The organism is Streptomyces sp. enrichment culture, assembly GCF_964272855.1.
Taxonomy (GTDB): domain Bacteria; phylum Actinomycetota; class Actinomycetes; order Streptomycetales; family Streptomycetaceae; genus Streptomyces.
This window is the reverse complement of sequence record NZ_OZ186847.1, coordinates 1,718,727-1,774,526: the sequence shown is the minus strand read 5'-3', so window position 1 is coordinate 1,774,526 and position 55,800 is coordinate 1,718,727. Positions and strand designations below refer to the sequence as shown.

Below are 55,800 nucleotides of genomic sequence, written 5' to 3'. Positions count from 1 at the left end.
CGCCAGCGCGTCCTGCTCGGCCGGGTCGACGCCCTCGACGCGGTTGCCGTAGAGCGCGTTGAGCGCCTTGCAGCCGAGGGCGGCGGCGAAGTCGGCGGCCACGTCGATGTTGGCGCGGAACCTCTCCGACTCGGCGCCCGGCACCGACAGGGCGCCGCGGTCCGGGCCCGGGAGCTGCCCGGCGTAGAAGTTGAGGCCGGTGAGCTGTACGCCCGCGTCCTCGATCGCCTTCTTCAGTGCGTCCAGCTCGGACCGCTCGGGGGTGGGGGTGTCGATCCAGGGCCACCACAGCTCGACCGCGGTGAAGCCGGCCGCGGCGGCGGCCGCGGGGCGCTCCAGGAGCGGGAGTTCCGTGAAGAGGATCGACAGGTTGACGTTGAAGCGCTGGTCTGCGAATCCCATCGGGGCCGCGCTCCCTTCCTGACTTGCCCTCCGCCCTGCTCTTTCGCATTGCGGAAGTTGATTTCTGCTTACCGGAAGACGTGAGGAAGACTGCCTGGACGTCGGGAGGCTGTCAAGAGGGACCGGCCCCAGGCCTGCCCGAACGCCCGCCGCGCGCGTTAGGTTGAGCCCGTGCGACTGCGAGTGGAATTCACAACCGAGCCCTTCGACCTCGACGAGGCCCCCGCGCACGCGGTGGTGGCACGTGAGGTCATCGAGGCCGCCGAGCTGGACGAGGTCGACGTCGGCCCGTTCGGCAACACCGCGGAGGGCGGCGCCGACCAGGTCCTGACCGCCGTGGACGCCCTGCTGCGCAAGGCCCTGAACGCCGGCGCCACCCGTGTCTCGCTCCAGGTCAACGTGGTGGGGGAGGGTGACCGGTGACCGGCGCGGGTGACGAGCCCTTCATCACGGCGGTGAAGCCGCTGGTCGACGCCATGGGCGGGGTGATGCTGCCGCCCGACGAGGCCGGCCCCGACGACGTCGTGCTCTCCTGGGCGGGCGCCGACGTGGTCGCCGTACGGCTGCCGCAGCTCGCGGACTCCCTCGACCACATCCTGGCCGCCATGGAGCGCAAGCGCGGCATGCCGCTCGCCGACCTCGACCGCCGGGCCAAGCAGGAGATCGTGCGGTCCCTGGAGGCGCGCGGCGCCTTCGCCGTGCGGCACGGCGTGGAGACCGTGGCCGGCGCGCTCGGCGTCAGCCGCTTCACGGTCTACAACTACCTCAACCGCGAGAAGGAAGGCTGACGCCGGAGCGGGGCCGAAGCCGCGAGGAGGAGGGCCGGACGGCCCTTGTGGCGAGTCGTGTGCGGCCGCCGTCCCGGTCCGGGGCGGCGGCTTTTGTCATCCCGCTTTTGTTACGCCGAATTTTCAACAAAGTGTTGACGTGCTGTTTCGCAGGGCGTTAGCTATCCGCAGCCCGTTCAGCACGATGGCCGAAACGGCCACGGAGGCTCCTGTGACTTCCACTTCCACGCCGCCGGGCCTCACCCGGTTCAACGCTCTGGAGGAGCCCGCGGCCTTCGCCGCACTCCACGAGGCGTGTGCCTCCACGAGCTGGGCGAAGCGGCTGCTCGCCGCCCGACCCTACGCCTCGGCCGAGGACCTGTACACGGCCAGCGACGCCGCCATGGCCGACCTGACCGAGACGGACCTCGCCGAGGCGATGGCCGGGCACCCGCCGATCGGCCGCCCCAAGCCCGGCGACCCGACCTCCGCCCGCGAACAGCGCGGCATGGCCGGCGCCTCCGACGCGCTCAAGGCGGAGATGCTCGAACTGAACCTGGCCTACCAGGAGAAGTTCGGCCATGTCTTCCTGATCTGCGCGACCGGCAGGACCGGCGAGCAGATGCGGGACGCGGTCAAGGAGCGGATCGGGAACACGCCGGAGGAGGAGCGGGAGATCGTCCGCACCGAGCTGGGGAAGATCAACCGCATCCGACTGGCCCGACTCGTCGAAGAGGACGCCTGACACCATGAGCACCAGCACCACCGCCTCAGTGTCCACGCACATCCTGGACACCTCCGTCGGCCGCCCCGCCGAGGGCGTCGCCGTCCACCTCTCCGCCCGCGGCGGAAGAGACGCGGACTGGCAGGCGCTCGGCGGCAGCGCGACCGACGCCGACGGCCGGTGCAAGGACCTTCCGGCCCTGCCGGAGGGGACGACCCACGTACGGCTCGACTTCGCGGTGGAGCCGTACTTCGAGATTTCCGCGAAGAAGCAAGCCGATGCGCAGCAGGACGCCCCCGCGAATCGGGACAGCGGTGCCGCGGTGTTCTTCCCCGAGGTGGCGATCACCTTCGCCGTCGTACCGGGCGAGCACTACCACGTACCGCTGCTGCTCAACCCGTTCGGCTACTCCGTTTACCGAGGGAGCTAGCAGACAATGCCCACGATCCTGGGACAGAACCAGTACGGCAAGGCCGAGAACCGAGTCGTAAAGATCACGCGGGACGGCGCCACCCACCACATCAAGGACCTGAACGTCTCCGTGGCGCTCAGCGGCGACATGGAAGAGGTCCACTACTCCGGCTCCAACGCCAACGTGCTCCCGACCGACACCACCAAGAACACGGTGTACGCGTTCGCCAAGGAGTACGGCATCGAGTCCGCCGAGCAGTTCGGCATCCACCTCGCCCGGCACTTCGTCACCAGCCAGGAGCCGATCCACCGGGCGCGGATCCGCATCGAGGAGTACGCCTGGGAGCGGATCGAGACCTCCGACGCCAACAGCAAGTTCATCGGCGCCGACGACGTCAAGCACTCCTTCGTCCGCAAGGGCCAGGAGACCCGGGTCACCCAGATCACCTACGACGGTGAGAAGTGGGAGGTCGTCTCCGGCCTCAAGGACCTGGTCGTGATGAACTCGACGAACTCCGAGTTCTGGGGCTACGTCAAGGACAAGTACACGACCCTCCAGGAGGCGTACGACCGCATCCTGGCCACGCAGGTCTCCGGCCGCTGGCGGTTCAACTGGACCGACGACGAGCAGAAGATGCCCAACTGGGAGAAGTCCTACGAGCAGGTCAAGAAGCACATGCTCCAGGCCTTCGCCGAGACGTACTCCCTGTCGCTGCAGCAGACGCTGTACCAGATGGGCTCGCGGATCATCAACAACCGCAGCGAGATCGACGAGGTCCGCTTCTCCCTCCCGAACAAGCACCACTTCCTGGTGGACCTGGAGCCGTTCGGGCTGAAGAACGACAACGAGGTGTACTTCGCCGCGGACCGCCCCTACGGCCTGATCGAGGCCACCATCCTGCGGGACGGCTGCGAGGCCCGTATCCCGGTCGACATGACCAACCTCTGACGCGGGACGCGCGCCCCCGGTCCGGCCACCCGGACCGGGGGCGCGCCACACCGGAGGGAACACCATGGCACAGCCTGCACAGGGGCCGGCGAAAGCCCCTTGTTCCACCCCGCCGGTGCACACCGAGGACGCCGTCACGTCCGTGCACCCGGTGGACGAGAAGCTCCACCCCTCGCGGCTCGTCCCCGCCGCGCTCCAGCACATCGCCGCGATGTACGCGGGCGTTGTCACTCCTCCGCTCATCATCGGCCAGGCCTGCGGACTCGACGTCGCGGCCCGCACCCGGCTGATCGCCGCGAGCCTGCTCATCGCGGGTGTCGCGACCATCCTGCAGACCATCGGCGTCAAGGGCTTCGTCGGCAACCGGCTGCCCTTCGTCAACGCGGCCTCCTCCGCCGGCATCGCCCCGATCCTCGCGATCGCCGAGACCAGCGACCCGGGCCGCCAACTCCCCGCGATCTACGGCGCGGTGATGGTCGCCGGCGTCTTCTGCCTGGCGGTCGGCCCGTTCTTCGGGCGGCTGCTGCGCTTCTTCCCGCCCCTGGTCACCGGCGTGGTGATCACCCTGATCGGCGTCACGCTGATGCCCGTCCCGGTCGGCTGGGCGCAGGGCGGCGACAAGACCGCCGCCGACTTCGGCGCCATGAGGTACCTGGCGCTCGCCGGGTTCACCCTCGCCGTCATCCTGCTCGTCCAGCGGTTCGGCCGCGGCTTCGTCAAGCAGGTCGCCCTGCTGTTCGGACTGCTCGTCGGCACCCTGGTCGCCATCCCCTTCGGCATGGCCGACTTCAGCGCCCTCAAGTCGGCGCCCGTCGCCGCGCTGCCCGCCCCGTTCGCCTTCGGCGCGCCCGAGTTCCAGCCCGCGGCCATCCTGTCGCTGTGCATCGTGATGCTCGTGCTGATGACCGAGTCGAGCGCCGGCATGCTCGCCCTCGGCGAGATCTGCGACCGCCGCGCCAACGCCAAGACCATCACCCGCGGCCTGCGCACCGACGGCATCGCCACCCTGATCGGCCCGGTCTTCGGAGGCTTCCCCACCTCCTCGTTCGCGCAGAACGTCGGCGTCGTCTCCCTCACCCGGGTACGCAGCCGCTACGTCGTCGCCGTCGCCGGTGCCACCCTGCTCGTCCTCGGTGCCTTCCCCGTCCTCGGCGCGGTGGTCTCCCTGGTCCCCATGCCGGTCCTCGGCGGCGCCGGTATCGTGCTGTTCGGCTCGATCGCCGTCAGCGGCATCCGCACCCTGTCGGAGGCGGGCCTCGACGACAGCTCCAACATCATCCTGGTGGCCGTGGCACTCGGCGCCGGCATCATCCCGCTGGCAGCTCCGGCCTTCTACGCCGACTTCCCGGCCTGGGCGCAGACCGTGCTCGGATCCGGCATCAGCGCCGGCGCGCTCGTCGCGGTCACCCTCAACCTGTTCTTCCATCATCTCGGCACCCGGAGCCGCCAACCGGCCCCGGCACTCAAATCCTCCTAGGGTCCTGCCGTGCCCTCCCCGTGGACACCTCACCGTTCACGGGCCGCCACTGAAAGACAAGGAAGCGCCATGGCACCATCGGCAGCCCAGCGCATCGTCATCGAGAACTGTGCGATCGCCACCGTGGACGCGGGCGACACCGAGTACGCCTCCGGGTACCTCGTGCTCGCCGGCAACCGCATCGAGTCGGTCGGAGCGGGCCGGGCCCCCGAGGGGCTGGAGAACGTGGTACGCCGGATCGACGCGAGCGGCCATCTGGCCACGCCCGGTCTGGTCAACACCCACCACCACTTCTACCAGTGGATCACCCGGGGCCTGGCCACCGACCACAACCTGTTCAACTGGCTGGTCGCGCTGTACCCGACGTGGGCGCGCATCGACGAGCGGATGACGTACGCGGCCGCGCAGGGGTCCCTCGCCATGATGGCCCGCGGCGGTGTCACCACCGCCATGGACCACCACTACGTGTTCCCGCACGGCTCCGGCGACATCTCCGGCTCGATCATCCGCGCCGCCGCCGAGATGGGTGTCCGGTTCACGCTGGCCCGCGGCTCGATGGACCGCAGCGAGAAGGACGGCGGTCTGCCGCCGGACTTCGCCGTCGAGACGCTTCAGGGTGCGCTCGCCGCCACGGAGGAGACCGTCAAGCAGCACCACGACGCCTCCTTCGACGCCATGACCCAGGTGGCGGTCGCCCCCTGCTCGCCGTTCTCCGTCTCCACCGAGCTCATGCGGGAGGGCGCCGAGCTGGCCCGCCGGCTCGGCGTGCGGCTGCACACCCACGGCTCGGAGACGGTCGAGGAGGAGAAGTTCTGCCACGAGCTGTTCGGGATGGGCCCGACGGACTACTTCGAGTCCACCGGCTGGCTCGGCGAGGACGTGTGGATGGCGCACTGCGTCCACATGACCGACTCCGACATCGCCGCCTTCGCCCGCACGAGGACCGGCGTCGCCCACTGCCCGTCGTCCAACGCCCGCCTCGCCGCGGGCATCGCCCGCGTCCCCGACATGCTGAGGTCGGGCGTCCCGGTCGGCCTCGGCGTCGACGGCACCGCCTCCAACGAGTCCGGTGAACTCCACACCGAACTGCGCAACGCCCTGCTGATCAACCGCCTCGGCACGCACCGCGAGGCCGCGCTGAACGCCCGTCAGGCGCTGCGGCTCGGCACCTTCGGCGGCGCCCAGGTCCTCGGCCGCGCCGAGCAGATCGGCTCGCTGGAGCCGGGCAAGCTGGCCGACGTGGTGCTGTGGAGGATGGACACGCTCGCCCACGCCTCCATCGCCGACCCGGTGACCGCGCTGGTCTTCGGCGCCGCCGCCCCGGTGACCGCCTCCTTCGTCAACGGCCGGCAGATCGTCGACAACGGCCGCCTGCTCACCGTCGACGAGGACGCCGTCGCCCGCTCCACCCGCGAGGAGGCCCAGCGCCTGGCGCGTATCGCCGCACAGGGCTGACCCCTTCGGAAGACTCCGGCCGGGAGGGACGGCTCCCGGCCGGGACCCGTGGATCCGAGCGGGATCCACGGCAGCCGTCTCCGGGGCGCGTGTGGACGCACGCGCCCCGGAACGGTCACTCACCGTTCCCACCCAGCGCCACCCCCCCCAACGGTCCCGCACGACCACACCTGCACCACCTCCCTGAAACCCATGTCAGTGCCGACGTGTACCCGACCGGAGGAGCCGCCGTGGCCGCTCAGCCCGAAGCCGTACCGCCCATGTCCCCCGAGGACTCCATCGCGCGTTCCGGCGTGCATCCCGTCGACGAGAAGCTTCCGCCCCTGAAGATGGCGACCACCGGCCTGCAGCACGTGGCCGCCATGTACGCGGGAGTCGTCGCCCCGCCCCTGATCGTCGGCGCGGCCATCGGCCTCTCCGGCACCGAACTGACCTTCCTCACCGGCGCCTGCCTGTTCACCGCGGGCCTCGCCACCTTCCTGCAGACCCTGGGCGTCTGGAAGATCGGCGCCCGGCTCCCCTTCGTCAACGGCGTCACCTTCGCCGGTGTCGCCCCCATGACCGCGATCGTCGCCGCCACCGACGACAAGTCCGACGCCCTGCCGATCATCTTCGGCGCGGTGATCGTCGCGGGCCTCCTCGGCTTCCTCGCCGCCCCCTTCTTCAGCAAGGCGGTCCGGTTCTTCCCGCCGGTCGTCACCGGCACCGTGATCACCCTGATCGGCATCTCGCTGCTCCCGGTCGCCTTCGGCTGGGCCCAGGGGTCCAGCCCCACCGCCGACGACTTCGGCTCCGTCACCAACCTGGGCCTGGCCGGCGCGACCCTGGTGATCGTGCTGCTGCTGCGCCGCTTCACCCGCGGCTTCGTCAAGCAGATCGCCGTGCTGCTAGGCCTGGTCGCCGGCACGCTGGTGGCGATACCGCTCGGCGTGACCGACTTCAGCCCCGTCGCCGACGCGGACATCGTCGGCTTCCCGACGCCGTTCCACTTCGGTGCCCCGCAGTTCCAGCTCGCCGCCATCCTGTCCATGTGCGTGGTGATGGTGGTCTCGATGACAGAGTCGACCGCCGACATGCTCGCGCTCGGCGAGATCGTCGACCGCCCGGCCGACGAGAAGACCATCGCCGCCGGTCTGCGCGCCGACACCCTCGGCTCCGCCATCAGCCCCGTGTTCAACGGCTTCATGTGCAGCGCCTTCGCGCAGAACATCGGCCTCGTCGCGATGACCCGGATCCGCAGCCGGTTCGTCGTCGCCGCAGGCGGTGGCTTCCTGGTGCTGATGGGCCTGTGCCCGGTCGCCGCCTCGCTCATCGCCGTCGTGCCCCGCCCGGTCCTCGGCGGCGCGGGTGTCGTCCTGTTCGGCTCGGTCGCCGCGAGCGGCATCCAGACCCTGGTGCGGGCCGGCCTGGACAAGGACAACAACGTGCTGATCGTGGCGGTCTCCCTGGCCGTCGGCATCATCCCGATCACCGCGCCGGAGTTCTACCACGCCTTCCCGGAGACCGCGAAGATCGTCCTGGACTCCGGCATCTCGACCGGCTGTGTCGCCGCCGTCCTGCTGAACTTCGTCTTCAACCACCTCGGCAAGGGCCGCGACGCCCAGGACGTCACCCACCCGATGGAAGCGGGAGAGGAGATCACCGGGGCGACGACCCGGGCCCCGGCCACTTCATGAGGTTGATGAACAGTTCCGCCTGCTCCACGGCGTCGTCCAGCGCATGATGCGTATGGCGGCGCCGTGGAAGCGTTCCGGGGGGCATGGAGCGCTTGGCGACGGCCCGCAGCGGGACGCCGGCCTTCGTCGCGTACAGCGTCTTCATGTCCAGGCAGCCGGAGTGCCCGAAGGGGCTCTCGCCGGTGAAGCGGATCAGGTACCAGTACAGGAACGTCCAGTCGTACGACGCCGGGTAGCCGCACATCACCGGCTGGGCGCCCGCCTCGGCGCTCACCTCGCGCACCCAGCGGCCGAACTGGGCGAGCGCGAGGGCCGGGTCCAGGCCCTCCGCGCGCAGCCGGTCGCGGTCCAGCCCGCTCACCGCGAGCGCCTCGGGCACGAACTCGTCGCTGATCGGCCGCAGTTCGCGATAGAACGTGCGCCGCTCGGGATCGGCCGCGGTGAACCCGTCGGCGTCCTGCACACCGGCGACCGCCGCCCCCAGGCTCAGCATGGAGTACGGCCCCGGGATGGGGCCGTCCGCCTCGATGTCGACCGAGATGTACAGGCTCGGCTTGACGTGTCGTGTCGCCATGGGGCTCAGAGCCCGAACACCGCGGGATCCGCGGCCAGTTCCTTGAAGCGTTCGCGCGGATCGGGGAGCAGCCGTCGCTCCTTCAGGTCGAGCAGGCCGCCGACCGCCTCGATCTCCGCGGCGACCGTGCCGTCGGCCTTCACGATGTGCTGGCGGATCCGGAACGTCTTGCCGTCTCCCCACACGAACTCGCAGGTCACCTCGACCTCGTCGCCCGCCAGCAGCTCCCGCAGGTAGCGGATGGTCGTCTCCAGCGCCACCGGGCCCACACCCTTCGCCTGGAGGGCGGCCTGGCGGATGCCGGCCGCCTGGAGCAGGGACCAGCGGGCGTGTTCGGCGTAGTTGAGGTAGACGGCCTGGTTGAGGTGGCCCTGGGTGTCGGTCTCGTACCCGCGGACGGTCACCGGTACGGAAAACGGCGTGCTCACCATGTCCCCTGTCGGTCGGCGGTTGCTTCGTCCGATCTTGGCATGCGCGGGTCTCACGCCCGCCGAGGGGAGGCCAGCAGATAGCGGGCCCGGGTCCGCGGCTCCGTGTGCTCGCCGACCTGCCAGCCCGCCCCCTCCAGCGTGGCCGCGCAGGCCCGCAGCGCCTCGGTGTCCGGTTCGTGCACGGCGACGGCCTCCGGCTGCGGGGTGGCGCGCACCCGGTACCCCGGTGAGCCGGGTCCCTCCGGCCGGTGTCCGGCGGCCTCCAGAGCGAGCGCGGCGGCCTGCACCAGATGCGTCCGCTCCCAGCCGCACGGCCGGTCCGTGGCACCGTCCGGGTTGGTCATCCGGCGCAGGTCCAGCAGACCCTGCCAGGCACTGTGCACCTCGCGGACCCGGGCCGGGCCCGGCTCCGGCACGTCCTCCTCACCGCCTGTGCGGGCGGCGAAGACGCCGGTGTGTCCGGCGGGCGCGGGCGGCGGGGGAGGCGCCGTGGGCTCGGCCTCCCGCAGCCGGTGTCCGGCCGGGGTCAGGAAGTGGTCGTGCGGCGGCCGGGGATGCCGGAAGGCGAGCCCCCGCTTCACCAGCGCGGCGAGCTGCGCCTCGGTTCCCTTCAGCCGTCCGGTGACCGGATCGGCGGCGTCGACGACACGCCGCTGCGCGGCGGTGGGCGGTCGGGTCACGGCGTGCTCCTTCCCGGCGTGGGGGTCGGACCCCATCGCCTCGAAGGCTACGACGGGGGTCTGACATTCCAGCCCGCGACGACCGGCCGCCCGTGCTCGGTGCCCAGCCGGCACAGCGCTCCCGTGGCCAGCTGGAACAGCGCCCCGTCGTGCGGCGGCAAGCCGAGCCGCCGCGCGGTGAGCACCCGCAGGATGTGCCCGTGCGCGACCAGCACCACGGCGCCCTCGGTGTTGGCGAGTGCCGCGTCCACCTTGCCGAGCATCCGGTCGGCCCGCTCCCCGACCTGCTCCGGCGTCTCCCCGGGCCGCTCCGCGGGCCCCGGCGCGACCCCGTCCCGGAACAGGAACCAGCCGGGCCGCTCGCGCTGGATCTCGACGGTGGTGACGCCCTCGTAGGCCCCGTAGTCCCACTCCCGCAGATCGGCGTCCACCCGCACCCCGTGCAACCCGATGAGCTCCGCGGTCTCCCGCGCCCGCTGCAGGGGGCTGACGAATACGGCCCCGATCCGGTGGGAGCGGATCAGCGGCACCAGCCGCCGCGCCTCCTCCCGGCCGTGCTCGGTCAGCGGGACGTCCGTCGATCCGGTGTGCCGTCCGGACCGGGACCACTCGGTCTCACCGTGCCGCACGAGGAAGAGATCACCCATGCGGCCAGGTTACGGGGCGCCTACTGCCGGTATCCGCTCAGGAACCGTCCGATCCGTCCGATCGCCGCCTCCAGGTCGTCCGCGTGAGGGAGGGTGAGGATGCGGAAGTGGTCGGGGGCGGGCCAGTTGAAGCCGGTGCCCTGGACGACCTGGATCTTCTCGCGGAGCAGCAGGTCCAGGACGAACTTCTCGTCGTCGTGGATCGGGTGCACCTTGGGGTCGATGCGGGGGAACGCGTACAGCGCGCCCTTCGGCTTCACGCACGACACGCCGGGGATCTCGTTCAGCTTCTCCCAGGCCACATTGCGCTGTTCGTGCAGGCGCCCGCCGGGTGCGGTGAGGTCGGCGATGGACTGGCGGCCGCCGAGCGCGGCCTGGATGGCGTACTGGGCGGGCGCGTTGGCGCACAGCCGCATGGAGGCCAGCATGGTCAGGCCCTCCAGGTAGTCGCGCGCGTGCTGCTTCGGGCCCGTCACCACCAGCCAGCCGGAGCGGAATCCCGCCACCCGGTACGTCTTCGACAGGCCGCAGAAGGTCAGCACCACCAGGTCGGGGGCGAGGGAGGCGGCCGAGTGGTGGACGGCGTCGTCGTAGAGGATCTGGTCGTAGATCTCGTCGGCGAGGACCATCAGGCCGTGCCGCCGCGCCAGGTCGAGGATGCCCTCGACGATCTCCTTCGGGTAGACCGCGCCGGTCGGGTTGTTCGGGTTGATGATCACGACCGCCTTCGTCCGGTCGGTGATCTTCGACTCCATGTCGGCCAGGTCGGGGTACCACTCGGCCTGCTCGTCGCACAGGTAGTGGACCGCCTTGCCGCCCGCGAGGGTCGTCACCGCCGTCCAGAGGGGGAAGTCGGGGGCGGGTATGAGGATCTCGTCGCCGTCCTCGAGCAGCGCCTGGACGGCCATGGAGACCAGCTCCGACACGCCGTTGCCGAGGAACACGTCGTCGACGTCCACCTCCATGCCGAGGGTCTGGTAGCGCTGGGCGACCGCGCGGCGGGCGGAGAGGACGCCGCGGGAGTCGGTGTAGCCGTGCGCCCGCGGCAGCATCCGGATCATGTCCTGGAGGATCTCCTCCGGCGCCTCGAAGCCGAACAGGGCCGGGTTGCCGGTGTTGAGGCGCAGCACGCTGTGCCCCGCCTCCTCCAGCGCGTTGGCCTGCTCGATGACCGGGCCGCGGATCTCGTAACAGACCTCGCTGAGCTTGCTCGACTGCCGGAACTCCATGCGCCCCTCCAGGTAACCAGTGTCACTTGGTTTTACCAAGTAGTCGCTTGGAAAGTCCAACAACATGTCTAGACTGCGTCGCATGCCACCTCGCCGAAGCTACGACCAGTACTGTTCCGCCGCCCGCGCGCTCGACGTCATCGGCGACCGCTGGACCCTGCTGATCGTCCGTGAGCTGCTGGCCGGCCCGCGACGCTACACCGACCTGCACGCGGACCTGCCGGGCGTCAGCACGGACGTCCTCGCCTCGCGGCTGAAGGACATGGAGCGCGACGGGCTGACCACCAGGCGCCGGCTGCCGCCGCCCGGCGCGGCCTTCGTCTACGAACTCACCCCGCGCGGCCGCGAGTTGCTGCCGGTGCTCCAGGCCGTCGGCGCGTGGGGGCAGGCCGAGCTGGGCGAGCGGCGGCCCACCGACGCGGTGCGCGCCCACTGGTTCGCGCTGCCGCTGCTGCGCGCGCTGGAGGGGCAGGGCGTCGTCGAAGTCCGCCTCGACGAGGGCGAGTTCCATCTGTACGTCGGTGCCGACGACGGCCCCCTCTACGGCGACGGCCCCGCCCCCGGCGAGCCCGACGCGCGGCTCGTCCTGGACGTCGACACCTGCACGGCCGTCGCGCGCGGCGAGGCCGGCCTGGCCGACGCGGTGCGGGACGGGCGGGTCACCGTGACCGGCGACGGGGCGATCGCCAAAGCCCTGAGGGAATGAGACCCGAGGGAACGAGAAACGAGAAAGGCCCGCGCGGGGGCGGGCCTTCCCAGGGTGTTCAGGGGGTCACGCGTTCGGCGGAACCCGGGACGGACGCCCCGAGCCGCGCGTCAGCGTGTACCCGCCGATCCCGGCCAGCGCCGCGAGCACACCGCCCACCGCCGTCCACACCCAGCGGTCGGACCACCAGCCGGAGGCCCAGCCGTCCTCCGGCTCGATGCTCGACAGCACCGCCGACGACGTGTCCTCGTCCGACTCCGCGGACGCCACCGCGCTGCCCGGCACCAGCGGCTCGGCCAGCCGGCCGTCCACCGCCGCCGCGCCGCCCATGTCCTTGGAGTCCACCCGCAGTTCGGCGCCGACCGGCAGCCCCAGGTCCCCGGTGGGCAGGCCGACGGCGGTCAGCCGGACGTAGTACGTGCCCGGCAGCGGGTCGTTCGCCCACGGCTCCGACCAGGCCCGTACCGTGCGCAGCACACAGGCCAGTTCCACGCTGCCCGCGTCCGCCGCGGCGGTGCGGGTCTGCGCGCCCCACTGGCAGGCCTGACGGCGGCGCAGACCGTCGTACACGTCGATCTGCCAGGTCTCGGCGGCGTGCGTCTTCGGCAGCTTCACCGTCGCCCGGACCGTCGGCCGCTGCCCCGCGTCCGCCGGGAACGACCAGTACAGGTAGTCGCCCGCGGAGGCGTCCGCCGTCGCGGTCTGCCCCTGGTCGATCTCGGTGGCCGTACGGAAGGACGTACCCGCCTCGGTGGGCTCGTCCCCGGCGTCGCTGCCGTCCGCGGCCGCGGGACCCGCGGCCAGGCCCAGCAGGAGCAGCGCCGTACCGAACACCTTGGACATACGCGAGATACGCATCAGTTGGTCCTCCAGACCGCGATCCGCCAGCGCGACACCCAGCCCCACACCACACCGGCGAGGAACCCGGCGACGATCAGCGCGCCCAGCAGCCACCAGCCGCGCCCCAGACCGAAGGCGGCCACGTCGTCCGACTCGCTCGGACCGTCCACCACGTCGAGGGTCAGCTCCAGCGGGAGGCCGGGCGTGGTCTTGACGCCGGAGGCCGGCGAGAAGGAGTTGGCCACCTGGAGGCACACGGTCTCGACGGAGGCGTCGTCCTCGTCCTCGTCGGTCTCCGGCTTGGGGTAGCGCAGGCCCGTCGAGATCACGTCCGTACGGCCGTCGCCCGCCGCCTCGCCGCGCACGATCTCGCGTTCGTGCACCGTGACGGCCCGCAGCAGCACCCCGTAGTCGGGGTTCACCGCGCGGTCCGCGGACACACTCACCGAGGCGCGCAGCTCCTGGCCCGGCCGCAGGTCGACCCGGTACCAGCGCTGCTGCCCGAACTCCTCGCGGTCGGTGTACAGACCGGACTCGAGGGTCGGCGCCTTGGCGCACTCCGAGCCGCCCTGGGTGACCACCGGGGTCACCACCGGGTCCGCCGCCCGGTCCACCAGCTGGTTGACCCGGTCGGCCAGATCGTCGGTGTGCTCGACCGAGGTGTAGGTGCCGCCGGTCGCCTCCGCGATACAGCTGAGCTGCTGCCGCATCTTCGTGTTGGGCACCAGACCGAGGGTGTCGATGGTCAGCCCGATGCCCTTGGCCGCGATCTCGCGGGCGACCTCGCACGGGTCGAGCGGGGCGCAGGTGTCCTCACCGTCGCTGATCAGCACGATCCGCTTGGAGCCGGTGCCGCCCTCCAGGTCGTCGGCCGCCTTCAGCAGCGCCGGACCGATCGGCGTCCAGCCGGTCGGTACCAGGGTGGCGACGGCCGTCTTGGCCTCGGTTCGGTCCAGCGGGCCGACCGGGTAGAGCTGCGCGGTGTCCCGGCAGCCCTTCTTCCGGTCGTCGCCCGGGTAGTTCGCGCCCAGCGTGCGGATGCCGAGCTGGACGTCCTCCGGAGTGGCGTCCAGCACCTCGTTGAACGCCTGCTTGGCCGCGGCCATCCGGGACTGGCCGTCGATGTCGCGGGCGCGCATCGAACCGCTCACGTCCAGAAGGAGGTTGACCTTGGGCTGTCCGGCCGTGGTCTCGTCGGCGAGCGCCGTGGACGGCAGGGCGAGCCCTACCGCCAGCGCGGCGAACAGGGCACCGGCCCCTGCCGCCAGCCGTCTTCTTGTGATCATCGGCGGATCTTATGGACCGAGCGGGGTGTCCACCAAAACGGGCCGTCACACCAGCGGACTGGGCAGCCGGGTCCACTGGTCCCCGGGCGTCCCCGGCGACAGCCGCATCAGCGTCAGCGCCTTCACCGGCAGCGGCTCCCCGGTCAGTGCCGCGAGATCGGGCGTGTCCGGCAGATCCCGTACGACGGACTCCAGCGCGGCCCGCAGCGCCGCCGCCGAACCCGTCACCCCGGCCAGCGCGCCGCCCACCAGCGAACCGAACGTCTTCCGCCGCAGCGCCGTCACCTCGTCGGTGAGGACACGCGCCGGCAGTTCCGGCAGCACACGCGGCCGGATGCCGTGCCGGGCGAGGCGGGCCGGGCTCACCCGGATGTCGGCGAGATCGCGGTAGACCAGCCGCAGCGGGGCACCGGTCGCCGACAGGACCACCAGCAGGTTCTGGCCGTGCGCCTCCAACGCCACCCCCCGTTCCAGCAGCCGCAGTCCGGCGGTCAGCGCGAGCCGCGCGAACTCCGCCGCCCAGCCCGGCTCCCCGGGCAGCCCGGTGCCGGGCAGCGCGGCCACCGGCACCACCCGCTCACCCGCCCCCGCGTACACCTCGGGTGACTCCCGCAGCACCGCCGCGAGTTCGGGCGAGCCGTCCGTGACCGCGCCCAGCGTGCGCGTGAAGTGCAGCCGGTCGTCCGCCAGTTCCTCCGCGAGGGCCGACAGCGCCGTCGCGGCGGCCACCGACCCCACGGAGATGTCCCGCACCGACGACGTCAGCCGGGCGCTCAGCGCGGTCTTCACATGCGGCCCGCCCGGCAGCGCGAGGGTGCGCAGGGACATCAGCGGACGCCCCGGGAGCCGTTCCCCGGCCGGCCGCTTCAGCACATGCGCCGCCTGCCACGGATGCACCGGCACCAGCACCCGGCCCCCGTCCCGTAGATCCGCCGGCCAGTCCCCGGTCACCAGGCACGCCTCGCCCGGCACCGGCAGCAGACCCAGCCCCACCACCGGCCGGTGCTCGGGCGCGTACGCCAGCTGCTCGGCCACCGAGAAACCGGGCCGGGACCGGCAGCCCGGGTGGTACGGGTGCCCGTCCACCACCCGCTGCTCCCACTCCCAGTCCCGCGCCGGCCACGCCCGCTCCCCGGCCGGCTGCCCGGCCCGGGACAGCGCCATCGAGGCCACACTGTGCCCCAGTTCCCGGGCGAACTCCGTGCCGTGCGGCACCGCCAGGTCCGCCATCAGCCGTGCCGGGTCCTCGTACGCCACCTCGTCGAGCCGTACGGCGGTGACGTACGCGCCGGTCGCGTACGGGTCCGGCGCCGGGCCGTGCACCCGGCGGCCGTCGCGCAGCCGCAGCACCGCGCCGTCCCCGGCCGCCTCCCGGCGTTCGATCCACGGCAGCGGCTCGTGCGTCAGCGCCCGCCACAGGCGGGTCAGCACGGCCGCCCGGGCGCCGGGCAGCTCGGCCGCGTACCGCGCTGCCAGGTCCGGGCGCAGGGCGGCGAGCTCTCCGGCGACCTCGGCCTCGGCGGTGGGGGAACGGTGCACGGTCGGGTCCTCCGTACGGATAGGGCGAGCGGGAGCGGGTCACGGCGGGGCGTGACGGCGGCGATACTGATCGTCTCCGGGAGAACCGTAGGGAACTCCGCGAGAGGCACGGAAACTGGAAACCCTCGCAAGACCGTAGGAACGAGTGGATCGCGTGGACCTCATGCCCCCGCCCGCAGGCGGCGACTCCGCCCCGCACGACGTCGCCGCCCGCGCCGACGCGTACGCGGCCGCGCCGCTGCTCAACTGCCTGCTGCGGGAGGTCGCCCGGCCCGTCGCGGGCCGGGAGGGCGTCCACCGGCTGCCGGGCTGCGGGAAGCTGCTGCGGGTGCGCGGCGGCCGGCGGCCCGCCGCGCCCGAGGTGCGCACGGACGGTGGCTGGCACCGCCTCGACCACCCCGAACTGGTCAAGCTGGTCTCCGAGGAACTGCGCCGGCACACCGGCCTGCCCAACCACGAACTGCCCGCCGAGATGGCCGACAGCCGCGACGCGGTCGCCGCCCTGCTCACCGCGCGCGCCCATGCGAGCGCCCCCACCGACCCGTACGCGCGCTCCGAGCAGTGCCTGATCACCGGCCACCCGCACCACCCGGCGCCCAAGGCGCGCGGCGGGGGACCGGCCGCCGGCTGGCTGCCGTACGCGCCCGAGGCACACGCGAGCTTCCCGCTCACCCTGCTCGGCGTGCGCGAGGACTGCGTCGTCGAGGAGGGCGACCCGTCGGCGCTGGACGCGCTCGGCGAGGCCCCGCCCGGCTACCGGCTGCTGCCCGCGCACCCCTGGCAGCTGGAGCTGGCCGGCGCGGCGCTCACCGCGGCCTTCGCCGACGGCCGGCTGATCCGGCTCGGCACCACCCCGTTCGACACCTGGCCGACGGCCGCGATCCGCACCGTCCACGTCCCCGGGCGCGACCTGTTCCTGAAGTTCAGCCTCGACGTGCGCGTCACCAACGACATCCGCCGGCTGTGGCGGCACGACCTGCTGAGGCTCACCCGCACCGACACCGCCGTCCGCACCGCCTTCGCCGCCCTCGACGGGCCCGCCGCCTGGCTCTCCGACCGCGGCTACCGCACCGCCGGCTTCGCCTTCGAGGAGCTCGCCGTCCTGGTCCGCGACGGACTGCGCGACCACGTCCTGCCCGGCGCCACGCCCTGCCTCGCCGCCGGCCTCGTCGAGGGCTTCGCGGGCAGCCCGCTCGACGGCCTCGCCGACCCCGCCGCCTGGTGGGAGGCCTACCTCGCCCAGGTCGTCCCGCCCGCCCTGGCCGCCTTCGCCGGCCACGGCGTCGTGCTGGAGGCCCACCTGCAGAACTGCCTGGTCGCCTGCGACGACGACGGCATGCCGGTGCAGGCGCTGTTCCGGGACGCCGAGGGCGTGAAACTGCTGACCGACGTGGACCGCGCGGCCGGCTGGGAACGGCTGGTGTACTGCCTGGTCGTCAACCACCTGCTGGAGCTGGCCGACGCGCTCGCCGAACGCCACCCGGGGCTCGATCCGTGGCCCGCCGTCCGCCGCGAACTGGCCCGGCACGACCTGCCCGAGATCACCGGCCTGCTCACCGCGCCCACCCTGCCCGCCAAGACCAACCTGCTGCTGCGCTGGACCGGCGCGGACGGCGCCGACGCCCGCTACCTGCCGCTGCCCAACCCGCTGTCCGCAGGCTGACCACGCCGGGCCGACCGACCGCCAACACTGCCGTGTCGTAGGGCACTTGCTCACGCCGGTGTGACAGGCTCCCCCGAGCGCGACAGGATGTGTGAGAGGTCCAGGTGCCCTTGGTGGCGCCCATGCACCGACGTGTCGGAGAGGGCGATGGAGCTGTTGGGGGAGGCGGACCGGCCGGTGGCCGGGCCGTACCGGCTGGTGGCCGAGCTGGGGCGGGGCGGGATGGGACGGGTGCTGCTCGGCGTCACGCCGGACGGGCGCCTGGCCGCGGTCAAGATGGTGCGCTCGCAGTTCGTGGAGGACGGCGGATTCCGCGCGCGCTTCCGTCGCGAGGTCCAGGCGTCCCGCCGGGTGTCCGGCGCGTATACGGCCGCCGTGGTCGACGCCGACGCGGACGCGCCCCTGCCGTGGCTGGCCTCGGTGTTCGTACCGGGCCCGCCGCTGAACGAGGTCGTGCGGACCTGCGGCCCGCTGCCGGCGCGGGCGGCGGTGCGCCTGGCCGCCGGTCTCGCCGCGGCCCTGACCGAGATCCACCGCGCCGGGCTGGTCCACCGCGACCTCAAGCCGTCCAACGTGCTGCTCGCCGCCGACGGGCCCCGGGTCATCGACTTCGGCATCGCCCGGGCCACCGACAGCGAGGGAGGCACCGAGATCACCCACACGGGCTGGCTCGTCGGCTCACCCGCCTTCATGTCCCCGGAACAGGCCGAGGGACGCGAACTCACCCCGGCCGCCGACGTGTTCTCGCTCGGCGTGGTCCTGGTCCAGGCGTGCACCGGGCGGAGCCCGTTCGCCGGAACGTCCGCACCGCAGACGCTCTACAACGTGGTGCACACCGAACCCGACCTCGCGGGGCTCCCCGACGAACTGCGCGACCTCGTCGCCCGCTGCCTGGCCAAGGACCCGTCCCGGCGGCCCACCCCGGCCGAGATCCTGGAACGCATCGGACAGCTCGGCCCGGCCACGCGGCCCTGGCCCGCCGCCGTGCACGCTCTGATCGACGCCCAGCAGACCGAGATCGCCCGCGTCCTGGGACTGCCGGAAGGGGGCGGGGGCGTGCGCGAGGAGTCCGGGACGGTGCGGCTCGTACGCCCCGGACCGGACGCGGACACGGCGGATCTGCCGACGGAGACGGCGGCCCCGCCCGCCGGGCCGTCAGCTGAACCACCCCCCGGTCCGCCCGCCGGTCCGATCCTGCCGGAGGGCGCCCCGGAACGCCGGCGCCCCAGTCGTCGCGCCGTCCTGCTCGGCGCGCTGGGTGCCGGTGCCGTCGCCGTGGGCGTCCCGCTCACCCTGGACCAGCTGTCGGGCTCCTCCGCCGAGGGAGCCTCCGGCGGGCCCTCGTCGCCGAGCCCGTCGCGGTCGCGGTCGCGGACGGCGAGCCCGAGCGCGTCACCGAGCCCCCGGCAGCCGTCCCGGTTCATGGTGTCCGACCGGCTGGACACGATGATCCAGGCCCTCGCGTTCACCCGCGACGGCCGGCTGATCGCCGTCGGCGACCTGGACGGCGGCGTCGAACTGCGGGACAGCTCCACGCTGAAGACCGACGCCGTCCTCGCCGGTCCCGGTGACACCGGGGTCGACAACAGCACCCACGACGTCGTGTTCAGCCCTGACGGCAAGCTCCTCGCCGCTGTCGACGACTACGCGACGATCACTCTGTGGGACGTGGCGTCCCGCCAAAAGGCCGGCACGATCAACGCGGACAAGGCGCAGAAGGACGCCGGGTACTCCGGCAGTTGCCTGGTGTTCAGCCCGGACGGGCAGACCCTGGCGTACGCCGGGAACTTCACGATCACGCTCTGGGACGTGAAGTCCCGGGACAGGATCGCCACCTTCGTCGAGCACCCGGACCGCCAGGAGTTCGCCGTCGACGGGGCGGTGACCGGCGTGGCGTTCGCCCCGGACGGCCGTACCCTCGTCGCCACCACCTCCCGCTCGAAGCTGCGCTTCTGGGACATCCGCCGGCGGAGCCTCGTCGCCACCGTCGAGGGGCCCGAGCAGGGGCTGTTCGACCTGACGGCCAGCCCCGACGGAGACGTCCTCGCGGCGAGCGCCGGTGCCGAGGTCCGGCTGTGGCGCTCCGGCAGCCGCGAGGACATCGAGACGCTGGACTTCACCCAGGAGGTCGTCGGGGCGCTGGCGTTCAGCGCGGACGGCAAGTCCTTCGCCGCCACCGAGCGGGGCGGCCCGGTCCACATCTGGTCCACGGCCACCTGGAACCCCGTCCGGGTGCTGGACGAGAGGGTCGACGGGGCGGCGGAGACCATGGCGCTGGCCGCGTCGGACCAGGCTTTTTGTACTGCCCTCGCCTTCAGTCCCGACGGCGCGTTCCTGGCCGAGTCCCTGGACTACCACCTGGCCCTGTGGAGACTCGGCTGATCCCGCGAGGCGGGGCTCAGCCGCCGAGCCGGGCGCTCAGCCAGTCCTGGTAGCGGGTGGGTGCCAGGCGGGCGTCGGGGCCGGCGACGAGGACGTCGCCCCGGACGGCGGCGAACATGCCGGCCTGGTCGTCGGTGACGACGGCGCGGCCGTCACCGCGGGCGGCCAGGGTGATCCGGCCGATCTCGTCCAGCGGGAGGACGTCGGGTCCGGCGACCTCGACGATGCCGTTGCGGGGCGCCGCGCCGGCCACGTCGGCGAGGGCCTCGACCACGTCGGCGGACGCGATCGGCTGCACCGGGGTGGCGGGCAGGCGGACGGTGTCGGCGTCGGAGGTCCAGGACAGCACGGCGTCCATGAACTCGAAGAACTGGGTGGCACGCACGATCGAGTACGGGGTCGGCCCCTTGCGCAGCAGCTCCTCCTGGAGCGTCTTCGCGCGGTAGTAGTCCAGCTCGGGGACCTGGTCCACGCCGACGATCGACAGGACGACCTGGTGGCTCACTCCGGCGCGCTCGCCCGCGGCCAGCAGGTTGTCCATGCTGGTGCGGAAGAACGCGGGGGACCGCTCGTCGAAGGTCGGCGAGTTGGTGACGTTGACGACCGTGTGGGCGTCGGCGAGCGCCTCGTCGAGTCCGGCGCCGGTGAGCAGGTCGACTCCCGAGGACAGCGACGCGGAGACCACGTCGTGGCCCGCGTCCTCCAGCCGGGAGACGAGCTGGGAGCCGATGAGGCCGGTGCCGCCGATGACGGTGATCTTCATGGTGGGGCCTTCCCTTCGCGCACCCGGGGTCGGTCACCTCGGAGCGCAAACTCGGATACCTGATGTCCGAGATAATACTCGGATATTCTGTATCCGGGTCAACCGGGGAGGCGGCGGAATGAAACTGTCGGGTGGCGTGGAGTGGGCGCTGCACTGCTGTGTGGTCCTGACGGCGGCGAGCGAACCGGTGCCGGCCGCCCGGCTGGCCCAGTTGCACGACGTGTCGCCGAGCTATCTGGCCAAGCAGATGCAGGCGCTGTCACGGGCGGGGCTGGTGCGGTCCGTGCAGGGCAAGACCGGCGGATACGTGCTGACCAGGAAGGCGAGCGACATCACGCTGCTGGACGTGGTCCAGGCCGTCGACGGGGCCGCTCCGGCGTTCGTCTGCACCGAGATCCGTCAGCGCGGCCCCCTCGCCACACCGCCGGAGAAGTGCGTGAAGCCGTGCCCCATCGCCCGCGCGATGGGAGCCGCGGACGCCGCGTGGCGGGCCTCGCTCGCCGGCGTCACCATCGCCGATCTCGTCACCTCGGTGGAGACCGACAGCGGACCGGACGCGCTGCCGGGCATCGGCACCTGGCTCACCGGGGGCTGACGCTCCCCGGCGGCCGGTCAGGGGCGGTGGAGATGGACGGGGAGGGTCTGGTGGCCGTTGCTGATGAGGGAGTGCACCGGCCGCAGCTCGGCGGCGGGCACGGCGAGCCGGATGTGCGGGAAACGGTCGAAGAGGCGTTCCAGGACCGTGGCGACCTCCAGCCGGGCCAGGGGTGCGCCGAGGCAGTAGTGGATGCCGTGCCCGAAGGCCAGGTGGTCCTGGTCCGGGCGGGCGGCGTCGAAGGTGTCGGGGTCGTGGTGCCAGTCGGGGTGGCGGTTGGCGGCGGCGTAGGAGGCGAGGATCGCTTCGCCGCGGGCGATGGTCCGCCCGTCGGGCAGGGCGATGTCGTTGACGGCGTAGCGCAGGGGCAGGTGCTTGACGGCCGGCTCGTGACGGAGGGTCTCCTCGACGACGTCCTGCCAGCCGACGGCCCCGGTGCGGACCAGCTCCAGCTGGTCGGGGCGGGTCAGCAGGGTGTGGATGCTCTGGTCGATGACGTTGACGGTGGTCTCGTAACCGGCGCTGATCATGAGCAGCAGCGTGTCGCGCAGTTCCTGCCCGGTCAGGCTGGCCCCGTCGGTCTCGTGGTCCCGCGCGGCGATCAGCAGGGACGTCATGTCGTCACCGGGCGCGCGGCGCTTGTCGGCGACGAGCCGGTCCAGCTGCACGTACAGAGCGGTGGTGTTGGCCTGCGCCTCGGCCGGGGTGAGGGTGGTGTCGAAGACGCCGTCGACGACGCCGCGGAAGGCCTCGCGCCGGCTCTCGGGCACCCCCATCAGGTGGCCGATCACCGCGATGGGCAGCGGATACGCCAGGTGCGCCCGCAGGTCCACCGGTTCCCGCGGGGGCAGCGCGGCCAGCTCGTCGAGCAGCGCGGTCACCATGGAGTCGACGGCGTCCTTCATGGCGGCGATGCGCCGGGCGCTGAAGGCGGGGGCGATCATGCGGCGCAGACGGCGGTGGTCGGGGCCGTAGGCGGTGAACATGTTCTCCACCGCGATCCACAGCGCGAGCGGCCAGCGGGTGACGGTCTCGGCGAAGGCGGGCCAGTGCGCGCGACCGTCCTTGGACACGTCGGGGCTGGTCAGCAGGCGCTTGAGGAGGACGGGGTCGGTGACGGCCCACGCCTGGACGCCCAGGATGTCGACCCGTGCCGCGGGCCCCTGGGCGCGCAGGGCCCGATGCTCGGCGTGACGGTCGGACCCGGCGGGGTCGAGGACGATGATCGGCTGCTCGGACACGAACGCGGACTCCTCGGTGTGTGTGGTCGGAAGCGCGCTCGGTACACGGAACGCGGTGGGCCAGGCGTACCCGCGGGCCCATGCTTCGTCGGGGCGCCCGACGAGGACAAGGCGTCAACCAGCCATAGCGAGGACGGCGCTCCTCGCCGACGATCACCCCCGGTTACTATGCTCACTTCGTGTGCCGGAGGCCGGAGGCAACAGCCGGACGGCCGTCGACGGGACTGCTGGGTGAGGCGGGTGGCTTGAGGACATGCTGAGAGAGGTCACCGCAACCCGTTACGTCGCGCCCCTGCACTCCGGCGGCTCCGTCCCCGGAATCGTCGAGGCCGACGACCAGGGCTCCTACGTCGTGAAGTTCACCGGCTCGGCGCAGGGCCGCAAGGCGCTGGTCGCCGAGGTGATCGTGGGTGAGCTGGCGCGCGCCCTGGGGCTGCGCTTCCCCGAGCTGGTCCTGGTCCGCTTCGATCCGGCGATCGCCGCGCACGAACCGCACCAGGAGGTCCGCGAGCTGCACGCGGCCAGCGCGGGCGTCAACCTCGGCATGGACTATCTGCCGGGTGCCCGCGACTTCACGCCGGAGCTGGCGGAGGTCTTCGACGTCGATCCGCTGGAGGCGGGGCGGATCGTCTGGCTGGACGCGCTGACGGCGAACGTCGACCGCACGGTCCACAGCTCCAACCTGATGGTCTGGCCGACGCTCGGGGTGGCGCCGCCGCACCTGTGGCTGATCGACCACGGTGCCGCGCTCGTCTTCCACCACCGCTGGGGCACCACCGACCCGACGAAGGCGTACGACTTCCGGCACCACGCCCTCGGCCAGTACGGGCCGGACGTCCGCGCGGCCGACGCCGAGCTGCGGCCCAAGGTGACCGGGGAGCTGCTGCGGGCCGTCACGGACGAGGTGCCGGACGCCTGGCTGGCCGACGAGCCCGGTTTCGGCGGCCCCGAAGAAGTGCGCGAGGCCTACGTGGCGTACCTGCACGCGCGCGTGCGGTCCTGCGACGCCTGGCTGCCCACCGACTTCCCGAGCCGCGAGCAGCTGGCGGAGGAGAACGCGCGCCGCGCGGCGCGGACGGAACAGGGCCGCCCGGACTGGCTGAAGCGGGTGCCCGACCTGCACGGCAAGCCGGCGGCGGAACAGGATTGGTCGGTGCACCTGGGATGAGCGGCGGGACGAGCGACGTACGGCGCGTGGAGATCGAGTACTGCACCCAGTGCCGCTGGCTGCCCCGCGCGGCCTGGCTGGCGCAGGAACTGCTGACGACCTTCGAGGCCGAGCTGACCGAGCTGGCCCTCAGGCCGGGCACGGGCGGGGTGTTCGTCGTCCGGGTGGACGACGAGGTGGTCTGGGACCGCCGCGAGCAGGGCTTCCCCGAGCCGACGGCGGTGAAGCGGGCCGTACGCGACCGAGTGGCCCCGGGGAAACCCCTGGGCCACTCGGAGAAACCCGCGTGAGGCTCAGCCGTTGAGCTGCTCGTACGCCGGCAGCGTCAGGAAGTCGGCGTAGTCCTCGTCGAGGGCGACCGTCAGCAGCAGGTCGTGGGCCTGCTGCCAGTGGCCCGCGGCGAACGCCTCCTCGCCGATCTCCGCGCGGATGTTCGCCAGCTCCTCGGCGGCGACCTTGCGGGCCAGGTCGGCGGTGACCTGCTCGCCGTTGTCGAGGACGACCTCGGCGTTGATCCACTGCCAGATCTGCGAGCGGGAGATCTCCGCGGTGGCGGCGTCCTCCATCAGGTTGAAGATCGCGACCGCGCCGAGCCCGCGCAGCCAGGCCTCGATGTACCGCACGCCGACCTGCACGGCGTTGACCAGACCCGCGTACGTCGGCTTGGCCTCGAGGGAGTCGACGGCGATCAGGTCGGCCGCCTCCACGTGCACGTCCTCACGCAGCCGGTCCTTCTGGTTGGGCTTGTCGCCGAGGACCTTGTCGAAGGACTCCATGGCGATCGGCACCAGGTCGGGGTGGGCGACCCAGGAGCCGTCGAAGCCGTCGGCCGCCTCGCGGTCCTTGTCGGCGCGGACCTTCTCGAAGGCGACCTTGTTGACCTCGGCGTCGCGGCGGGACGGGATGAACGCCGCCATGCCGCCGATGGCGTGCGCGCCGCGCTTGTGGCAGGTGCGGACCAGGAGTTCGGTGTACGCCCGCATGAACGGGGCGGTCATCGTGACCGCGTTGCGGTCCGGCAGGACGAACTTCTCGCCGCCGTCCCGGAAGTTCTTCACGATGGAGAAGAGGTAGTCCCAGCGGCCGGCGTTCAGCCCGGAGGCGTGGTCGCGCAGCTCGTAGAGGATCTCCTCCATCTCGTACGCCGCCGTGATCGTCTCGATCAGCACGGTCGCGCGGACGGTGCCCTGCGGGATGCCGACGTAGTCCTGGGCGAAGACGAACACGTCGTTCCAGAGGCGGGCCTCCAGGTGCGACTCGGTCTTCGGGAGGTAGAAGTACGGGCCCTTGCCGAGGTCGAGCAGGCGCTGGGCGTTGTGGAAGAAGTACAGGCCGAAGTCGACGAAGGCGCCGGGGACCTGCCGCCCGTCCACGACCAGGTGACGCTCGTTCAGGTGCCAGCCGCGCGGGCGCATGACGACGGTCGCCAGCTCCTCGTTCGGCCGCAGGGCGTACGACTTGCCGGTGCGCTCGTCGGTGAAGTCGATATTGCGGGTGTAGGCGTCGATCAGGTTGAGCTGGCCGAGGACCACGTTCTCCCAGGTGGGCGCGGAGGCGTCCTCGAAGTCGGCGAGCCACACCTTCGCGCCCGAGTTGAGGGCGTTGATGGTCATCTTGCGGTCGGTGGGGCCGGTGATCTCGACGCGGCGGTCGTTCAGCGCGGCCGGAGCGGGGGCCACCGTCCAGGAGTCGTCCGCGCGGATGGCGGCCGTCTCCGGCAGGAAGTCGAGCGTGGAGGTGCGGGCGATCTCGGCGCGGCGCTCGGCCCGGCGGGCGAGGAGTTCGTCGCGGCGCGGCGTGAACCGCCGGTGCAGCTCGGCCACGAAGGCGAGCGCCGCGTCGGTGAGGACCTCCTCCTGCCGGGGCAGGGGCTCGGCGTCGACGATGGCCAGCGGGGACGGCGCTGGTGCGGACATGAGCTGTCACTTCCTTCAGCGGTGGCACCGGGTGCCAAGGGGCACGAATGGGGAAAATCGCACCCGCTGTGCGGTCGGGTGCTTCTGGTCAGTGGATATTAGTTTCCTCATTGTGGAACTTCAATGGTTTGTTGATGTCGAGATTCTCTGAGTCGAGGCAAGGTGTCGCTGGGTGCCACCCCGCTCACTCAAGGTGGACCAGGTCGGCCTCGGTGTCGATGTCATAGGCCCGGGCGACGTCGCCGCACTCCACCAGGCGGATCTCGGCCGCGTGTTCCCGCAGGTAGCCGCGGGCGCCCTGGTCCCCCGTCGCCGCCTCCGCGATGCCCGCCCAGTGCGCCGCGCCGAACAGCACAGGGTGTCCGCGTACCCCGGCGTACGCCGCCGAGACCAGGGAGTGATCGTCCTCGTACGCCGCGAGCACCCGGGCCACCGCCTCCGGTCCGATGCCGGGCTGGTCCACCAGCGACACCAGCGCCGCGCGGGCCGGCGTCCCGGCCAGCGAGGCGAGCCCGGCCCGCAGCGAGGTGCCCATGCCCCGCTCCCACTCAGGGTTCTCCACGAGTACGCATCCGGGCAGCTCGGCCCGTTCCCGTACGGCGTCGGCGCGCGCCCCCAGCACCACGTGGACGCGGGTGCAGCCGGCCGCCCGCAGCACCCCCAGCGCGTGTTCGATCAGCGGCCGTCCCCGGTGTTCCAGCAGGGCCTTGGGGCGTCCGCCGAGCCGGCGTCCGCCGCCCGCCGCGAGCAGTACCCCGGCGATCCGGTCCTCGGTGTCAGTCATGGCTCCTGCATACCGGACGCTCCCGCATACCGGACAAGGGCTCGACCGGGTCGTCCTCGCGGACTGAATTTCTCTCCTCGTGGTGGCGCTCGCGGACCCGGTGGCGTTTACTGACCGGCACATCCCCGGCGCCCGATTCGTGCGGGGGGCGCACAGGGGGAGTGAACGGTACGGGCACAAGGGTGTGCCAGGGGGGAGAGCTGTGTTGCGGAGCTTGGGGCAGAGGCCAGTGACCGGCAGCGGCGAGGACCCGAGAGTGGCGGAACTGCGGAGCGCGGTGTCCCGGCTGCGCCGTCAGCTCGCCGCCCACCCCGCCGAGTTCCCGGACCGGGCGGTCGCCGAGGACGAACTCGCGGCGCTCGCCGCGATGACCGTCGTCGGGACCCCCGAGATCCCCCGGTTACGGCGTTCGCTGCTGCTGATCGCCGGTGCGATCGGGTCGGTCAGCGCGCTGTCGCGGTCGCTGGCCGACGTACGCCACGCGGTGGAGTTGTTCGGGCCGCCGCCGCGGAACTGATCCGGGTCGATGCGAGAACAGCCCCTGGCCTTCCCGGCCAGGTGCTGTTCGGCTGTTTCGGTGCGGTCCCGGAGGGGGTCAGGCGCCGCCGGTGGAGCTCGCCAGGGCCTCCGACAGCTCCCGCGCGACCTGCTGGAGCACCGGCACGATCCGCTCGGTCGCCGCCTCGGTGACCCGGCCGGCCGGGCCCGAGATGGAGATCGCGGCGGTGGTGGGGGAGTCGGGCACCGACACCGCGAGGCAGCGGACCCCGATCTCCTGCTCGTTGTCGTCGACCGCGTACCCGAGCTCGCGCACGTCGTCGAGGGCCGCGAGGAAGCCGTCGGCCGTGGTGATGGTCTTGTCGGTGGCCGCGGGCATGCCCGTGCGGGCGAGCAGGGCGCGCACCTCGTCGTCCGGGAAGCTCGCGAGCAGCGCCTTGCCGACGCCGGTGGAGTGCGGCAGGACGCGCCGGCCGACCTCGGTGAACATGCGCATCGAGTGCTTGGAGGGCACCTGGGCCACGTAGACGATCTCGTCGCCGTCGAGCAGGGCCATGTTCGCCGTCTCGCCGGTCTCCTCGACCAGGCGGGCCAGGTAGGGCCGCGCCCAGGTGCCGAGCAGCCGGGAGGCGGACTCGCCGAGGCGGATCAGACGGGGGCCGAGCGCGTACCGGCGGTTGGGCTGCTGGCGCACGTAGCCGCAGGCGACCAGGGTGCGCATCAGCCGGTGGATGGTGGGCAGCGGCAGTCCGCTGCTGGCCGAGAGCTCGCTGAGCCCGACCTCGCCGCCCGCGTCCGCCATCCGTTCCAGCAGATCGAAGGCGCGCTCGAGGGACTGGACACCGCCACCGCCGTTGGCGGACCTGGCGGAGTCGGTGGTGCTGGCGCTGGACGTCGGCACGGCGCGTTCCTTTCGGGACTGGCAGGAGGTCAGAAGCCTACCCGGCGGCCGGTTGACTGCTGGCTTGTGCGTAGCTACGTTCTGCTCGCTGGAATTCTAATTCCGCTTTGTGGAAACATCCAGAGCGACCGTCGAGGGTGCACCGTGGAGAGTGTGCCCCTTGACGGCGGGGGAGCGGGAGTGAAGACTCCGAAGCAGATTCAACAGAGTGTTGAAGTTTGTTTCGTGGTGGTCACGCCCGTTTCGCGGAAGTGACACGGCGGCGAAGAGAGGGGTCCGGGTGTCCGACGCTGAACTGGTGCTGCGCTCGACGCGCGTCATCACGCCCGAGGGAACGCGCGCCGCGACGGTCGCGGTCGCCCAGGGCACCATCACGGCCGTACTGCCGTACGACGCCCCGGTGCCGGACGGCGCCCGCCTGGAGGACCTCGGCGACCACGTCCTCCTCCCCGGCCTCGTCGACACCCACGTGCACGTGAACGACCCCGGCCGCACCGAGTGGGAGGGCTTCTGGACCGCCACCCGCGCGGCGGCCGCCGGCGGCATCACGACCCTCGTCGACATGCCGCTCAACTCTCTCCCGCCGACCACCACGGTCGACCACCTGCGCACCAAGCAGGAGGTCGCGGCGGCCAAGGCGCACATCGACGTCGGCTTCTGGGGCGGCGCCCTGCCCGACAACGTCAAGGACCTGCGCCCGCTGCACGAGGCCGGCGTCTACGGCTTCAAGGCGTTCCTGTCGCCGTCCGGCGTCGAAGAGTTCCCGCACCTCGACCAGGAGCAGCTGGCCCGCTCCCTGGCGGAGATCGCCGGATTCGGCGGCCTGCTGATCGTGCACGCCGAGGACCCGCACCACCTCGACGCGGCCCCGCAGCAGGGCGGCCCCAAGTACGCGCACTTCCTCGCCAGCCGCCCGCGCGACGCCGAGGACACCGCGATCGCCGCGCTCATCGCCCAGGCCAAGCGGCTCCACGCGCGCGTGCACATCCTCCACCTGTCCTCCAGCGACGCGCTGCCGCTGATCGCCGCCGCCCGCGCGGAGGGCGTCCGCGTCACCGTGGAGACCTGCCCGCACTACCTGACACTGACCGCCGAGGAAGTCCCCGACGGCGCCAGCGAGTTCAAGTGCTGCCCGCCCATCCGCGAGGCCGCCAACCAGGACCTGCTGTGGCAGGCGCTCGCCGACGGCGTCATCGACTGCGTGGTCACCGACCACTCCCCGTCCACCGCCGACCTGAAGACCGACGACTTCGCCACCGCGTGGGGAGGCATCTCCGGCCTCCAGCTGAGCCTCGCCGCCGTCTGGACCGAGGCCCGCAAGCGCGGCCACGGCCTGGAGGACGTCGTCCGCTGGATGTCCACGCGGACCTCGGAACTGGTCGGACTGAACCGCAAGGGCGCCATCGAGGCCGGCCGCGACGCCGACTTCGCGGTCCTCGCGCCCGACGAGACCTTCACCGTCGATCCGGCGGCCCTGCAGCACCGCAACCGCGTCACCGCCTACGCCGGCCGCACCCTCAGCGGCGTCGTGAAGTCCACCTGGCTGCGCGGCGAGCGGATCTACGCCGACGGTGAATTCACCGACCCCCGGGGGCACCTGCTCACCCGCACCCCCTGACCGCCGCCCGCCCGCACCCGCGGCGGCCGACTCCCGAAAGGAAGAACTGATCACCGTGACGGCGATACCCAGCTTCACCGGCGACGCGAACCCCTACGGAGGCGGTGACCCGTACGCGGACTACCGCACCGCAGACCTGCCCTTCACCCAGTACGCCAACCTCGCCGACCGGCAGCTCGGCGCCGGTGTCATCGCCGCCAACGACGAGTTCTTCGCCCAGCGGGAGAACCTGCTGGTGCCCGAGCGCGCCGAGTTCGACCCCGAGCACTTCGGCCACAAGGGCAAGGTGATGGACGGCTGGGAGACCCGGCGGCGCCGCGGCGTCTCCGCCGAGCACCCCTGGCCGGCGGCCGAGGACCACGACTGGGCACTGATCCGCCTCGGCGCGCCCGGCGTGATCCGCGGCATCGTCGTCGACACCGCCCACTTCCGCGGCAACTACCCGCAGTCGGTGTCCGTCGAGGGCGCGTCGGTGGCCGGCTCCCCGTCCCCCGAGGAACTGCTGGCCGACGACGTGAAGTGGACGACGCTCGTCCCGCGCACGCCGGTGGGCGGCCACGCGGCGAACGGCTTCGCCGTCTCGGCGGAGCAGCGCTTCACCCACCTCCGCGTCAACCAGCACCCCGACGGCGGCATCGCCCGCCTGCGCGTGTACGGCGAGGTCGTACCCGACCCGAAGTGGCTGGAAGTCCTCGGCACCTTCGACGTCGTCGCGCTGGAGAACGGCGGCCAGGTCGAGGACGCCTCCAACCTCTTCTACTCGCCCGCCACCAACACCATCCAGCCGGGCCGCTCCCGCAAGATGGACGACGGCTGGGAGACCCGTCGCCGCCGCGACCAGGGCAACGACTGGATCCGCTACCAGCTGGTGTCCCAGTCCCAGATCCGCGCGATCGAGATCGACACGGCCTACCTGAAGGGCAACAGCGCGGGCTGGGCCTCGGTGTCCGTCAAGGACGGCGAGGACGGCGACTGGCGGGAGATCCTGCCCCGCACCCGCCTCCAGCCCGACACCAACCACCGCTTCGTGCTGCCGGAGCCCGCGGTCGGCACCCACGCCCGCGTCGACATCTTCCCGGACGGCGGAATCTCCCGGCTGCGCCTGTTCGGCTCCCTGACGGAGGAGGGCGCCCAGCGGCTGGCCGCCCGCCACCAGGAACTGGGCGGCTGACCCACCGCCCACTCACGACCCGCGGGGCGCCCCGGCCGGACAGCACCGGCGCGCCCCGCGTCTCAGCCGCTCCGCGGCCTCAGGCCGCGTGGCCGCCGTCCACCGAGAACTCCGCCCCGGTGACGTACGAGGCGGCGGCCAGGTGGGCCACCATCGCCGCCACCTCGTCGGCGGTGCCGAAGCGGCCCAGGGCGGTCATCGCCGCCTGCCCGGCCGCGTACGGGCCGTCCGCCGGGTTCATGCCGGTGTCGATCGGGCCGGGGTGGACGATGTTCGCCGTGATCCCGCGCGGGCCCAGTTCCCGGGCCAGCGCCTTGGTCAGCCCGGTCAGCGAGGCCTTGCTCATCGCGTAGAGCGTGCCGCCGGGGCCCGGCACCCGCTGGGTCATGCAGGTGCCGATGGTGACGATCCGCCCGCCGTCGGCCATCCGCGCGGCGGCCGCCTGCGAGGCCAGGAACACCCCGCGCACGTTCACCGCCAGCACCCGGTCCACATCGGCGAGCGTGATGCCGTCCAGCGGACCCAGCAGCCCGACGCCCACGTTGTTCACCAGCACGTCGAGACCGCCGAGCGCCGACGCGGCGCGCTCCACCGCACCGGCCGCCTCCTCGGCGTCCGCGGAGTCGGCCCGCAGCGCCACCGCGCGGCGCCCCGTCGCCTCCACGGCCCGTACGACGTCCTCGGCGGCCTCCTTCCCGCTGACGTAGGTGAGGGCGACGTCCGCGCCCTCCCGGGCGAGGCGCAGGACCGTCGCCGCGCCGATGCCGCGGCTGCCGCCGGTCACGAGAGCCACCTTGCCGGAGAGGGGCGCCTCGGGGCTCATGGAATTCACGGTGTTCACGGTGTTCGAGGAGTTCATGCGGCCATTCCAGCCGTTCCCGCCCCCGGAGACCGGCGGTGAACGGACGTCGACCTCGGCCACCGGGAGCCCGCACGCCGGGTCAACCGATGAGTTGCGCCGGTCCGGGGGGTCTGCCCTCATGACAGCAGACCCCGCGCACTCACAGGAAGGGCACTCGTCATGGGCAAGCTCGTCTCCACCGTCTTCGTCAGCCTCGACGGCGTCTACCAGGCCCCCGGCGGCCCCCAGGAGGACACCCGCGACGGTTTCGAGCAGGGCGGCTGGGTCTTCCCGTACGTCGACGACGACTTCGGGCGGTTCGTCGACGACGTCTTCGGACGCGTCGGCGCCTTCCTGCTCGGCCGCCGCACCTACGACATCTTCGCCGCGTACTGGCCGAAGGTGACCGACCCGGACGACCCGATCGCCGGCCCCCTGAACCGGCTGCCGAAGTACGTCCCCTCCAGCACGCTCACCGACCCCGGATGGTCCGGCACCACCGTGCTGCGCGGCGACCTCGCCGAGGAGGTCGGCGCGCTCAAGGAGCGCACCGACGGCGAACTCCAGCTGCACGGCAGCGGCGCGCTGGCACGGTCCCTCCTCGACCTCGGCCTGGTCGACACCCTCCACCTGCTGACCTTCCCGGTCGTCCTCGGCGCCGGCCGCCGCTTCTTCGCCGAAGGGGCCGTCCCGACCGCGTTCCGGCACACCGCCGGCAGCGTCACCGGGGCCGGGGTGTCCATCCAGTCGTACGAGGTGGCGGGGCGGCCCGAGTACGGCACCGTCGGAGACTCCGAGAACGCCTAGATGATCTATTCCAAGGGGTCAGTGGTCGTAGGCGGTCAGTGAGCGTAGGACGGTTTGTCCGGTGGCGTCGTTGTGCCAGATTGTGGCGGTCAGCGCGAGTATGCGTTGCATGACGCGTGCGATGACACCGCCGGGTGTGCGTCCGCGGTGCTGTTCGAGGTCGAGCTCTCCCTTGAACGTTTTAATTGATCGACTCGATGACCTGTCGCAGGGGTTTGAACAACTGGGCTCCTGGCCGCTCGCCCTACTCGGCGAGTTCGTGTTCGAACGCCCATGGAGGAGGTCGCGTTCGGCGGTGAGGAGGTCAAGAAGGGTTTCGCGTTCGTCGGCTTTCGCTCCTGTCAGGGCGAAGGCGATGGGCAGGCCGTGGAGGGTGCACACCAGGTGCAGGCGCAGGCCCCAGAAGAAGCGGCTGTGGCTGGCGCAGTAGCCGTATTGGGCCCATCCGGCCAGGTTGTTCGTCACAAAACGATCTTGGACGCCCTCGTTCCCGTCTCGGCAGGCGCCCCTTGGGATAGATCATCTAGCTCGCACGACGCGTACCGGTCTGCCGCTGACCGAGCGTGCGCGGGACTCACCAGCCACGCTCGCTCGCCGGCTATCTGATCTTGATGATTACCTTTCCGAACGGGCTGGCCGATTCGTAGTACCGGTACGCTGCCACGGCTTCTTCGAACGTGAACACCTGGTCAAGGACCGGTCGGAGCTGATGCGCGGTGATGACGTTGTTCATTGAGGTGAACTGAGCGCGACTGCCGACGGCCAACGCCCGGACCGTAGCGGCGACGCCGAACAGCAGACGAGGGTCGACCGGTGGCCAGTTGCCGGAGACGGACCCCACGAAGGCGATATGTCCGTCGACGGCGACTGACTTCAGCGACTGCTCCAGCGTTCCGGCGGTGTCGACGACGCGGTCGACCCCTCGTCCGGCGGTGAGTTCGCGGGTTGCGGTGTGCCAGTTCGGGATGTCGCGGTAGTTGATGACCTCGTCGGCTCCAAGATCGCGAAGGCGCTGTTCCTTGTCGGCGCGGCCTGTCGTGGCGATTACTCTCGCGCCCAGGAGTTTGGCGAACTGCACCGTGAACAGCGATACGCCGCCGGATCCGGTGGCCAGCACGGTCTGCCCGCGCTGGGTTCCGCGGCCGTCGCCGGTCAGGGCGTTCCATGCCGTGACGGCGGCGCAGGGAAGAGTTGCCGCCTCGGCGTAGGAGAGGTGGTCGGGGATGGGCACGAGGGCGTCCTCGGGGAGGATGGCCAGCTCGGTCAGCATTCCGTCGAGTGAGCCACCCAGTTGCGGCAGGTATGCCGGTTCCAGCGGGCCGTCCAGCCACCGCGGGAACAGTGCGGCGGTGACGCGGTCGCCTGGGCGCACCCGCCGGATATCCGGCCCGACGGCGACGACCTCGCCGGCACCGTCTGAGACCGGTATGACGCCCGGTTTGACGGGCAGCACGTACTGTCCTCGTAGCACCAGAAGTTCGCGGAAGCTGAGCGAGGTGGCGTGGACTGCGACCGCGACCTCCCCCTCCTTGGGTGTGCGCGGTTCGTGCGTGCGCAGCGACAGGCCGTCGATACCGCCGCCGGTGCTGACGTGGTAACTGCGCACCGTCGATGGGAGTATTGCCCTCATTGCGGTCATCCTTCGATGAACTGGTAGTCGCTGACGATGCGGCCGTCGGGGCCGAGCATGAGGATCTCCAGCCCGACGCCGGCGACCTCACCACCGTCCCGGGGCGCCATCTCCCAGTTGAACTTGACGATGTCGTGGAGCCTGTCGGTGTTGCCGCGCGACCGGAAGACGAAGGTGCCTGGCGCGACGAACTCCTCGTAGGCGCGCGTCACTCGGAACTCCAATGCGTGGTGCCCGCGCGCCTCCAAAAGGAGACGGTCGAAGCCCAGCCCTTCAGCGGTCTGCAGGATCTCCTTGGGAGGCTGCAGCACATGGACCGCATCGGCGGACCACAGCTCGCGAATCGCGGCGCGGCGGCGCTCTGCATCGGATTCGTTCCACACGGCAACGTAGCGGTCGGTGAGGTTGTGGATGTCAATGTCGGCCATGGTTGTTCCCCTCGGTTGCGAATGGTCGGCGTGCGGCAACGACCGTGCTGCCGCCCGCCGTCGCGCGGCAATTCCTCGCAGGGAATCGCGGATCGGCAGCCCAACGGGTTACACAAGGGGGGTGATCAGCGAATCGACCAGAGGCGGGCTCGCCGGCGCGTTGCGTGAGTGGCGCACCCGGCGGCGCGTCAGCCAGCTGGAACTGGCCATGCGTGCCGGAACCACGCAGCGGCACGTCAGCTTCATCGAGAGCGGACGGTCGACCCCCGGCCGATCAATGATCATCCGGCTGGCCGAATCCCTGGAGGTGCCGATCCGCGAGCGCAATGAACTGCTCCTTGCGGCCGGATTCGCACCGGTCTACCCGCAGACCCGCCTGGACGACCCCCAACTCGAACCGATTCGCACCGCCCTCGAACGGATCCTGCACGGCCACCTGCCGTACCCGGCGGTGGTCGTCGACCGGCACGGTGACCTCGTCTCGGCCAACGCCGCCTTCCACGCGCTCACCGCCGGTGTGGCCCCGCATCTGCTCGCACCGCCGGTGAGCGTTCCCCGGGTGTTGCTGCATCCGCAGGGCCTCGCGCCACGCATCGTCAACCTCGACGAGTGGGCGTGGCACATCATCGACCGCATCCAGGCCGAAAGCGCGCGCAATCCAGACGACCAACTCCAACGCCTGGCCTCCGAACTCACCAACATGGCACCACCACGTCCGCGCGAGTCACCGCACCACCTCGGCTTCGCCGTACCGCTGCGCCTCCGGGCACATGATCCGGCCGACGGCAGGGAGCTTACGCTCATCACCACGCTCACCCACTTCGGCACCGCTGTCGACGTCACCATCGCCGAACTGCGACTTGAGGCGTTCCTACCGGCTGACCAAGCGACCAGCGCCATGCTGGCCGAACTCCTCAAGCGGTAACCGATCCGCCCGGCACATCCCCGCGCAGCAACCAAACCGCCAACCCGTCATGCGCTCGCTCACCGAATACGACCACTGACCCCTTGGAATTGATCATCTAGAGCCCCGGGAACCCTGAGGACACAAACGCCTGGCCGAAGATCGATCCCACCGGTACGGTGATCGTCCCCGCGCGAGCCACCGCCGTCTCCGCACCATGCCGGAGACGAAAGCCGCAGCCGCCATGTCCTCCTCCTCGATCGCCGTACCCGGCGCCTTCGCGCCGCGCCGCGCCTGGCTCACCGACCTGCCCGTGCTGCTGGTGGCGGTGGTCTGGGGCGCGAGCTATCTCGCCGCCAAGGACATCACCACCGCGCGGACCGTACTCGCGGTCCTGGTGCTGCGGTTCGCCACCGTGCTGCCGGTCCTGGTGGTCGCCGCCCGGCGCGCGCTGCGGGCCCTCACCCCGGCCCAGTGGCGCGGGGCCGGGCTGCTCGGGCTGATTCTCAGCGGGATCTTCCTGCTGGAGACGTACGGAGTCGTGCACACCTCGGCGACGAACGCGGGTCTCATCATCAGCCTCACCATGATCCTCACCCCGCTCGCCGAGGCCGCCGTGACCCGCGTCCGGCCCTCACGCGGGTTTCTCGCGGCGGCCGGGATCTCGGTCCTCGGCGTCGTGCTGCTCACCCAGGGCGGCGGCTTCACGCGGCCCTCGCTCGGCGATCTGCTGATGCTGCTCGCGGCCCTCGCCCGCACCGCGCACGTGCTCGCCATGTCCCGGATGAAGGCCGTCCGGGACGCGTCCGCGCTGCCGCTGACCACCGTCCAGCTGGGCACGTCGGTCGTGGTGTTCGCGCTGCTGTCGGCCGGCGCCGACACCACGCCGTGGGGCACGGCGGCGACGTTCGGCGCGCGCGAGTGGGCGGGGCTGCTGTTCCTGTCCGCGTTCTGCACGCTGTTCGCCTTCTTCGTGCAGATGTGGGCCGTACGGCGGACCTCCCCGTCCCGGGTCAGCCTGCTGCTGGGCACCGAGCCGCTGTGGGCCGCGGCGGCCGGGATCGCGCTGGGCGGGGAGCGGCTGGGAACGGTCGGTCTGGTGGGCGGCGCGCTGGTGCTGGTGGGCACGGCGTGGGGGCGCCGGGCGGCAGGTTAACTCCCTGAAAACTCCCGGGTCTTCACGGGAAATTCTCCGCGACTGTCATTGACATGTCATTGTCTACGCGCGTCATCATGAGGGCATGAGATTCCCCCCACGCGCATCTCGCATCGGCGCCGCAGCCGCCCTGCTGTCCGCCCTCCTCGTCGGCGGCACCGTCTCCGCCGCCCCCGCCGGCGCCGCCGCCCAGTCGGTCGGCAGCATCTGCTACGGCGACCTGCCCTCCCAGGCGTACGACACCCTGCGCCTCATCGAGCAGGGCGGCCCCTACCCCTACACGCAGGACGGCAGCGTCTTCCAGAACCGCGAGGGCATCCTGCCCGGCCAGCCGACCGGCTACTACCACGAGTACACGGTCAAGACCCCGAACGTCTCCACGCGCGGGGCCCGCCGCATCGTCACCGGCGAGGAGTACCAGGAGGACTACTACACCGCCGACCACTACGCGTCCTTCGACCTGATCGACTACGACTGCTGAGCCGGTCCTCGACCGCCGGGTCAGCCCACGACTGCCGAGTCAGTCCGGCTTGCGGCTCTCCGCGACGGCGAACAGCGCCGCCGCCAGCACCAGCAGGGCGATGCTGGCGAAGAGCTCGTGACCGTCGAGGAAGCCGACCCGCTGCACGATCCCCGTCTTCCAGTCGGTGAACTCGTGCACCAGACCCAGCACGCCCTGGAGCAGGGCGAGGAAACCGAGTAGTTCCAGAACCTGTTTCATGGACAGGACTCTCGCCCCGCGGACCCCCCACACGCATCGGCCGCGGGGCGAGACCCCTTCGACGGAAGTCGCCGTCTCCCGCTGCCCGGCCCCGCCGGACGGCACACGCGGTGCGACTTTCGTCCACGGCCGTGCGACTTCAGTCGACCATGCCCCGCGCGGTGCGGTGACACGGCCCCCGGCTGCGTAGATTCGTCGACCGTGAAGGACGACGACACGGCACCGCAGACGCCGGCGTTCACGGGACGCCGGTGGCTGTTCCCGTCCGCCGTGATCCACGAACTCGACCCGGACGGCACACCGCCCGGACGGCCCCGGCGCACCGCGCGGGACTGGGCCGTCGACTTCACCTGCTTCCTGCTCTCCGTCGTCGTCGGCATCGCCGGCGCGGACACCGTCGCCGACGACCCCGCCATCCCCGAGAGCCTCGCGATCACCGACCAGCTGCTCGGCGCGCTCGCCTGCGCCGCCGTCTGGCTGCGCCGCCGCCGGCCCGTCGGGCTCGCCGTCGCGATGACCGTCCTCAGCGTGGTCTCCACCACCTCCGGCGGGGTCGGCCTGGTCGCCCTGTTCACGGTCGCCGTGCACCGGCCCTTCCGCCACGTCGCCTGGCTCGGTGGCGCCAACCTCGCGCTGATCCCGTTCCTCTTCTGGCTGCGCCCCGAACCCGGCCTGCCGTACCTGGCGTCCGTCGTGATCACCGCGCTGCTCACCCTCGCCGTCATCGGCTGGGGCATGTTCGTCCGCTCCAAACGGCAGCTCATGCTGAGCCTGCGGGACCGCGCCCGGCGCGCCGAGACGGAGGCCCGGCTGCGGGCCGAGCAGGCCCAGCGGCTCGCCCGCGAGGCCATCGCCCGCGAGATGCACGACGTCCTCGCCCACCGGCTGACGCTGCTCAGCGTGCACGCCGGCGCGCTGGAGTTCCGGCCCGACGCCTCCCGCGAGGAGATCGCCCGCGCGGCCGGCGTGATCCGGGAGAGCGCCCACGAGGCACTGCAGGACCTGCGCGAGATCATCGGGGTGCTGCGGGCGGGGGAGCCGGACGACGCGGGCCGGCCGCAGCCCACGCTCGCCGCCCTGGACGCGCTGGTCGCCGAGTCCCGCCAGGCCGGCATGAAGGTCACCCTCGTCAACCACGTCACCGACCCTGCCGCCGTCCCCGCCTCCGTCGGCCGCACCGCCTACCGCGTCGCCCAGGAAGGCCTCACCAACGCCCGCAAGCACGCGCCCGGCACGGAGGTCACCGTCCGCGTCTTCGGCACCCCCGGCGACGGCCTGGCCGTCCACGTCGCCAACCCCGCCCCCGACGGCGACGTCCCGCCCGTCCCCGGCTCCGGCCAGGGCCTGATCGGCCTCACGGAACGGGCCACGCTGGCCGGGGGGCACCTGGAGCACGGACCGCGCGGTGACGGCGGCTTCGAGATCCGCGCCTGGCTCCCGTGGCACGAGCAGGCGCCCTCGCGACTCGGGGCGCGGTGAGGGCGGGGACGGACAGCGGGGGCGCGGGGGGAGGCCGGGTGGCAGGCAGGGGGGTCGTCCGCGCGGCACTGGCCGTGGCGCAAGACCCGTCCCCGGCCCGGGGCGCGGCACCCGGCGGCCATGATTTCGTAGCCCCATGACTGCGATCCGACTCCTCCTCGTCGACGACGACCCCCTGGTCCGGGCGGGGTTGTCCTTCATGCTGGGCGGGGCCGACGACGTCGAGATCGTCGGGGAGGCCGCCGACGGCGACGAGGCCGAGGCGATGGTTGAGCGGGTCCGGCCGGACGTGGTGCTCATGGACATCCGGATGCCGACGGTCGACGGGCTCACCGCCACCGAGCGGCTGCGGGCCCGCGCGGACGCCCCCCAGGTGGTCGTGCTGACCACGTTCCACGCCGACGAGCAGGTGCTGCGGGCGCTGCGCGCGGGCGCCGCCGGGTTCGTCCTCAAGGACACCCCGCCCGCCGAGATCCTCGACGCGGTGCGCAAGGTCGCGGCCGGTGATCCCGTCCTCTCGCCCGCCGTGACCCGGCAGCTGATGGCCCACGCGGCCGGCACCGCCGCCGACACCCGCCGTACGCGCGCGCGGCAGCGCATCGCCGTGCTCGGGGAGCGGGAACGCGACGTCGCCGTCGCGGTCGGCCGGGGCCTGTCCAACGCCGAGATCGCCGCCCGGCTGTTCATGAGCGTGCCCACCGTCAAGACCCACGTCTCACGCGTCCTGGCCAAGCTCGACCTCAACAACCGCGTGCAGATCGCGCTGCTGGCCTACGACGCCGGACTCCTGGACCTGCCCGAGGAGGACCCCACGGCGGGGCACTGAACCGGCCGCCCGTCCGTTGGACAGGTGATCGACGCGAGAGGAAGAGCCATGGGGGAAGTCATCGACCTGGGCGCGTACGGCGACACGTTCCGCGCCGACCCGCATCCGGCGTACGCCGCGCTGCGCGAGCTCGGCCCGGTGCACCGCGTGCGGCTGCCGGAACCCGACGGCTACGAGACCTGGCTCGTCGTCGGGTACGAGGAGGCGCGTGCCGCGCTCGCCGACCCGAGGCTGTCCAAGGACGGCAGCCGGATCGGCCTGACACCGCTGGACGAGGAACTGATCGGGCCGTATCTGCTGGTCGCCGACCCGCCGCGGCACACCCGGCTGCGCGCGCTCGTCACCCGCGCGTTCACCGCGCGCCGGGTGGAGGCCCTGCGCCCGCGCGTCCAGCGGATCACCGACGACCTCCTCGACGCGATGCTCCCGCTCGGCCGCGCCGATCTCGTGGAGTCGTTCGCCTACCCGCTGCCGATCACCGTGATCTGCGAACTGCTCGGCGTGCCGGAGCTGGACCGCGTGGCGTTCCGCAAGCTGTCCACGGAGGTCGTCGCCCCGGTCAGCCTGGCGAGCGGCGAGGACGCCGTGGTGCGGCTCGGCGAGTACCTGACCGAACTGATCGAGGACAAGCGCCGGGCCGGCCCCGCCGAGGACCTGCTCGGCGCCCTGATCGAGACCACCACCGAGGACGGCGACCGGCTCTCCCCGGAGGAACTGCGCGGCATGGCCTACCTGCTGCTCATCGCCGGCCACGAGACGACCGTCAACCTCATCACCAACGGCGTGCACGCCCTGCTCACCCACCCCGAGCAACTGGCCGCGCTGCGTGCCGACATGTCCGTGATCGACGGCGCGGTCGAGGAGATGCTGCGCTACGAGGGACCGGTGGAGGCCGCCACGTTCCGGTACGCCGCCGAGCCCCTGGAGATCGGCGGGACCCGGCTGGAAGCGGGCGAGACGGTCATGATCGGCCTGACCGCGGCCGACCGCGACGGCGCCCGCTATCCCGAGCCCGACCGCTTCGACATCCGCCGCGACCCCCGCGCCCACCTCGCCTTCGGACACGGCATCCACTTCTGCCTGGGCGCGCCGCTCGCCCGCCTGGAGGCCCGCACCGCGATCGCCACCCTGCTCGACCGCGCCCCCGGCCTCGCCCTGGACGGCCCGCCCGGCGCATGGCTGCCGGGGATGCTGATACGGGGGATGCGGAGCCTTCCCGTGCGGTGGTAGCCGAGCGCCGTGCGGTGATGGCCGACCTCACCGGGTTCACCGGGTCACCTGAGTCACCGGGTCACCTGGTTCCCCGGGCTCACCGTCTCAGCGGAACACCGCCTCCGCCCCGCCCGCGATCTCGGCCAGCCGCACCGGTCTGCGTTCGCGGCGCGAGCGTTCGCAGGCCTCTGCGATGCGCAGTGCCTGAAGGGCCTCCCGGCCGTCGCACGGGTTGGCCCGCTCGCCCCGCACCACCTCCACGAACGCGGCGAGCTCGGCCTCGTACGCGGGCCCGAAGCGCTCCAGGAAGCCGGTCCACGGCCGGGGCGCGGCGGGCGGCCCGGCCGGCTCGGTGGACGCGATCGGCGTGCGGTCGTCCAGGCCGACGACGATCTGGTCCCGCTCCCCGGCCAGCTCCATGCGCACGTCGTAGCCCGCCCCGTTCAGCCGGGCGGCCGTCGCGGTGACCAGCGTGCCGTCGTCCAGGGTGAGCAGCGCGGCGCCGGTGTCGACGTCGCCCGCCGCGCGGAACATCGGCGGACCGGCGTCGGACCCGGTGGCGTACACCTCCACCACCTCGCGGCCGGTCACCCAGCGCGCGATGTCGAAGTCGTGGATCAGCGTGTCCCGGAACAGCCCGCCGGACAGCGGCAGGTACTCGGCGGGCGGCGGCGTCCGGTCGGAGGTGGTCGCCCGCACGGTGTGCAGCCGCCCGAGCCGCCCCGAGCGGACCGCCTCGCGGGCGCCGGTGTAGCCGACGTCGAAGCGGCGCTGGAAGCCCATCTGGAGGACGGTCCCGGCCGCCTCCACCTCGGCCAGCGCGTGCAGCGTGCCGGGCAGGTCGAGCGCGATCGGCTTCTCGCAGAACACCGGCAGCCCGGAGCGTGCCGCCCGGCCGATCAGCTCGGCGTGGGCCGACGTCGTCGTGGTGATCACCATGGCGTCCACGCCCCACCGGAAGATCTCGTCCGCGCCGGGCGCGGCCGTCTCGCCCAGCCGCTGGGCCAGCTCCAGCGCCCGCGCGGGGTCCGCGTCCGTCAGGATCAGGGAGCCGACGTCCCGGTGACGGCTGAGCGTGTTCGCATGGAAGGTGCCGATGCGACCCGTACCGATGACCCCGATGCGCATGGAATCAAGGTGGGGTCCGACCGGGCACACTGTCAATCCTCATGTCCGGACAATCGGACTACACAACTTCCCGTCAACCGGTCACGAAAGCTACGCTCGGCCCGTGCCGAAACCAGATGCCGACCCGACCGTCCAGCTCGACCTCAGCGTGGACCGGAGCTCTCCGGTGCCCCTGTACTTCCAGTTGTCCCAGCAGCTGGAGGCCGCGATCGAGCGGGGAGCGCTGACCCCGGGCAGCCTGCTGGGCAACGAGATCGAGCTGGCCGCCCGGCTCGGCCTGTCCCGGCCCACCGTCCGCCAGGCCATCCAGTCCCTGGTCGACAAGGGGCTGCTGGTGCGCCGCCGCGGCGTCGGCACCCAGGTCGTGCACAGCCAGGTCAAGCGACCGCTGGAGCTGAGCAGCCTCTACGACGACCTGGAGGCGGCCGGCCAGCGCCCCGCCACGAAGGTCCTGGTCAACACCGTCGTCCCCGCGTCCGCCGAGGTCGCCGCCGCGCTCGGGGTGGCCGAGGACAGCGATGTGCACCGCGTGGAGCGGCTGCGCCTCGCGCACGGCGAGCCGATGGCGTACCTGTGCAACTTCCTGCCGACCGGGCTGCTCGACCTGGACACCGCGCAGCTGGAGGCCACCGGCCTGTACCGGCTGATGCGGGCCGCCGGCATCACCCTGCACAGCGCCCGGCAGTCCATCGGCGCCCGCGCCGCCGGCGCCGCCGAGGCCGAGCGGCTCGGCGAGACCGAGGGCGCGCCGCTGCTGACCATGCAGCGCACCACCTTCGACGACACCGGCCGCGCCGTCGAGTACGGCACCCACACCTACCGCCCGGCCCGCTACTCCTTCGAGTTCCAGCTCCTCGTACGACCGTGACCGCCCCGCCCGTCGGCGCCGGATACGTCGCAATGTCAGGACAATGCGACCGACGCGCGATCCCCGGTCGCCGAGGGCGCGGGCCCCGTGTTCGATACTGGGGCGTTTGGGGCCGGTGCGACCGGCTCCCGACGTACCGCAGAACACAGCAAGAAGGGCACGGCCTCGTGGCACGGTTTCGGACCTGGGTAGGCATCGCGGTGGCAGGGGCGCTGGCACTGTCCCTCGCGGGGTGCAGCAGCACCGGCGGCAAACGCGCCGAGGACGCCCGCAAGGCCGCGGCCGCCCGAGGCGGGGCGGCGGTGACCACCCCCCGCTGGACCTTCGCCATGATCACCCACTCCGGTGACGGCGACACCTTCTGGGACATCGTCCAGAGCGGCGCGAAGGAGGCCGCCGCCAAGGACAACATCAACTTCCTGTACTCCCACGACGACGAGGCGCAGCAGCAGGCCCAGCTGGTCGACGCGGCCATCGACAAGAAGGTCGACGGCATCATCGTCACCCTCGCCAAGCCCGACGCGATGAAGGCCGCCGTCGCCCGCGCGGTGAAGGCCGGCATCCCCGTGGTGACCGTGAACTCCGGCTCCGAGGAGTCCAAGGACTTCGGCGCGCTCACCCACATCGGCCAGGACGAGACCATCGCCGGGCAGGCCGTCGGCGAGGAGCTGAACGAGCGCGGCAGGAAGAAGGCGGTCTGCGTCCTGCACGAGCAGGGCAACGTCGGCCACGAGCAGCGGTGCGCCGGGGTCAGGGAGACCTTCGAGGGTGACGTGCGGAACCTCTACGTCAACGGCACCAGCATGCCCGACGTGCAGTCCGCCATCGAGGCCAAGCTCCAGGCGGACAAGTCCGTCGACGCCGTCGTCACCCTCGGCGCCCCGTACGCCGACACCGCCGTCAAGGCCAAGCAGGGCGCGGGCAGCGACGCCGAGATCGACACCTTCGACCTGAACGCCAAGGTCGCCGCCGGCCTGAAGGACGGCACCCTCGGCTTCGCCGTCGACCAGCAGCCGTACCTCCAGGGCTACCAGGCCGTCGACCTGCTGTGGCTGTACAGGTACAACGCCGACGTCCTCGGCGGCGGCAAGCCCGTGCTCACCGGCCCGCAGATCATCACCGAGGACCAGGCGGCCGAGCTGGAGGAGTACACGAAGCGGGGCACCCGATGAGCGCGACCACCACCACCGACGAACGCCTGCTGCGCACCTCCCCGCTGCGCAGACTCCTCGGCCGCCCGGAACTGGGCTCGGTCGTCGGCGCCCTCGCCGTCTTCGTCTTCTTCGCGTTCGCCGCCGACAGCTTCCTGCGCGCCTCCAGCCTGAGCACCGTCCTGTACGCGTCCTCCACCATCGGCATCATGGCCGTCCCGGTAGCGCTGCTGATGATCGGCGGCGAGTTCGACCTGTCGGCCGGTGTCATGGTGACGTCGTCCGCGCTGATCTCGTCGATGTTCAGCTACCAGATGACCGCCAACGTTTGGGTCGGCGTCGGCGTCTCCCTGCTGGCCACCCTGGCCATCGGCGCCTTCAACGGGTTCATGCTGGCCCGCACCGGGCTGCCCAGCTTCATCATCACGCTCGGCACCTTCCTGATGCTGACCGGCATGAACCTCGGCTTCACCAAGCTGATCTCCGAGACGGTCTCCACCAAGACCATCGCCGACATGGAGGGCTTCCCCGCCGCCCGCGACGTCTTCGCCTCCACGCTCACGATCGGCGGCGTCGACTTCAAGATCACCATCCTGTGGTGGTTCGCACTGGTCGCCGTGGCCTCCTGGATCCTGCTGCGCACCCGCGCCGGCAACTGGATCTTCGCGGTCGGCGGCAACAAGGACGCGGCCCGCGCGGTGGGCGTCCCGGTCACCGCCACCAAGATCGGCCTCTACATGGGCGTGGCCTTCGGCGCCTGGATCGCCGGCCAGCACCTGCTCTTCTCGTACGACGTCGTCCAGTCCGGCGAGGGCGTCGGCAACGAGCTGATCTACATCATCGCCGCCGTCATCGGGGGCTGCCTGATCACCGGCGGCTACGGCAGCGCGGTCGGCTCGGCGGTCGGCGCGTTCATCTTCGGCATGACCAGCAAGGGCATCGTCTTCGCCGAGTGGAACCCCGACTGGTTCAAGTTCTTCCTCGGAGCGATGCTGCTCCTCGCGACCCTGCTCAACGCCTGGGTCCGCAAGCGCGCGGAGGCCACGAAATGACGGACACGGCGATACGCACGGCGCTCGTGGAGCTGTCCGGCGTCAGCAAGCACTACGGCAACGTCCGCGCCCTCGAGGGGGTCTCCCTGGAGGTCCACCCGGGCGAGATCACCTGCGTCCTGGGCGACAACGGCGCCGGCAAGTCCACCCTCATCAAGATCATCGCGGGTCTGCACCAGCACGACGCCGGCACCTTTCGCGTCGACGGCGAGGAGACCCGCCTCGGCTCCCCGCGCGAGGCCCTGGACCGCGGCATCGCCACGGTCTACCAGGATCTGGCCGTCGTCCCCCTCATGCCGGTCTGGCGGAACTTCTTCCTCGGCTCCGAACCCCGCAAGGGTGCCGGCCCCTTCAAGCGCATGGACGTCGACCACATGCGCCGCACCACCCACGCCGAACTCCTCCGCATGGGCATCGACCTGCGCGACGTCGACCAGCCCATCGGCACCCTCTCCGGCGGCGAACGCCAGTGCGTCGCCATCGCGCGGGCGGTGTACTTCGGCGCCAAGGTCCTGATCCTCGACGAGCCGACCGCCGCGCTGGGCGTCAAGCAGTCGGGCGTGGTCCTGAAGTACGTGGCCGCCGCGCGCGACGAGGGTCTGGGCGTTGTCTTCATCACGCACAACCCGCATCACGCGTACCTGGTGGGCGACAGGTTCGTCCTGCTTCGGCGGGGCACCATGGTCGGGAATCACACCCGGGACGACATCACGCTGGACGAGCTGACGGAGCAGATGGCAGGCGGAACCGACCTGGCAGATCTTCGCCGGGAACTGAAGGGTCTCCAAGGGGCGCGGGGAACTGCGCGAGCAACGACGACGGCGCCGCACCCGGCATAGAACCCGGAACCACGCAGTTCGGCACCCCGCACCCCCGTGAGGCACAATCGGCGGCGATGAGCACCTACGGCACCTTCACCGCCCCCATCGGCTCCCGGCGTGCCCCTGCCCTCAGAACGATCGGCACCCGGGAACGCCGCTCCCACCTGACCGCACCCCGCGTGCCCACGGTCGGCATCGACATCGGCGGCACCAAGGTGATGGCGGGCGTCGTCGACGCCGACGGCAACATCCTGGAGAAGCTGCGCACGGAGACCCCGGACAAGTCCAAGAGTCCCAAGGTCGTCGAGGACACCATCGTCGAGCTGGTCCTGGACCTGTCCGACCGGCACGACGTGCACGCCGTCGGCATCGGCGCGGCCGGCTGGGTCGACGCCGACCGCAACCGGGTGCTGTTCGCCCCCCACCTGTCGTGGCGCAACGAACCGCTGCGCGACCGCATCGCCGGGCGCCTCGCGGTCCCCGTGCTCGTCGACAACGACGCAAACACCGCCGCCTGGGCGGAGTGGCGCTTCGGCGCGGGCCGCGGCGAGGACCACCTCGTCATGATCACCCTCGGTACCGGGATCGGCGGCGCCATCCTGGAGGACGGCCAGGTCAAGCGCGGCAAGTTCGGAGTCGCCGGCGAGTTCGGCCATATGCAGGTGGTGCCCGGCGGCCACCGCTGCCCGTGCGGCAACCGCGGCTGCTGGGAGCAGTACAGCTCCGGGAACGCGCTGGTCCGCGAGGCCAGGGAGCTGGCCGCCGCCGACTCGCCGGTGGCGTACGGGATCATCGAGCACGTCAAGGGGCAGATCGGCGACATCACCGGCCCCATGATCACCGAGCTGGCCCGCGACGGCGACGCGATGTGCGTCGAACTGCTCCAGGACATCGGCCAGTGGCTCGGCGTCGGCATCGCCAACCTGGCCGCCGCCCTCGACCCGTCCTGCTTCGTCATCGGCGGCGGCGTCTCGGCCGCGGACGACCTGCTGATCGGCCCCGCGCGGGACGCCTTCAAACGCCACCTCACCGGGCGCGGATACCGCCCCGAGGCCCGCATCGTCCGCGCCCAGCTCGGCCCCGAGGCCGGCATGGTCGGCGCCGCCGACCTCGCCCGGCTGGTGGCCCGCCGCTTCCGCCGCGCCAAGCGCCGCCGCGTGGAGCGCTACGAGCGCTACGAACGGTACGCGCAGGCCCGCCGCGCCGAGGATTCGCTGTGACGGCGGGGCCCCTGCCGTACCAGCCGGGCCCGGCGGACGGGGAGCGCCCCGCCGAGGACCGGAGCCACATGATCCGCCGCCGGGCGCTGACCCTGCTGATCATCGTGCTGCTCATCGGCATCCCGGCCGGCTACCTGGTGATCTCCGCCAACCAGAGCCGCGACAGCGGCAAGGACAAGGAGGAGAAGTACTCCGCGACCGGCCTCACCGAGGGCTGGCCGTCGAAGGTGCAGCGCCGCCTCTACCAGGTGCCGATACCGCACCCGGCGAACAAGGTCGCCTGGTACGAGACGAACAACTGGAAGACCAGCCGCCTCTACGTCCAGTTCCAGACCACGCACGACGGTCTGGACGCCTTCCTGGCGGAGCTGGGCGCCGACCGGCACGACCTCGTCAAGGACGACATCACCATCGGCGCCCGCGACCGCGCCGTCAGCGGCTGGACGTTCTCCGGCCCCACCGCCCGCCCCGGCCCGGACTACGGCCTCGTGCGCACACAGAAGAACCCGAAACCGTCGCAGAACGTCGTCGTGAACTTCGGCAATCCGACGTACCCGATGGTGTACGTCGTCTCCCGCACGGTTCCCTGACGAGACCGGCCCCGGACCGGCGCCGGGGCCGATTGTCAGACCCTCCCCGTAGAGTCGAAGACGACTGATCGGAACATCCGGGCGGGAGGTGACAGGACGTATGCGCGACACGGCGGCGGCCGAGCCGGCGGACCTTCGCGTGCCCGCGGGACTCGCGGCCGTCTTCCTGCCCGCACCCCTCCCGCGCGACGGCCGGATCGCCTTCTGGAACCCCGACGGCGGCACCCCGGCGAACCTCCCCGCCGCCGAACCCACGGAACTGACGGTCGTACGGCCCCACGGCTCCGGAGTACGCCGCAAGCAGGCCCCCGCGCTCAGCGTGCCGCTCGGCGAGGCCCTGCCCCTGCTGGTCCGCGCGCGGCACGACCCCGCCGCCCACCCCGCCACCGCCTGCTGGGGAGCGGCGGCCCTGCACGCCCTGCGGCTCGCCGCCCGCGGCCGCTTCCTGCCCGGTCTCACGCCGACCGGCCACGACGCCTGGCGGGCCGGCCCGCTCGACCCGGACGACCTCGCCCACCTGCGCGCCGTCGCCGCCGCCCTGCCCCACGAGGGCCACGCGGTGCCCCTGCCCGGCCCCGGCCCGCTCCGGCTGCCCGAGCCGGAGGCACTGATGCGCTCCTTCCTGGACGCGGTCGCGGACACCCTGCCCCGCACCCCCGCCGCCCCGCACGCCTGCGGACGCCCCTTCGCCGACCGCCGCCCCCAGCGCCTGCCGGACGGCCACGACTGGGCCGCCGAGGTCGCCGCCGGCATGGACGCGGGCGTGCGCGTCTCGCTCCGGCTCGACCTCGCCGCCTACGACCTGTTCGACACCGGCCAGGACAGCGCGGGCGGCGAACGGCTGCGCCGCGCGGGCGCCGCGATCGTCCAGGTGCACAGCCTCGCCGACCCCACGCTCGTGACCGACGCGGCCACGCTGTGGGCGGGCGGGGCGGACACGGAGTTCGGCCCCCGAGCCCGCGTCGACGCCGCGCTCGCCGTCCGCCGCGCGGCCCGCGTCTGGCCCCCGCTGGACCGGCTCGCCGAGCAGGACGTACCCGACGCCCTGGCCCTCTCCGAGGACGAGCTGGGCGACCTGCTGGGCGTCGCCGCCACCCGCCTCGCCGCCGCGGGAGTCGCCGTGCACTGGCCGCGCGACCTCGCCCGCGACCTCACCGCCGCCGCCGTGGTGCGGTACGCGCCGGGCTCCGCGACCGACGGCACCGGCTTCTTCGAGAGCGAGGAACTGCTCCAGTTCCGCTGGCAGCTCGCCCTCGGCGGCGAACCGCTCAGCGAGGCCGAGATGGACTCCCTCGCGGAGGCCCACCGGCCCGTGGTCCGGCTGCGCGACCAGTGGGTACTCGTCGACCCGGCCCTCGTCCGCAAGGCCCGCAAACGCGAACTCGGCCTGCTCGACCCCGTCGACGCGCTCTCCGCCGCCCTCACCGGCACCGCGGAGGTCGACGGCGAGACCGTCGAGGCGGTCCCGGTCGGCGCCCTCGCCGCCCTGCGCGACCGCCTCACCGCCGGGGTGCGCCCCGCCGAGCCGCCCGCCGGGCTGCGCGCCACCCTGCGCGACTACCAGCTCCGCGGCCTGGCCTGGCTCGACCTCATGACCTCCCTCGGCCTCGGCGGCTGCCTCGCCGACGACATGGGCCTCGGCAAGACGATCACCGTCATCGCCCTGCACCTGAAGCGGGCCCGCCCCGAGCCGACCCTCGTCGTCTGCCCGGCCTCCCTGCTCGGCAACTGGCAGCGGGAGATCGAGCGGTTCGCCCCCGGCGTCCCGGTCCGCCGCTACCACGGCACCGGCCGCACCCTGGACGACCTCGGCGGCGGCTTCGTCCTCACCACCTACGGCACCATGCGCTCGGCCGCCCCGCTCCTCGCCGAACAGCCCTGGGGCATGGTCGTCGCCGACGAGGCGCAGCATGTCAAGAACCCGTACTCGGCCACCGCGAAGGCGCTGCGGACCATCCCCACGCCCGCCCGCGTGGCCCTCACCGGCACTCCCGTCGAGAACAACCTCTCCGAGCTGTGGGCCCTGCTCGACTGGACCACGCCCGGACTGCTGGGCCCCCTGAAGTCCTTCCGCGCCCGGCACGCCCGCGCCGTGGAGAACGGCGAGGACGAGGAGGCGGTGACCCGGCTGGCCCGCCTCGTCCGCCCCTTCCTGCTGCGCCGCAAGAAGTCCGACCCGGGCATCGTCCCCGAACTGCCGCCCAAGACGGAGACCGACCACCCCGTCCCCCTCACCCGCGAACAGGCCGCGCTCTACGAGGCGGTGGTCCGCGAGTCGCTGCTCGCCATCGAGACGGCCGAGGGCATGGCACGCCGGGGACTCGTCCTGAAGCTGCTGACCTCCCTCAAGCAGATCTGCGACCACCCCGCGCTGTACCTCAAGGAGGAGCCCGGACAGCGCGGCGGCGTCGACCGGAACGCGGCCCGCTCCGGCAAACTCGCCCTGCTGGACGAACTGCTGGACACACTCCTCGCGGAGGACGGCTCGGCGCTGGTCTTCACGCAGTACGTGGGCATGGCCCGCCTCATCACCGCCCACCTCGCCGCCCGCGCGGTCCCCGTCGACCTGCTGCACGGCGGCACACCCGTGCCCGAGCGCGAGCGGATGGTCGACCGTTTCCAGGGCGGCGAGACCCCGGTCCTCGTCCTCTCCCTCAAGGCGGCCGGCACCGGCCTGAACCTCACCCGCGCGGGCCACGTCGTCCACTTCGACCGCTGGTGGAACCCGGCCGTCGAGGAACAGGCCACCGACCGCGCGTACCGCATCGGCCAGACCCAGCCCGTACAGGTCCACCGCCTCGTCACCGAGGGCACGGTGGAGGACCGCATCGCCGAGATGCTGGCGTCCAAGCGCGCCCTGGCCGACGCGATCCTCGGCTCCGGCGAGGCGGCCCTCACCGAGCTGACGGACCGTGAGCTGACCGACCTGGTCTCGCTGCGGAGGACGGAGTCATGAGCGAGGTGTCGCGGGAGCGGGGCGCCGAGGGCGCGGGCGCCGACGAGGCCGTGGTCGCGCGGACCGGCAGCGAGGGGGAAGGCGTCGAGGAGACGCGGTCCGCCCGCCCGGGAGACGCGGCGCGCCGCGCGCTGCGCGCGGCTCGGGGGACGCGGGGAGCGGCGGCGGGTACGCCGACGACGGACGCTTCCGGGGACGACGGGACGGCGGCCGGGGGCGTCGAGGACACCGGCACCGGCGACACGGGTGACACGGGCGCCACGGGCGACACCGACGGGACACGCGAGCCCCGTGAACGCCGTGCATCCCGTGAACCCCGTGAGCCCCGTCCCGGTGACGCCGCCCGCGCGGCACTGCGCCGGGCGGTCGCGGCCCGGCGGGGCACCGGGGAGCACCTGGGCGAGCAGGCCGAGGGGGAGGAACGGGCCGCCGGGGAGGTGCGGCAGGCCGACGACCGGTCCACGGGCGACGAGCCGCACCACGAAGCGCACCACGAGCCGCACCACAAGCCGAACGACGAATCGCATGACGAACCGAGCGGCGAAGCGCACCGCACCCCCGCCGGGACGCCCCGGACGGGCGACAGCCGGGACACCCGTCCCGCCGACGCCGCCCGTGACGCGCTCCGCGCCGCCCGCCGGGAACAGGAGAAGGAGCGCGCGGCCACCAAGGCGCCGCGCACCGCCCCGGTGCGCCGCCCGGCCCGCCCCACGTCGTCCACGGACGTGGCCGCCTTCCTGGCGAACGCCTTCCGGATGCCGGCCGACACGGACGGCCCGGCGGAGTCCTCCCACGCCGCTGGCCCCTCCCACGCCGCCGGACCCGCCCACCCCGCCCCGCTCCCGGACGCCAACCTCCGTCCACACCGGGCCACCTCGGCCGACGACGCCGAGACCGTCGCCCGCCCCGAACCCGGCTCCACCCCCCGCTCCATGGCCTCCCCCCGCCGTGACGGCGACCTCCGCCGCACCTTCCCGGCCTTCCCGCCCCGTCCCTCCCAGGGCGACGGCCGGTTCGCGGAGACCTGGTGGGGCGACGCCTGGATCACCGCGTTGGAGGAGGGCGCCCTCGACGCCAAGCGGCTGGCGCGCGGCCGGGGTTACGCCGAGCGGGGCCATGTCGACGCCATCACGGTGACGCCGGGCCTGGTCCTCGCCTATGTGCACGGCAGCCGACCCAGGCCGTACCGGGTGCAGATCCGCCTGCGCACCCTGGACGACGCGGACTGGGAGCGGTTCCTGGACGCGGCGGCGGACCGGCCGGGGCACATCGCCGCGCTGTTGGACAAGCAGATGCCGCACTCCCTCGCGGAGGGTGACGTGCCGCTGCTGCCCGGCCCCGGCGACCTGGAGCCCCGGTGCAGCTGCCCCGACCGCGGCCATCCCTGCAAACACGCCGCAGCCCTGTGTTACCAGACGGCCCGGCTGCTCGACGCCGACCCGTTCGTGCTGCTCCTGCTGCGCGGCCGGGGCGAGCGCGAACTCCTCGACGCACTCTCCCGGTTGAGCGCCACCCGAGCGGCCCGCGCGGCCCAGGACCGGGAGCCGGCACCGCTGCCCGGAGTCCGCGCCGCCGACGCACTCGCCCCGCGTCGACTCCCGCCGCTGCCCGCGCCGTTGCCGGTGCCCCCGCACCCGGAGCAGCCCCCGGCCTACCCGGCGGCGCCCGGCGGCCCCGACCCGCTCGCGCTGGACCAGCTCGCCACCGACGCCGCGGCCCGCGCCCACGCGCTGCTCGCCACCGGCCACGACCCGGCCGCCGGGCTGACCCTGTGGCAGGACGCGGTGCGGCTCGCCGCGGCCCGTCCCGGCGCCGGACTCACCGTCGCCACCCGCGGCCTGTACGCGTCCCTCGCCTCCGCTGCCGGCCGCACCCCCGCCGAGCTGGCGCGCGCGGTCGCCGCCTGGCGGCAGGGCGGCCCGGACGGGCTCGCCGCCCTCGAAGAGCCCTGGGATCCGCCGGCCGGCCGTTTCGACCGGGCCCGACCGCTCCTCCTCGCCGCCGACCTCCCCGCGTTCCGCCCCTGGCGCAACCGCCTCACGCACCCCCGCGGCCACCTCCAGCTCCGCCTCGGCCGCGACGGCCTCTGGTACGGCTACGAGTCCGACCCCGGCGCCGACGACTGGTGGCCCCGCGGCACCCCCGACCCCGACCCGGTGGGCGCCCTCACCGGCCTCGGCGCCTCCGCCGAAGCCTGACCGGCCGTCAGCTCCGGGCCCGGAGGGACCGGCCGGAAACACCCCGTGGCACAGCGCGGAAAGCAAGCGGAGAGAAGCGCCCACCGTGACGGTGGCCCACACTCTGCAAGCGTGACTCCCCACGCCATGAGGCAGGAGGACAACGCGTGAGTGAGACCGCCGCGGTAACGGCACCCACCGAGACGCTCAGAACGTCCTTGTTCGTCCCCGACAGCTTCCCCCGCAGACGGGGACTGATCGTGCTGCTCAGCCTGATCGGCGGCCTGCTGGCCGCGTACGCCTGGTCCGCCGAGTTCGTGGACCACGAGATCGGCTTCAGAACCGCCGACACCCTGCTGGGGCACAACCCGGAGACCACCCCGATCAGCGGCATCGCCGCCGGGGTGGTCTTCGCCTTCGTCACCGGCCTGGCCGGGTCGTTCACCGCGTGCAACATCGCGGTCTTCGGTGCCGTGGGGCCGCTGGCGGGGCGGAAGGAGTCGCGACGGCAGCGGTTCCTGCACACCGTCAAGCCACTGGGCTGGATGGCCGTCGGCATGATCCCGGTGTCCGCCCTCTACGGAGTGATCGTGGGCCTGGCCGGCACCCACATGCCGCAGTTCTCGACCGCCAGGCCCGCCGGCGGAGGCATGACGCCCCGCATCGCCCAGGCGATGATCACCTTCGGGTTCATCGGGCTCGTCATGATCGTCCTCGGCCTGGCCGCACTGGGAGTGATCAGGGATCCGCTGGCGGCCGCCTCCCGGCGGTTCCGCAACGCGCCGCTGGTGCTGATGGGCGTACTGGTCGGCGCCTTCCTGATAGGGCGGCCGTACCCGCTGTTCCGGAGCCTGTTCCGGCACGCGGCGACCACGCAGGACCCGCTGTACGGCGCGGTCGCGTTCACCCTGCAATCGCTGGGCAACGTGCTCGTCATGGCGGTGCTGTTCATCGCGCTGTCCTACGGACTGGGCGGGCGGCTTCAGCGTTGGCTCACCGCGCGGCCGGGCCGGGCGGCCACGCTGACCGCCTCGGCGTTCCTCGTCACCGGTTTCTTCACCCTCATCTACTGGACGGTGCGCATTCTCGGCAGGCTCGACTACATCTGGTTCCCGACGGCTCCCTGGAACAACTGAGCGCGATTCTCCGGAGCGCGCTCAGGAGTCGGTCGCCCAGGACGTCGCCGACGACGAGCCTTTCCCGTACGACGGCGTCGTCACCGGGCCGGTGGAGCGCTTTGACGTCCGCGGAGGCAGCCCTGCCGGCTGCCTCCGCGTAGTCGTCCAGCCGGTCGACGAAGTCGCCGTGACCCAGCTCCCGCAACGTGTCCAGCACACCGGCCGCGGCGGCGAACCCCGCGCTGTGCGGCGACACCCGCCAGCCCTGGCGCTCCGCCACCGCCAGCAGTTCGCCGACGCTCGCGGACGACGGCTCGTCCGCGGCGGCGGGCGGCGTCCCGTCCTGGCCCGCACGGGGGCGGCGCGCCGAGGCGGGGTCCTCGCCGTCGACCGCGGCGAGCGCGTCGCGCACAGCGGTCAGGGAGAGGCCCCCGACGTTCAGCAACGCGCGGATCAGGAGCAGCCGGTGGACGTGCGTGCCGTCGTAGTGCGCCCGGGTGCGGCTGATGAGCCGTCCCGACGTCAGCAGGCCCTCACGCAGGTAGAACTTGATCGTCGGGATGGGAACGCCGGTGACGCGTGAGAGTTCCGCGATGAGCATGGGTCCTCCGTGCCGTCACTCGTGAGCGTGCGTTCCGGGGACCGCCTCGGTCGGCTGCGGCGGGCGGGCGAGCAGGGTGCCCGCGCGGCGCGCGGCCGTGAAGGCCGACCAGGCGACCAGCGCCACGAGATCGCCGTCGCCCGCCCCGCTGCTCCGCACCGGCGCGACGACGGACTCGTCCACCCGGTACGAGGCGCAGGCCGTGAGCAGGGCGAGCCGGCCGACGGCACGGTCGCCCGGGGGCAGCGCTGCCAGCGCGGTGTCCAGCCAGCCGAGCCCGAGCCCCTTGTGGCCGCCGTCCCAGTCGGCCAGCTCCGCGTCGACGAGCGCGCGGACGGAGGACGGGACGACCCGCTCGCCCGCGGCGGAGACGGCCGCCGCGGCGCGGGCGAACGCGCCGGCGACGGTGGGCGTGTTCCGGGCCCACTCGAGGTCGTCGGGGAGCGGAGCGGCCGGCAGCAGATCGAGGGAGCGGCCCGGTTCCCGGTGCGCCCGGGCGCTCTCGCCGAGGGCCCGGGCGAGCAGGCGGGAGGCGGTGCGCCGGGCGGGGGAGGGGATCCGGGCGGGAAGCGGCTCCGGGCCGAGGAACACGTTCACCACGCGGTTGAGGTAGTGGAAGGTCACGGCCACGCCCAGTGCCTCGGGCAGTTCCCGCGGGGCGGGCGGCCGAGCGGGCCGCCCGCCCCTTCCCCCCTGGGCCCAGAGGGCGAGCCCGCGCGACTCGCCCTCCGGAAACGCGGGACCGGCGCCCTGCCCCGACGCCGGGGCGCCGGCCCCGGGCACCAGGCCGCTCAGCGTCGTCCCGTGCACATGGACGCAGTACGGGCACGAGTTGGTCTGGGACACCGCGGTCGCGACGGCCTCCTTGTGGGCGCGCTCCAGCTCCCCGGTGGCGACGAGCGTCTCGCGGAGCACCGTCCACGCGGCGGCCAGCAGCGGCGGGGCGGGGGCGTGCAGCGCGACCGGCGGAGCGAGCATCCCGAAGTCCCGCTCGACCTCCTCGTAGACGGCCGCGACCAGGCCGGACGCGGCGGCGGGCGGCACGCGCCGTACGTATCGCACGTGCGAGAGCGACCGTCGCGCGGCCGGACGGACGAGCGGGTTCGGCATCGTTCTTCTCCCTTTCCCTTGGCCTTGCCCTTTGCCTTCGTGGACTCCCGGCCGGCCTGGTCCGACCGACAGGCTCTAGTCGCGCGCCAGGTACGGGAGTTGTGTCCGTACGCCGCGCCGGCCGGCGGTGTTCCCGTCGGGGGTGGGGGCGCCGTAGGTGACGTCGACGCCGCGTTCGCGGGCCGCCTGGACGATCCCCGGCATGGCGCGTTCGGCCAGGGCGGAGATGGTGAGCGCCGGATTGACCGTGAGGGCGCCGGGCACCGCGGAGCCGTCCGTCACGAAGATGCCGGGGTGGCCGCGCAGCTCGTGCCGGTCGTCGAGGGCGGAGGTGTGGGGGTCGTCGCCGATGCGGACGGAGGCGAGCGGGTGGACCGTGTAGGCGCCCACCACGTCATTGGTCCACGGCATCACACGGGACAGGCCGTCCCGCTCCAGGATGTCCTTCACGACGGCGTCCGACTCGGCCCAGCCGCGCAGGGTGTTGGCGGTCGGCCGGTACTGGATCGGC

55 protein-coding genes and 1 pseudogene (2 of these 56 running past the window's edge) are annotated in these 55,800 nt (G+C 72.5%); 33 read left to right on the top strand and 23 right to left on the bottom strand.

Annotated features, from left to right (window positions below; all coding sequences use genetic code 11):
* A protein-coding gene (locus ACSU6L_RS07670; protein WP_437054839.1) for a TIM barrel protein crosses the window boundary here: on the bottom strand, positions 1-402 show its start. Its footprint begins 438 nt before the window's first position; 402 of the gene's 840 nt are visible here — the first part of the coding sequence; the start codon lies at positions 400-402; the stop codon falls past the left edge of the window.
* 171 nt (positions 403-573) lie between these two features.
* Here ACSU6L_RS07670 and ACSU6L_RS07665 point away from each other — a divergent pair, with 171 nt between their 5' ends.
* The 8 genes from ACSU6L_RS07665 to ACSU6L_RS07630 all read left to right on the top strand — a co-directional run bounded on the left by ACSU6L_RS07665 (position 574) and on the right by ACSU6L_RS07630 (position 7,861).
* A complete protein-coding gene (locus ACSU6L_RS07665; protein ID WP_073939027.1) occupies positions 574-825 on the top strand; it encodes a thiamine-binding protein in 252 nt (83 codons plus the stop codon).
* Positions 822-1,190 carry a helix-turn-helix domain-containing protein gene (locus ACSU6L_RS07660; protein WP_437054836.1) on the top strand — a complete coding sequence of 123 codons (369 nt, stop codon included), beginning with the start codon at positions 822-824 and terminating at the stop codon, positions 1,188-1,190. Before ACSU6L_RS07665 ends, ACSU6L_RS07660 begins: the two co-directional genes overlap by 4 nt.
* Positions 1,191-1,401: 211 nt before the next feature.
* Positions 1,402-1,914 carry a 2-oxo-4-hydroxy-4-carboxy-5-ureidoimidazoline decarboxylase gene (uraD, locus tag ACSU6L_RS07655; protein ID WP_437054834.1) on the top strand — a complete coding sequence of 171 codons (513 nt, stop codon included), beginning with the start codon at positions 1,402-1,404 and terminating at the stop codon, positions 1,912-1,914.
* 4 nt (positions 1,915-1,918) lie between these two features.
* The gene (gene uraH, locus ACSU6L_RS07650) at positions 1,919-2,323 is read left to right on the top strand and encodes a hydroxyisourate hydrolase (RefSeq protein ID WP_437054832.1); all 405 of its coding nucleotides are present in this window, start codon (positions 1,919-1,921) and stop codon (positions 2,321-2,323) included.
* A gap of 6 nt (positions 2,324-2,329) precedes the next feature.
* Positions 2,330-3,253, top strand: a complete 924-nt coding sequence (gene pucL, locus ACSU6L_RS07645) for a factor-independent urate hydroxylase (RefSeq protein ID WP_437054830.1) — start codon at positions 2,330-2,332, stop codon at positions 3,251-3,253.
* Between the two features lie 64 nt (positions 3,254-3,317).
* On the top strand, positions 3,318-4,730 hold the full coding sequence (locus ACSU6L_RS07640; protein WP_437054828.1) for a nucleobase:cation symporter-2 family protein: 1,413 nt from the start codon (positions 3,318-3,320) through the stop codon (positions 4,728-4,730).
* A 69-nt stretch (positions 4,731-4,799) separates the two neighbouring features.
* Complete coding sequence (locus ACSU6L_RS07635) at positions 4,800-6,185, top strand: 8-oxoguanine deaminase (protein WP_437054826.1); 1,386 nt, start codon at positions 4,800-4,802, stop codon at positions 6,183-6,185.
* Between the two features lie 260 nt (positions 6,186-6,445).
* Positions 6,446-7,861 (top strand): nucleobase:cation symporter-2 family protein, encoded by a 1,416-nt coding sequence (locus ACSU6L_RS07630; RefSeq protein WP_437064809.1) that lies wholly within the window; start codon positions 6,446-6,448, stop codon positions 7,859-7,861.
* On the opposite strand, the gene ACSU6L_RS07625 is transcribed toward ACSU6L_RS07630, so the two are convergent.
* From ACSU6L_RS07625 to ACSU6L_RS07605, 5 genes are read right to left on the bottom strand one after another with little or no spacing between them, the layout of a single operon-like run.
* The gene (locus tag ACSU6L_RS07625) at positions 7,824-8,435 is read right to left on the bottom strand and encodes a 3'-5' exonuclease (protein WP_437054824.1); all 612 of its coding nucleotides are present in this window, start codon (positions 8,433-8,435) and stop codon (positions 7,824-7,826) included. The two genes, ACSU6L_RS07630 and ACSU6L_RS07625, sit on opposite strands and share 38 nt — an antisense overlap.
* Positions 8,436-8,440: 5 nt before the next feature.
* The gene (locus ACSU6L_RS07620) at positions 8,441-8,863 is read right to left on the bottom strand and encodes an acyl-CoA thioesterase (RefSeq protein WP_073939532.1); all 423 of its coding nucleotides are present in this window, start codon (positions 8,861-8,863) and stop codon (positions 8,441-8,443) included.
* A gap of 53 nt (positions 8,864-8,916) precedes the next feature.
* The gene (locus ACSU6L_RS07615; protein ID WP_437054822.1) at positions 8,917-9,546 is read right to left on the bottom strand and encodes a hypothetical protein; all 630 of its coding nucleotides are present in this window, start codon (positions 9,544-9,546) and stop codon (positions 8,917-8,919) included.
* 47 nt (positions 9,547-9,593) lie between these two features.
* On the bottom strand, positions 9,594-10,193 hold the full coding sequence (locus tag ACSU6L_RS07610) for a histidine phosphatase family protein (RefSeq protein ID WP_437054820.1): 600 nt from the start codon (positions 10,191-10,193) through the stop codon (positions 9,594-9,596).
* A gap of 20 nt (positions 10,194-10,213) precedes the next feature.
* The gene (locus ACSU6L_RS07605) at positions 10,214-11,422 is read right to left on the bottom strand and encodes a pyridoxal phosphate-dependent aminotransferase (RefSeq protein WP_437054818.1); all 1,209 of its coding nucleotides are present in this window, start codon (positions 11,420-11,422) and stop codon (positions 10,214-10,216) included.
* An 82-nt stretch (positions 11,423-11,504) separates the two neighbouring features.
* Between ACSU6L_RS07605 and ACSU6L_RS07600 the strand changes: the two genes are divergently transcribed.
* Positions 11,505-12,128, top strand: coding sequence for a winged helix-turn-helix transcriptional regulator (locus tag ACSU6L_RS07600; RefSeq protein WP_437054816.1), 624 nt, complete (start codon positions 11,505-11,507; stop codon positions 12,126-12,128).
* Between the two features lie 66 nt (positions 12,129-12,194).
* Here the strand turns inward: ACSU6L_RS07600 and ACSU6L_RS07595 are convergent, their stop codons facing one another.
* The 3 genes from ACSU6L_RS07595 to ACSU6L_RS07585 are packed head-to-tail and all read right to left on the bottom strand — an operon-like array spanning position 12,195 to position 15,793.
* The gene (locus ACSU6L_RS07595) at positions 12,195-12,986 is read right to left on the bottom strand and encodes a hypothetical protein (protein ID WP_437054814.1); all 792 of its coding nucleotides are present in this window, start codon (positions 12,984-12,986) and stop codon (positions 12,195-12,197) included.
* Positions 12,986-14,254 carry a VWA domain-containing protein gene (locus tag ACSU6L_RS07590; protein ID WP_437054812.1) on the bottom strand — a complete coding sequence of 423 codons (1,269 nt, stop codon included), beginning with the start codon at positions 14,252-14,254 and terminating at the stop codon, positions 12,986-12,988. The genes ACSU6L_RS07595 and ACSU6L_RS07590 overlap by 1 nt, the downstream gene beginning before the upstream one ends.
* Before the next feature lie 45 nt (positions 14,255-14,299).
* A complete protein-coding gene (locus ACSU6L_RS07585; protein ID WP_437054810.1) occupies positions 14,300-15,793 on the bottom strand; it encodes an IucA/IucC family protein in 1,494 nt (497 codons plus the stop codon).
* Between the two features lie 145 nt (positions 15,794-15,938).
* On the opposite strand from ACSU6L_RS07585, the gene ACSU6L_RS07580 reads away from it, so the two are divergent.
* Together ACSU6L_RS07580 and ACSU6L_RS07575 are read left to right on the top strand one after the other, a co-directional pair.
* Positions 15,939-17,456: an IucA/IucC family protein gene (locus ACSU6L_RS07580; RefSeq protein ID WP_437054808.1), complete on the top strand. Its 1,518-nt coding sequence runs from the start codon at positions 15,939-15,941 to the stop codon at positions 17,454-17,456.
* A gap of 147 nt (positions 17,457-17,603) precedes the next feature.
* On the top strand, positions 17,604-19,838 hold the full coding sequence (locus ACSU6L_RS07575; RefSeq protein ID WP_437054806.1) for a WD40 repeat domain-containing serine/threonine protein kinase: 2,235 nt from the start codon (positions 17,604-17,606) through the stop codon (positions 19,836-19,838).
* 16 nt (positions 19,839-19,854) lie between these two features.
* On the opposite strand, the gene ACSU6L_RS07570 is transcribed toward ACSU6L_RS07575, so the two are convergent.
* A complete protein-coding gene (locus ACSU6L_RS07570; RefSeq protein WP_437054804.1) occupies positions 19,855-20,601 on the bottom strand; it encodes an SDR family oxidoreductase in 747 nt (248 codons plus the stop codon).
* 118 nt (positions 20,602-20,719) lie between these two features.
* On the opposite strand from ACSU6L_RS07570, the gene ACSU6L_RS07565 reads away from it, so the two are divergent.
* Positions 20,720-21,196 carry an RrF2 family transcriptional regulator gene (locus ACSU6L_RS07565; protein ID WP_073939010.1) on the top strand — a complete coding sequence of 159 codons (477 nt, stop codon included), beginning with the start codon at positions 20,720-20,722 and terminating at the stop codon, positions 21,194-21,196.
* 17 nt (positions 21,197-21,213) lie between these two features.
* On the opposite strand, the gene ACSU6L_RS07560 is transcribed toward ACSU6L_RS07565, so the two are convergent.
* Positions 21,214-22,437, bottom strand: coding sequence for a cytochrome P450 family protein (locus ACSU6L_RS07560; RefSeq protein WP_437054802.1), 1,224 nt, complete (start codon positions 22,435-22,437; stop codon positions 21,214-21,216).
* A gap of 253 nt (positions 22,438-22,690) precedes the next feature.
* Between ACSU6L_RS07560 and ACSU6L_RS07555 the strand changes: the two genes are divergently transcribed.
* The gene (locus ACSU6L_RS07555; RefSeq protein ID WP_073939008.1) at positions 22,691-23,605 is read left to right on the top strand and encodes a HipA family kinase; all 915 of its coding nucleotides are present in this window, start codon (positions 22,691-22,693) and stop codon (positions 23,603-23,605) included.
* Positions 23,602-23,895 (top strand): SelT/SelW/SelH family protein, encoded by a 294-nt coding sequence (locus ACSU6L_RS07550; protein ID WP_437054799.1) that lies wholly within the window; start codon positions 23,602-23,604, stop codon positions 23,893-23,895. The genes ACSU6L_RS07555 and ACSU6L_RS07550 overlap by 4 nt, the downstream gene beginning before the upstream one ends.
* A gap of 3 nt (positions 23,896-23,898) precedes the next feature.
* Here ACSU6L_RS07550 and aceB read toward each other — a convergent pair whose 3' ends face one another.
* Both aceB and ACSU6L_RS07540 read right to left on the bottom strand, forming a co-directional pair.
* The gene (aceB, locus tag ACSU6L_RS07545) at positions 23,899-25,521 is read right to left on the bottom strand and encodes a malate synthase A (protein ID WP_437054797.1); all 1,623 of its coding nucleotides are present in this window, start codon (positions 25,519-25,521) and stop codon (positions 23,899-23,901) included.
* Between the two features lie 184 nt (positions 25,522-25,705).
* On the bottom strand, positions 25,706-26,305 hold the full coding sequence (locus tag ACSU6L_RS07540; RefSeq protein ID WP_437054795.1) for a nucleotidyltransferase family protein: 600 nt from the start codon (positions 26,303-26,305) through the stop codon (positions 25,706-25,708).
* A gap of 202 nt (positions 26,306-26,507) precedes the next feature.
* On the opposite strand from ACSU6L_RS07540, the gene ACSU6L_RS07535 reads away from it, so the two are divergent.
* Positions 26,508-26,822, top strand: a complete 315-nt coding sequence (locus ACSU6L_RS07535; protein WP_073939004.1) for a DUF5955 family protein — start codon at positions 26,508-26,510, stop codon at positions 26,820-26,822.
* Positions 26,823-26,900: 78 nt separating this feature from the next.
* On the opposite strand, the gene ACSU6L_RS07530 is transcribed toward ACSU6L_RS07535, so the two are convergent.
* Positions 26,901-27,704, bottom strand: coding sequence for an IclR family transcriptional regulator (locus ACSU6L_RS07530; RefSeq protein WP_437054793.1), 804 nt, complete (start codon positions 27,702-27,704; stop codon positions 26,901-26,903).
* A 280-nt stretch (positions 27,705-27,984) separates the two neighbouring features.
* Between ACSU6L_RS07530 and allB the strand changes: the two genes are divergently transcribed.
* Positions 27,985-29,322: an allantoinase AllB gene (gene allB / locus ACSU6L_RS07525; RefSeq protein ID WP_437054791.1), complete on the top strand. Its 1,338-nt coding sequence runs from the start codon at positions 27,985-27,987 to the stop codon at positions 29,320-29,322.
* 55 nt (positions 29,323-29,377) lie between these two features.
* A complete protein-coding gene (gene alc / locus ACSU6L_RS07520) occupies positions 29,378-30,493 on the top strand; it encodes an allantoicase (RefSeq protein WP_437054789.1) in 1,116 nt (371 codons plus the stop codon).
* A 79-nt stretch (positions 30,494-30,572) separates the two neighbouring features.
* Here alc and ACSU6L_RS07515 read toward each other — a convergent pair whose 3' ends face one another.
* Positions 30,573-31,316, bottom strand: coding sequence for an SDR family NAD(P)-dependent oxidoreductase (locus tag ACSU6L_RS07515; RefSeq protein ID WP_437054787.1), 744 nt, complete (start codon positions 31,314-31,316; stop codon positions 30,573-30,575).
* Positions 31,317-31,514: 198 nt separating this feature from the next.
* On the opposite strand from ACSU6L_RS07515, the gene ACSU6L_RS07510 reads away from it, so the two are divergent.
* Positions 31,515-32,141, top strand: coding sequence for a dihydrofolate reductase family protein (locus ACSU6L_RS07510; protein ID WP_437054785.1), 627 nt, complete (start codon positions 31,515-31,517; stop codon positions 32,139-32,141).
* Between the two features lie 18 nt (positions 32,142-32,159).
* Here the strand turns inward: ACSU6L_RS07510 and ACSU6L_RS07505 are convergent.
* The 3 genes and pseudogenes from ACSU6L_RS07505 to ACSU6L_RS07495 all read right to left on the bottom strand — a co-directional run.
* Positions 32,160-32,600: pseudogene (locus tag ACSU6L_RS07505) on the bottom strand (IS982 family transposase); the annotation flags it as partial.
* Between the two features lie 139 nt (positions 32,601-32,739).
* Positions 32,740-33,747: a zinc-dependent alcohol dehydrogenase family protein gene (locus ACSU6L_RS07500; RefSeq protein ID WP_437054783.1), complete on the bottom strand. Its 1,008-nt coding sequence runs from the start codon at positions 33,745-33,747 to the stop codon at positions 32,740-32,742.
* A 29-nt stretch (positions 33,748-33,776) separates the two neighbouring features.
* Positions 33,777-34,199 (bottom strand): hypothetical protein, encoded by a 423-nt coding sequence (locus ACSU6L_RS07495; protein WP_437054781.1) that lies wholly within the window; start codon positions 34,197-34,199, stop codon positions 33,777-33,779.
* Between the two features lie 121 nt (positions 34,200-34,320).
* Here ACSU6L_RS07495 and ACSU6L_RS07490 point away from each other — a divergent pair, with 121 nt between their 5' ends.
* The 3 genes from ACSU6L_RS07490 (at position 34,321) to ACSU6L_RS07480 (ending at position 36,740) form a co-directional block, all read left to right on the top strand.
* Positions 34,321-35,124, top strand: a complete 804-nt coding sequence (locus ACSU6L_RS07490) for a helix-turn-helix domain-containing protein (RefSeq protein WP_437064808.1) — start codon at positions 34,321-34,323, stop codon at positions 35,122-35,124.
* A 196-nt stretch (positions 35,125-35,320) separates the two neighbouring features.
* Positions 35,321-36,259, top strand: a complete 939-nt coding sequence (locus ACSU6L_RS07485) for a DMT family transporter (protein WP_437054779.1) — start codon at positions 35,321-35,323, stop codon at positions 36,257-36,259.
* Positions 36,260-36,344: 85 nt separating this feature from the next.
* The gene (locus ACSU6L_RS07480; RefSeq protein WP_437054777.1) at positions 36,345-36,740 is read left to right on the top strand and encodes a ribonuclease domain-containing protein; all 396 of its coding nucleotides are present in this window, start codon (positions 36,345-36,347) and stop codon (positions 36,738-36,740) included.
* A gap of 39 nt (positions 36,741-36,779) precedes the next feature.
* Here ACSU6L_RS07480 and ACSU6L_RS07475 read toward each other — a convergent pair whose 3' ends face one another.
* Positions 36,780-36,980 (bottom strand): hypothetical protein, encoded by a 201-nt coding sequence (locus tag ACSU6L_RS07475; RefSeq protein ID WP_437054775.1) that lies wholly within the window; start codon positions 36,978-36,980, stop codon positions 36,780-36,782.
* A 201-nt stretch (positions 36,981-37,181) separates the two neighbouring features.
* On the opposite strand from ACSU6L_RS07475, the gene ACSU6L_RS07470 reads away from it, so the two are divergent.
* The 3 genes from ACSU6L_RS07470 (at position 37,182) to ACSU6L_RS07460 (ending at position 40,515) form a co-directional block, all read left to right on the top strand.
* Positions 37,182-38,459, top strand: coding sequence for a sensor histidine kinase (locus ACSU6L_RS07470; protein WP_437054773.1), 1,278 nt, complete (start codon positions 37,182-37,184; stop codon positions 38,457-38,459).
* A gap of 136 nt (positions 38,460-38,595) precedes the next feature.
* Positions 38,596-39,285 carry a response regulator gene (locus tag ACSU6L_RS07465; RefSeq protein ID WP_437054771.1) on the top strand — a complete coding sequence of 230 codons (690 nt, stop codon included), beginning with the start codon at positions 38,596-38,598 and terminating at the stop codon, positions 39,283-39,285.
* A gap of 48 nt (positions 39,286-39,333) precedes the next feature.
* Positions 39,334-40,515, top strand: a complete 1,182-nt coding sequence (locus tag ACSU6L_RS07460) for a cytochrome P450 family protein (RefSeq protein WP_437054769.1) — start codon at positions 39,334-39,336, stop codon at positions 40,513-40,515.
* A gap of 87 nt (positions 40,516-40,602) precedes the next feature.
* On the opposite strand, the gene ACSU6L_RS07455 is transcribed toward ACSU6L_RS07460, so the two are convergent.
* Positions 40,603-41,625 (bottom strand): Gfo/Idh/MocA family protein, encoded by a 1,023-nt coding sequence (locus ACSU6L_RS07455; RefSeq protein WP_437054767.1) that lies wholly within the window; start codon positions 41,623-41,625, stop codon positions 40,603-40,605.
* A gap of 103 nt (positions 41,626-41,728) precedes the next feature.
* Between ACSU6L_RS07455 and ACSU6L_RS07450 the strand changes: the two genes are divergently transcribed.
* From ACSU6L_RS07450 to ACSU6L_RS07410, 9 genes are all read left to right on the top strand, one after another.
* Positions 41,729-42,493, top strand: a complete 765-nt coding sequence (locus ACSU6L_RS07450; RefSeq protein WP_437054765.1) for a GntR family transcriptional regulator — start codon at positions 41,729-41,731, stop codon at positions 42,491-42,493.
* 167 nt (positions 42,494-42,660) lie between these two features.
* Complete coding sequence (locus tag ACSU6L_RS07445) at positions 42,661-43,665, top strand: sugar ABC transporter substrate-binding protein (protein ID WP_437054763.1); 1,005 nt, start codon at positions 42,661-42,663, stop codon at positions 43,663-43,665.
* Complete coding sequence (locus ACSU6L_RS07440; RefSeq protein ID WP_437054761.1) at positions 43,662-44,696, top strand: ABC transporter permease; 1,035 nt, start codon at positions 43,662-43,664, stop codon at positions 44,694-44,696. Before ACSU6L_RS07445 ends, ACSU6L_RS07440 begins: the two co-directional genes overlap by 4 nt.
* Entirely contained in the window at positions 44,693-45,535 is an 843-nt protein-coding gene (locus ACSU6L_RS07435) for an ATP-binding cassette domain-containing protein (protein ID WP_437054759.1), read from the top strand. Before ACSU6L_RS07440 ends, ACSU6L_RS07435 begins: the two co-directional genes overlap by 4 nt.
* 56 nt (positions 45,536-45,591) lie before the next feature.
* Positions 45,592-46,737, top strand: a complete 1,146-nt coding sequence (locus ACSU6L_RS07430; protein WP_437054757.1) for an ROK family glucokinase — start codon at positions 45,592-45,594, stop codon at positions 46,735-46,737.
* Entirely contained in the window at positions 46,734-47,327 is a 594-nt protein-coding gene (locus tag ACSU6L_RS07425) for a sugar kinase (protein ID WP_437054755.1), read from the top strand. Before ACSU6L_RS07430 ends, ACSU6L_RS07425 begins: the two co-directional genes overlap by 4 nt.
* A 100-nt stretch (positions 47,328-47,427) precedes the next feature.
* Positions 47,428-50,283, top strand: coding sequence for an SNF2-related protein (locus tag ACSU6L_RS07420; RefSeq protein ID WP_437054753.1), 2,856 nt, complete (start codon positions 47,428-47,430; stop codon positions 50,281-50,283).
* Positions 50,280-52,481, top strand: coding sequence for an SWIM zinc finger family protein (locus ACSU6L_RS07415; RefSeq protein WP_437054751.1), 2,202 nt, complete (start codon positions 50,280-50,282; stop codon positions 52,479-52,481). The genes ACSU6L_RS07420 and ACSU6L_RS07415 overlap by 4 nt, the downstream gene beginning before the upstream one ends.
* A gap of 146 nt (positions 52,482-52,627) precedes the next feature.
* On the top strand, positions 52,628-53,596 hold the full coding sequence (locus ACSU6L_RS07410; protein WP_437054749.1) for a hypothetical protein: 969 nt from the start codon (positions 52,628-52,630) through the stop codon (positions 53,594-53,596).
* Here the strand turns inward: ACSU6L_RS07410 and ACSU6L_RS07405 are convergent.
* The 3 genes from ACSU6L_RS07405 to ACSU6L_RS07395 all read right to left on the bottom strand — a co-directional run.
* Positions 53,523-54,179, bottom strand: a complete 657-nt coding sequence (locus tag ACSU6L_RS07405; RefSeq protein ID WP_437054747.1) for a MerR family transcriptional regulator — start codon at positions 54,177-54,179, stop codon at positions 53,523-53,525. The genes ACSU6L_RS07410 and ACSU6L_RS07405 overlap by 74 nt on opposite strands.
* A gap of 15 nt (positions 54,180-54,194) precedes the next feature.
* The gene (locus ACSU6L_RS07400; protein WP_437054745.1) at positions 54,195-55,289 is read right to left on the bottom strand and encodes a carboxymuconolactone decarboxylase family protein; all 1,095 of its coding nucleotides are present in this window, start codon (positions 55,287-55,289) and stop codon (positions 54,195-54,197) included.
* Positions 55,290-55,364: 75 nt separating this feature from the next.
* Positions 55,365-55,800, bottom strand: the 3' end of a protein-coding gene (locus ACSU6L_RS07395; RefSeq protein ID WP_437054743.1) for an FAD-dependent oxidoreductase. It continues 1,220 nt past the right edge of the window; 436 of the gene's 1,656 nt are visible here — the last part of the coding sequence; the start codon falls outside the window, past its right edge; the stop codon is at positions 55,365-55,367.

Bases quoted from the DNA above. Each gene is read 5' to 3' on its own strand.
- ACSU6L_RS07510 (WP_437054785.1), top strand. From the start codon at position 31,515: ATGGGCAAGCTCGTCTCCACCGTCTTCGTCAGCCTCGACGGCGTCTAC.
- ACSU6L_RS07625 (WP_437054824.1), bottom strand. From the start codon at position 8,435: ATGGCGACACGACACGTCAAGCCGAGCCTGTACATCTCGGTCGACATC.
- ACSU6L_RS07480 (WP_437054777.1), top strand. From the start codon at position 36,345: ATGAGATTCCCCCCACGCGCATCTCGCATCGGCGCCGCAGCCGCCCTG.
- ACSU6L_RS07420 (WP_437054753.1), top strand. From the start codon at position 47,428: ATGCGCGACACGGCGGCGGCCGAGCCGGCGGACCTTCGCGTGCCCGCG.
- ACSU6L_RS07485 (WP_437054779.1), top strand. From the start codon at position 35,321: ATGCCGGAGACGAAAGCCGCAGCCGCCATGTCCTCCTCCTCGATCGCC.
- ACSU6L_RS07635 (WP_437054826.1), top strand. From the start codon at position 4,800: ATGGCACCATCGGCAGCCCAGCGCATCGTCATCGAGAACTGTGCGATC.
- ACSU6L_RS07440 (WP_437054761.1), top strand. From the start codon at position 43,662: ATGAGCGCGACCACCACCACCGACGAACGCCTGCTGCGCACCTCCCCG.
- ACSU6L_RS07540 (WP_437054795.1), bottom strand. From the start codon at position 26,305: ATGACTGACACCGAGGACCGGATCGCCGGGGTACTGCTCGCGGCGGGC.
- ACSU6L_RS07465 (WP_437054771.1), top strand. From the start codon at position 38,596: ATGACTGCGATCCGACTCCTCCTCGTCGACGACGACCCCCTGGTCCGG.
- ACSU6L_RS07475 (WP_437054775.1), bottom strand. From the start codon at position 36,980: ATGAAACAGGTTCTGGAACTACTCGGTTTCCTCGCCCTGCTCCAGGGC.
- ACSU6L_RS07415 (WP_437054751.1), top strand. From the start codon at position 50,280: ATGAGCGAGGTGTCGCGGGAGCGGGGCGCCGAGGGCGCGGGCGCCGAC.
- ACSU6L_RS07550 (WP_437054799.1), top strand. From the start codon at position 23,602: ATGAGCGGCGGGACGAGCGACGTACGGCGCGTGGAGATCGAGTACTGC.
- ACSU6L_RS07435 (WP_437054759.1), top strand. From the start codon at position 44,693: ATGACGGACACGGCGATACGCACGGCGCTCGTGGAGCTGTCCGGCGTC.
- ACSU6L_RS07595 (WP_437054814.1), bottom strand. From the start codon at position 12,986: ATGCGTATCTCGCGTATGTCCAAGGTGTTCGGTACGGCGCTGCTCCTG.
- ACSU6L_RS07590 (WP_437054812.1), bottom strand. From the start codon at position 14,254: ATGATCACAAGAAGACGGCTGGCGGCAGGGGCCGGTGCCCTGTTCGCC.
- ACSU6L_RS07610 (WP_437054820.1), bottom strand. From the start codon at position 10,193: ATGGGTGATCTCTTCCTCGTGCGGCACGGTGAGACCGAGTGGTCCCGG.
- ACSU6L_RS07555 (WP_073939008.1), top strand. From the start codon at position 22,691: ATGCTGAGAGAGGTCACCGCAACCCGTTACGTCGCGCCCCTGCACTCC.
- ACSU6L_RS07405 (WP_437054747.1), bottom strand. From the start codon at position 54,179: ATGCTCATCGCGGAACTCTCACGCGTCACCGGCGTTCCCATCCCGACG.
- aceB (WP_437054797.1), bottom strand. From the start codon at position 25,521: ATGTCCGCACCAGCGCCGTCCCCGCTGGCCATCGTCGACGCCGAGCCC.
- uraH (WP_437054832.1), top strand. From the start codon at position 1,919: ATGAGCACCAGCACCACCGCCTCAGTGTCCACGCACATCCTGGACACC.
- ACSU6L_RS07515 (WP_437054787.1), bottom strand. From the start codon at position 31,316: ATGAGCCCCGAGGCGCCCCTCTCCGGCAAGGTGGCTCTCGTGACCGGC.
- ACSU6L_RS07575 (WP_437054806.1), top strand. From the start codon at position 17,604: ATGGAGCTGTTGGGGGAGGCGGACCGGCCGGTGGCCGGGCCGTACCGG.
- ACSU6L_RS07630 (WP_437064809.1), top strand. From the start codon at position 6,446: ATGTCCCCCGAGGACTCCATCGCGCGTTCCGGCGTGCATCCCGTCGAC.
- ACSU6L_RS07495 (WP_437054781.1), bottom strand. From the start codon at position 34,199: ATGGCCGACATTGACATCCACAACCTCACCGACCGCTACGTTGCCGTG.
- ACSU6L_RS07600 (WP_437054816.1), top strand. From the start codon at position 11,505: ATGCCACCTCGCCGAAGCTACGACCAGTACTGTTCCGCCGCCCGCGCG.
- ACSU6L_RS07640 (WP_437054828.1), top strand. From the start codon at position 3,318: ATGGCACAGCCTGCACAGGGGCCGGCGAAAGCCCCTTGTTCCACCCCG.
- ACSU6L_RS07455 (WP_437054767.1), bottom strand. From the start codon at position 41,625: ATGCGCATCGGGGTCATCGGTACGGGTCGCATCGGCACCTTCCATGCG.
- ACSU6L_RS07570 (WP_437054804.1), bottom strand. From the start codon at position 20,601: ATGAAGATCACCGTCATCGGCGGCACCGGCCTCATCGGCTCCCAGCTC.
- pucL (WP_437054830.1), top strand. From the start codon at position 2,330: ATGCCCACGATCCTGGGACAGAACCAGTACGGCAAGGCCGAGAACCGA.
- ACSU6L_RS07460 (WP_437054769.1), top strand. From the start codon at position 39,334: ATGGGGGAAGTCATCGACCTGGGCGCGTACGGCGACACGTTCCGCGCC.
- ACSU6L_RS07430 (WP_437054757.1), top strand. From the start codon at position 45,592: ATGAGCACCTACGGCACCTTCACCGCCCCCATCGGCTCCCGGCGTGCC.
- ACSU6L_RS07605 (WP_437054818.1), bottom strand. From the start codon at position 11,422: ATGGAGTTCCGGCAGTCGAGCAAGCTCAGCGAGGTCTGTTACGAGATC.
- ACSU6L_RS07565 (WP_073939010.1), top strand. From the start codon at position 20,720: ATGAAACTGTCGGGTGGCGTGGAGTGGGCGCTGCACTGCTGTGTGGTC.
- ACSU6L_RS07400 (WP_437054745.1), bottom strand. From the start codon at position 55,289: ATGCCGAACCCGCTCGTCCGTCCGGCCGCGCGACGGTCGCTCTCGCAC.